General features: G+C 61.1%; 40 protein-coding genes and 2 tRNA genes. 14 read left to right on the top strand and 28 right to left on the bottom strand.

Features of this window, described 5'->3' with window-relative positions; all coding sequences use genetic code 11:
- Positions 1-508 precede the first annotated feature (508 nt).
- A complete protein-coding gene (locus tag RTI30_RS03260) occupies positions 509-832 on the top strand; it encodes a hypothetical protein (protein ID WP_312262746.1) in 324 nt (107 codons plus the stop codon).
- 118 nt (positions 833-950) lie between these two features.
- Complete coding sequence (locus tag RTI30_RS03265) at positions 951-2,258, top strand: ParB/RepB/Spo0J family partition protein (protein WP_312283370.1); 1,308 nt, start codon at positions 951-953, stop codon at positions 2,256-2,258.
- 130 nt (positions 2,259-2,388) lie between these two features.
- Here RTI30_RS03265 and RTI30_RS03270 read toward each other — a convergent pair.
- The 6 genes from RTI30_RS03270 to RTI30_RS03295 all read right to left on the bottom strand — a co-directional run bounded on the left by RTI30_RS03270 (position 2,389) and on the right by RTI30_RS03295 (position 7,048).
- A tRNA-Met gene (locus tag RTI30_RS03270) sits at positions 2,389-2,465 on the bottom strand.
- A gap of 65 nt (positions 2,466-2,530) precedes the next feature.
- On the bottom strand, positions 2,531-4,015 hold the full coding sequence (locus RTI30_RS03275) for an MFS transporter (protein WP_312262748.1): 1,485 nt from the start codon (positions 4,013-4,015) through the stop codon (positions 2,531-2,533).
- 307 nt (positions 4,016-4,322) lie between these two features.
- Complete coding sequence (locus RTI30_RS03280) at positions 4,323-5,102, bottom strand: ABC transporter permease (RefSeq protein ID WP_312262749.1); 780 nt, start codon at positions 5,100-5,102, stop codon at positions 4,323-4,325.
- The gene (locus RTI30_RS03285) at positions 5,099-6,070 is read right to left on the bottom strand and encodes an ATP-binding cassette domain-containing protein (protein ID WP_312274768.1); all 972 of its coding nucleotides are present in this window, start codon (positions 6,068-6,070) and stop codon (positions 5,099-5,101) included. The genes RTI30_RS03280 and RTI30_RS03285 overlap by 4 nt, the downstream gene beginning before the upstream one ends.
- Positions 6,009-6,737 carry an alpha/beta fold hydrolase gene (locus RTI30_RS03290; protein WP_312262751.1) on the bottom strand — a complete coding sequence of 243 codons (729 nt, stop codon included), beginning with the start codon at positions 6,735-6,737 and terminating at the stop codon, positions 6,009-6,011. Before RTI30_RS03290 ends, RTI30_RS03285 begins: the two co-directional genes overlap by 62 nt.
- Positions 6,737-7,048 (bottom strand): (2Fe-2S) ferredoxin domain-containing protein, encoded by a 312-nt coding sequence (locus RTI30_RS03295; RefSeq protein WP_312262752.1) that lies wholly within the window; start codon positions 7,046-7,048, stop codon positions 6,737-6,739. The genes RTI30_RS03290 and RTI30_RS03295 overlap by 1 nt, the downstream gene beginning before the upstream one ends.
- 63 nt (positions 7,049-7,111) lie before the next feature.
- Between RTI30_RS03295 and coq7 the strand changes: the two genes are divergently transcribed.
- Positions 7,112-7,741, top strand: coding sequence for a 2-polyprenyl-3-methyl-6-methoxy-1,4-benzoquinone monooxygenase (gene coq7, locus RTI30_RS03300; RefSeq protein WP_312262753.1), 630 nt, complete (start codon positions 7,112-7,114; stop codon positions 7,739-7,741).
- An 88-nt stretch (positions 7,742-7,829) separates the two neighbouring features.
- Here the strand turns inward: coq7 and RTI30_RS03305 are convergent, their stop codons facing one another.
- The 15 genes from RTI30_RS03305 to RTI30_RS03375 all read right to left on the bottom strand — a co-directional run bounded on the left by RTI30_RS03305 (position 7,830) and on the right by RTI30_RS03375 (position 22,870).
- The gene (locus RTI30_RS03305; protein ID WP_312262754.1) at positions 7,830-8,336 is read right to left on the bottom strand and encodes an Rrf2 family transcriptional regulator; all 507 of its coding nucleotides are present in this window, start codon (positions 8,334-8,336) and stop codon (positions 7,830-7,832) included.
- Positions 8,337-8,340: 4 nt separating this feature from the next.
- Positions 8,341-8,766 carry an OsmC family protein gene (locus tag RTI30_RS03310; protein ID WP_312262755.1) on the bottom strand — a complete coding sequence of 142 codons (426 nt, stop codon included), beginning with the start codon at positions 8,764-8,766 and terminating at the stop codon, positions 8,341-8,343.
- 62 nt (positions 8,767-8,828) lie between these two features.
- On the bottom strand, positions 8,829-9,620 hold the full coding sequence (trpC, locus tag RTI30_RS03315; RefSeq protein ID WP_312262756.1) for an indole-3-glycerol phosphate synthase TrpC: 792 nt from the start codon (positions 9,618-9,620) through the stop codon (positions 8,829-8,831).
- A gap of 1 nt (position 9,621) precedes the next feature.
- Positions 9,622-10,641: an anthranilate phosphoribosyltransferase gene (gene trpD / locus RTI30_RS03320; protein WP_312262757.1), complete on the bottom strand. Its 1,020-nt coding sequence runs from the start codon at positions 10,639-10,641 to the stop codon at positions 9,622-9,624.
- Complete coding sequence (locus RTI30_RS03325; protein ID WP_312262758.1) at positions 10,638-11,210, bottom strand: aminodeoxychorismate/anthranilate synthase component II; 573 nt, start codon at positions 11,208-11,210, stop codon at positions 10,638-10,640. The genes trpD and RTI30_RS03325 overlap by 4 nt, the downstream gene beginning before the upstream one ends.
- Entirely contained in the window at positions 11,210-12,712 is a 1,503-nt protein-coding gene (gene trpE, locus RTI30_RS03330) for an anthranilate synthase component I (protein ID WP_312262759.1), read from the bottom strand. The genes RTI30_RS03325 and trpE overlap by 1 nt, the downstream gene beginning before the upstream one ends.
- 90 nt (positions 12,713-12,802) lie before the next feature.
- Positions 12,803-13,480 (bottom strand): phosphoglycolate phosphatase, encoded by a 678-nt coding sequence (locus RTI30_RS03335; protein WP_312262760.1) that lies wholly within the window; start codon positions 13,478-13,480, stop codon positions 12,803-12,805.
- Positions 13,477-14,136, bottom strand: a complete 660-nt coding sequence (rpe, locus tag RTI30_RS03340) for a ribulose-phosphate 3-epimerase (RefSeq protein ID WP_312262761.1) — start codon at positions 14,134-14,136, stop codon at positions 13,477-13,479. The genes RTI30_RS03335 and rpe overlap by 4 nt, the downstream gene beginning before the upstream one ends.
- A 66-nt stretch (positions 14,137-14,202) precedes the next feature.
- Complete coding sequence (fba, locus tag RTI30_RS03345) at positions 14,203-15,273, bottom strand: class II fructose-bisphosphate aldolase (RefSeq protein WP_312262762.1); 1,071 nt, start codon at positions 15,271-15,273, stop codon at positions 14,203-14,205.
- A gap of 39 nt (positions 15,274-15,312) precedes the next feature.
- Positions 15,313-16,749 (bottom strand): pyruvate kinase, encoded by a 1,437-nt coding sequence (gene pyk, locus RTI30_RS03350; protein WP_312262763.1) that lies wholly within the window; start codon positions 16,747-16,749, stop codon positions 15,313-15,315.
- A gap of 4 nt (positions 16,750-16,753) precedes the next feature.
- Positions 16,754-17,950: a phosphoglycerate kinase gene (locus RTI30_RS03355; RefSeq protein WP_312262764.1), complete on the bottom strand. Its 1,197-nt coding sequence runs from the start codon at positions 17,948-17,950 to the stop codon at positions 16,754-16,756.
- Between the two features lie 10 nt (positions 17,951-17,960).
- Positions 17,961-18,968 carry a type I glyceraldehyde-3-phosphate dehydrogenase gene (gap, locus tag RTI30_RS03360; protein WP_312262765.1) on the bottom strand — a complete coding sequence of 336 codons (1,008 nt, stop codon included), beginning with the start codon at positions 18,966-18,968 and terminating at the stop codon, positions 17,961-17,963.
- A gap of 32 nt (positions 18,969-19,000) precedes the next feature.
- Positions 19,001-20,998, bottom strand: a complete 1,998-nt coding sequence (gene tkt / locus RTI30_RS03365) for a transketolase (RefSeq protein WP_312262766.1) — start codon at positions 20,996-20,998, stop codon at positions 19,001-19,003.
- Between the two features lie 61 nt (positions 20,999-21,059).
- Complete coding sequence (gene glpX, locus RTI30_RS03370) at positions 21,060-22,007, bottom strand: class II fructose-bisphosphatase (protein ID WP_312262767.1); 948 nt, start codon at positions 22,005-22,007, stop codon at positions 21,060-21,062.
- Between the two features lie 47 nt (positions 22,008-22,054).
- The gene (locus RTI30_RS03375; RefSeq protein WP_312262768.1) at positions 22,055-22,870 is read right to left on the bottom strand and encodes an inositol monophosphatase family protein; all 816 of its coding nucleotides are present in this window, start codon (positions 22,868-22,870) and stop codon (positions 22,055-22,057) included.
- Positions 22,871-22,942: 72 nt separating this feature from the next.
- On the opposite strand from RTI30_RS03375, the gene RTI30_RS03380 reads away from it, so the two are divergent.
- Both RTI30_RS03380 and ispH read left to right on the top strand, forming a co-directional pair.
- Entirely contained in the window at positions 22,943-23,674 is a 732-nt protein-coding gene (locus tag RTI30_RS03380; protein ID WP_312283371.1) for a 16S rRNA (uracil(1498)-N(3))-methyltransferase, read from the top strand.
- 52 nt (positions 23,675-23,726) lie between these two features.
- Entirely contained in the window at positions 23,727-24,665 is a 939-nt protein-coding gene (gene ispH, locus RTI30_RS03385; protein ID WP_312263392.1) for a 4-hydroxy-3-methylbut-2-enyl diphosphate reductase, read from the top strand.
- On the opposite strand, the gene rmuC is transcribed toward ispH, so the two are convergent.
- Positions 24,625-26,151, bottom strand: a complete 1,527-nt coding sequence (gene rmuC, locus RTI30_RS03390; protein ID WP_312263391.1) for a DNA recombination protein RmuC — start codon at positions 26,149-26,151, stop codon at positions 24,625-24,627. The two genes, ispH and rmuC, sit on opposite strands and share 41 nt — an antisense overlap.
- 4 nt (positions 26,152-26,155) lie before the next feature.
- A complete protein-coding gene (gene mscL, locus RTI30_RS03395) occupies positions 26,156-26,614 on the bottom strand; it encodes a large conductance mechanosensitive channel protein MscL (protein ID WP_312263390.1) in 459 nt (152 codons plus the stop codon).
- Positions 26,615-26,761: 147 nt separating this feature from the next.
- Between mscL and RTI30_RS03400 the strand changes: the two genes are divergently transcribed.
- Positions 26,762-27,436, top strand: a complete 675-nt coding sequence (locus RTI30_RS03400) for an SIMPL domain-containing protein (protein ID WP_312263389.1) — start codon at positions 26,762-26,764, stop codon at positions 27,434-27,436.
- 37 nt (positions 27,437-27,473) lie between these two features.
- Entirely contained in the window at positions 27,474-29,354 is a 1,881-nt protein-coding gene (locus tag RTI30_RS03405) for a diguanylate cyclase (protein WP_312283372.1), read from the top strand.
- On the opposite strand, the gene RTI30_RS03410 is transcribed toward RTI30_RS03405, so the two are convergent.
- Positions 29,351-30,268 carry a DnaJ C-terminal domain-containing protein gene (locus tag RTI30_RS03410; RefSeq protein ID WP_312262939.1) on the bottom strand — a complete coding sequence of 306 codons (918 nt, stop codon included), beginning with the start codon at positions 30,266-30,268 and terminating at the stop codon, positions 29,351-29,353. The two genes, RTI30_RS03405 and RTI30_RS03410, sit on opposite strands and share 4 nt — an antisense overlap.
- A gap of 95 nt (positions 30,269-30,363) precedes the next feature.
- On the opposite strand from RTI30_RS03410, the gene RTI30_RS03415 reads away from it, so the two are divergent.
- Together RTI30_RS03415 and RTI30_RS03420 are read left to right on the top strand one after the other, a co-directional pair.
- On the top strand, positions 30,364-32,478 hold the full coding sequence (locus tag RTI30_RS03415) for a UvrD-helicase domain-containing protein (RefSeq protein WP_312262940.1): 2,115 nt from the start codon (positions 30,364-30,366) through the stop codon (positions 32,476-32,478).
- 21 nt (positions 32,479-32,499) lie between these two features.
- On the top strand, positions 32,500-32,868 hold the full coding sequence (locus RTI30_RS03420; RefSeq protein WP_312262941.1) for a hypothetical protein: 369 nt from the start codon (positions 32,500-32,502) through the stop codon (positions 32,866-32,868).
- Here the strand turns inward: RTI30_RS03420 and RTI30_RS03425 are convergent.
- From RTI30_RS03425 to RTI30_RS03435, 3 genes are read right to left on the bottom strand one after another with little or no spacing between them, the layout of a single operon-like run.
- A complete protein-coding gene (locus tag RTI30_RS03425) occupies positions 32,830-34,101 on the bottom strand; it encodes an ATP-binding protein (protein ID WP_312262942.1) in 1,272 nt (423 codons plus the stop codon). The genes RTI30_RS03420 and RTI30_RS03425 overlap by 39 nt on opposite strands.
- Positions 34,098-34,826 (bottom strand): response regulator, encoded by a 729-nt coding sequence (locus tag RTI30_RS03430; protein ID WP_312274798.1) that lies wholly within the window; start codon positions 34,824-34,826, stop codon positions 34,098-34,100. The genes RTI30_RS03425 and RTI30_RS03430 overlap by 4 nt, the downstream gene beginning before the upstream one ends.
- Complete coding sequence (locus RTI30_RS03435) at positions 34,823-35,353, bottom strand: Spy/CpxP family protein refolding chaperone (protein ID WP_312262944.1); 531 nt, start codon at positions 35,351-35,353, stop codon at positions 34,823-34,825. The genes RTI30_RS03430 and RTI30_RS03435 overlap by 4 nt, the downstream gene beginning before the upstream one ends.
- Before the next feature lie 199 nt (positions 35,354-35,552).
- Between RTI30_RS03435 and RTI30_RS03440 the strand changes: the two genes are divergently transcribed.
- Genes RTI30_RS03440 through RTI30_RS03460 form a run of 5 tightly spaced genes read left to right on the top strand, consistent with a single transcriptional unit; the run spans position 35,553 to position 42,944 of the window.
- Complete coding sequence (locus tag RTI30_RS03440) at positions 35,553-36,971, top strand: TolC family protein (protein WP_312262945.1); 1,419 nt, start codon at positions 35,553-35,555, stop codon at positions 36,969-36,971.
- Positions 36,968-38,119, top strand: coding sequence for an efflux RND transporter periplasmic adaptor subunit (locus tag RTI30_RS03445; RefSeq protein WP_312262946.1), 1,152 nt, complete (start codon positions 36,968-36,970; stop codon positions 38,117-38,119). The genes RTI30_RS03440 and RTI30_RS03445 overlap by 4 nt, the downstream gene beginning before the upstream one ends.
- Entirely contained in the window at positions 38,116-41,190 is a 3,075-nt protein-coding gene (locus RTI30_RS03450) for an efflux RND transporter permease subunit (RefSeq protein WP_312262947.1), read from the top strand. The genes RTI30_RS03445 and RTI30_RS03450 overlap by 4 nt, the downstream gene beginning before the upstream one ends.
- 50 nt (positions 41,191-41,240) lie before the next feature.
- A complete protein-coding gene (locus tag RTI30_RS03455) occupies positions 41,241-41,768 on the top strand; it encodes a hypothetical protein (protein ID WP_312262948.1) in 528 nt (175 codons plus the stop codon).
- Positions 41,769-41,798: 30 nt separating this feature from the next.
- On the top strand, positions 41,799-42,944 hold the full coding sequence (locus tag RTI30_RS03460) for a lysozyme inhibitor LprI family protein (RefSeq protein WP_312262949.1): 1,146 nt from the start codon (positions 41,799-41,801) through the stop codon (positions 42,942-42,944).
- A 166-nt stretch (positions 42,945-43,110) separates the two neighbouring features.
- On the opposite strand, the gene RTI30_RS03465 is transcribed toward RTI30_RS03460, so the two are convergent.
- Positions 43,111-43,186, bottom strand: a tRNA-Phe gene (locus RTI30_RS03465).
- Positions 43,187-43,233 lie beyond the last annotated feature (47 nt).

Raw genomic sequence — 43,233 nt, forward strand, 5'->3', positions numbered from 1 at the left:
TCGCCCATTCTTGACCCCGTTCGAGACCCTATTTCAGGTAGTTTGAAATGGCGCCATTATGCCGACCCTGGGTGGCGCCATTAGGGTGACCCGTGACACCACCCACGCTGCTCTTCCACTGCCACCACTCCCGCCGCAACGGTTGCGTCTCAACTTACGTAATGGACCTGTTCCCGACCATCGGAAGAGAACGCAAGATAAAGCTGACGCTATGATAGGGTTGAGCGAAGAATCCTGAATCCCATCAGCACCGCCGGACCTGTTGCCCTCTCCCGATTCTGCCCCGCTGCCGTGCCTGCCAAGTATCCAAGAGCCGGTCTATGCCATGACACCAATCGCAAGCGTGAGGGGCTTGATGGAAATCGAATTCCACCCTTTGGAAAACTGGCCTATTTGGCCTCATGCCGTCTGATTCGCCCCCGCAGTCTTCTTGGTCCTACCGCTGCTGCGTAGCGCCGACGCTCTATTTCTGGCTCTGCTGGGTTAGAAACTGGCGATTATCTGGGGCTTGATTCACGGCACGGCGGTATTTTTCCCACATGCTTGCCTGCCGCTAGGTAACGCCTTTTGGGTTTTTTACAGCCTCGCCTTTGCCCTGCCGTACTGGCTCTACAAGCCGATTTGCAGCCGGTTCCCGGAGCACCCTGCCATAGTCGGTTTTGGCATCGCTATCCCCATCCATGCTGGTCTATACCTCTCCAGCGACATTCTGTTGAGGACACTTGAAACGGTACATATCGAGTTGACCGACCCGGAGTTTGGCAAGGCTTCTATGCGATTGGCAAAGCTGGTGTGGGAGCTAGTGCCTATCGACAAAGGGGCTATGGCATAGCGGGCGGCTTGCTTACAGGCCCTCACCAGCGCAGAAAAGGCGGGTAAAAAGCAGGGGTAACAGCAGATGCCGCCCCAGGAATCAAAGGAATAGGAATCGTAGGAAAAGGAGATAGTCAATGGCTAAAGTAGTCGGAAATTCGATGTTGGATGACGTACTGGCGGCACTGGAGGAAGTGGCACAGACGGACTATGGGAATTTGCTCGACGAATCACGGACACCCGCGGTTTCACTCTTCATCCCGCTGGATGAAATCGAGCCAGACCCCGAGCAGCCGCGCAAATTTTCGGATGCCGAAGCATTGCAGGATTTGGCAAACAGTATCCTGCAACATGGTGTGATCCAGCCGATCACGGTACGGCGCAATGGCGACAAGTACCAGATCGTGACGGGTGAGCGCCGCTGGAAGGCATCCAATCTGGCTTTGGAGACCGGGGAGCCATGCCAGCGCAAAGGCTATGACCTGTCCCGCATCCCCGCTGTCATTATTGAGCCAGAAACCGAAACCGACCGGCTGGAGATACAGCTTGTCGAGAACCTGGCGCGAGCGGATATGTCAGATGAGGATACAGCCAACGCCCTGAAAACCCTATACGAGAACTTGGGCTTGTCCTTTGAGGCCATCGGCAAACGCATTGGCCGGTCGAAAAAGTGGGTCATCAGCATGTTGGCTCGCATTAAGCCAGAGGCCCAAGAGATTGCTGATATTCTCGGCATCCCACTGGCTGACATCGGCAACAATGAATTGATCCGTCTCATCTCTTGGCACAAGGACTGCGAAAAGGCCCCGCTACTCCAAGCCGTTGCCGCCCGCCTGAGATCCGGCGATAGTTTCAGCCGGTCTTTGCTCAACGAAGCGGAGGAGCAATTCAAGCTGGAAAACCGCTTGGGTGTCTCCGGTCTACCGCTGGATGATCTGCGGGCGCTGGATCGGGAGGTAGCCAAAGGCAACATGGAATTGCTCGAATCGGTCAAAGCCCAGGCTACGCCGGATCTACAGGCTGCCAGAGAATCCTTGATTGCTGCTAAGGTAGCGGCCCAGCGGGCAGAGGCGGAACAGGTAGGGCAGGGAGGTGCCGCCGAAGCGGAACAGCCAACGGCTGAACAGCCAGCGGCCAAGCCAAAGGTTGTAACCCCAACAGTCATAGGGGAGCCGGTAACAGCAACACCAGAACCCATAGACGACGATGACAACGTAGAGCCTACCTATGGCAACGTGGTGAATACATCCGACGTAACCGACTACTCCACTGACGAGGTAGGTCCTGACTTTGGCGATGTGGCTACAATCGCTTTGGCCCACCCTGCCGTAATCACGTTGCGAATCCCCCAGGACTTGGCGGATCGGATCGCAGATGCTGCAGGCAAAGCCACTCCGGCCACCGCAGAAGCGGTGCTTGAGGCCCTGCAGGAGCACTATGGCTAACTGCACAAGTTGTGCAAATCGGGGAAAGAGGGTCTGGATTCGTAGGCCCTTTTCTTTGACCTACTGCACGCAATTTGCACAGAACACCTGTTTTTCTGTCCGCTGAGTTGTCGTAAGTTTTTGTTTTGATTGGTGGCGCTTCAGGGACTCGAACCCCGGACACGCGGATTATGATTCCGCTGCTCTAACCGACTGAGCTAAAGCGCCGTGGAGCAGGCATTTAAGCCGCAAGCATCGGTGCTGTCAATAGGGGGCGTGAGCCCCCCGTTGTATTACAACTGCGGCTGTACCCGCATACGCTCGATCTTCTCGAGGCTGCCCCGGGTTTCGACCCGGAATACCCAAGTCACCACCGCCCCCAGGAGGGAGGTCCCCACCAAAATGATCAACAACAGCTGGGTGCCGATGCTGTGCAGCAGAATGGGGAAGAGAAACGCCGTCATCACTGCGCCCACCTTGGCGAAGGAGGCCGCAAAGCCAGCGCCATAGCCACGAATGGCGGTGGGAAAAACCTCTCCGGCAAGAAGATAGGTCTGCGCATTTGGCCCGAGGTTGGTCATGAAGTTAAAGAGCATGAAGCCGGCAAAGAGCAGGATGGTCTTGATCCCGTCGGGCATGGCTAAGGACAAGGCCGCCAGCCCCAAGCCAACCGCGCAGCCAATAAATCCGATGATCTGCAGTCTGATGCGGCCACTGCCCTCGACAAGGGCGATGGCAACCAACACGCCAATCACCAGCAGGACATCGAGAAGGGCCGTACCCTTGGCAGAAATCAACACATTGCTCACCAAGTCATTGAGAGAATGCACGGCATGCGAGGAGCCGAGAATGCTGCCGAGAATCACCGGGGTAAAGATGCCGATGCCGTAGGTACCGAGGTCCTGCAAAAACCACGGTACCGAAGCGAGGAGGGTGGCACGGCGGTTGTCGCGATTGAACAGCACCCCCAAACCGTGCTTTTGCACTTGATGTTGAAGATGCTCACGATCCAACTCAATGTTTTTGGGATATTGTGGCACGCGATGGAGCAGGCGCCGGGTCTCGTGCTCGGCCTCGTCCACACGACCCTTGCTCGCCAGCCAATGGGGGCTATCGCAGATAAAGAAGCGCCCCAGGATAACGAGGAAAGCGGGAATGATGGCGGCCGCGTACATCCAGCGCCATGCATCGATACTATGGTAAGCATCCAACACAACAATGGCGAGCCCCGCACCGACGATGGCGCCAACGGCCTGGAAGGCAAAGGCACCGAGTACCAGGCCACCGCGTCCGTGACTGGGTACGGCCTCGGAAATCACCAAATGCGCCGTCGGGTAATCGCAGCCCAAGGCGAGACCAATACCAAACAGGCAGATGACCATCCACCAAAAACCCTGGCTGAGGGTGAGACCAATCAGAAAGAGTACAAAAAGTACCATCTCAAAGATGAACATCCGCTTGCGACCGAAAACGTCCGAGAGACCGCCCAGGGCCGTTGCGCCAATCAGAATGCCAAAGAGGCCAACCGCAGCGATGATGCCTTTCTGCTCGGCGCCCAGGCCAAAGTCCTGCACAATGAGGGGCAGGGCGATACCGGTCATGAAGATGATGAGCCCCTCAAAAAACTTTCCCGCCACCGCCAAAATCCAGATCCGCCACTGCATCGACGTCATCGGCGCGCGGTGCAAGGGCGTGCCGTCCGGCCAGGTCGGCGCCTCGTCGATATAGTCTTGAATGCTTCTTTTCCCGTTGCCGGGCTCCATCACACCTGCCGTCATCGTTTTTTCCTCCCAGAGGTCCTGCTTCGTGGCCGTGCGCGCGAGCACGGATGGGAACAAAGGCGCTTTGCCTTCCCTCGGAGACTAGCACAAGATCGTGACACTTTTATGACAATTCAAGGGGTTGCTGTAGGGGTAGACAAAAGACACTGGGCCAATTTTCTGCCCTGTACGAGATTCGCCGCCCTGCCCGGCTACCCGTCGCCAGTTACCCATTCATCCTTTGCAGATCTCAGCCTCGATCAGAGTGTTATCCAACATTTTCGCTCCAAGACCTCGGTATTCTTTGGCAACAACTGCAGGAAGATCAGCGCAGCAAGCGGCGGCGCAGCAAATAGGCGGCCAAGAGGTAGGCGACCAGGGCGTACGCCAGCAAAACGCCGAGGTGCAGCCAGACGTTACTTGGCAGCTGCCCGGTAAGCAGTGGGCGCAACAACAGCACCGCATGGGTGAGAGGCAACACCAGAGCAATCTTTTGCGCCAGCAGCGGCAGGGTCTTGAGGGGATAGAAAACCCCGCAAAAGAGGAACATCGGGGTCACTGCCAGGGTGAAGTAATACATAAAAAAATCGTAGCTGCGCGACAGCGCCGTAAAGGCCAGGGCGATGGCGCCAAAGCTGAAGCCGGTTAGCAAGATGACCGGCAAGGCGAGTGGCAGCCAGCGCCAATCGATGGCGCCAAAGAGGCTCGCCACCAGGATGATAGCGACGGCACTGATGGCCCCCTTGATGGCACACCAGAGTAACTCACCAAGGACGATATCGCCGATTTGCAGCGGTGTCGCGAGAATTGCCAGATAGGTATTCTGCACCGCCATGCGCGTATACGCGGAGTACAGCCCCTCGAAGGTTGCCGTGTTCATTGCCGAGCTGGCAACGATGCCCGAGGCGATGAAGGTAATGTAGGACATGCCCTCCATGCGCCCCACGAAATGCCCCAGGCCATAACCCAAGGCAAGTAGATAGAGCAAAGGGTCGACAAAATTGCCCAGCAGGCTGGGCAGCAGCAACTTGCGCCAAACCAAAAAATTGCGCCGTAGCAGAGCCAAGGCACCCCAGCCGGGCAAGGCATAGTGGCGTCGCATCATTCTTCTCCCTCCCGCAGCTCCCGCCCGGTCAGGCGCAGAAACACATCCTCGAGGGTGGCCGGACGTTGCAGCAGTTGATAGTCGGGGTCGGCGGCAAAATGGGCGCGTACGCGCTCGGGCTGCGGGTCGAAAAGAAAGAGGGTATCGCCGCTGCGCTCCGCCGCCGCCACTCGTCCCTGGTGCCAATTTTCGGCATCGGGCAGGGCGCCATCACGCCGACGCAATTCCAAGACCTCGCCCGGTATATGCTTCTGGATCATCGCTACCGGCGCATCTTCGGCGAGGATACTGCCATGCTGGAGGATGCCAACACGATCCGCCAAGCGCTCTGCCTCATCGAGATAATGGGTGGTGAGCAGCAAGGTGACTCCCTCGCGCTGCAGGGCACGCAAGCGCTGCCAGAGCAAATGCCGGGCCTGGGGATCGAGGCCCGTAGTCGGCTCATCGAGAAGGAGAAGCTGCGGCTGGTGGATGAGCGCGCGTGCCACCGAGAGCCGCCGTCGCATTCCCCCAGAGAGCGACTGGATGGGGCGCTGCGCAAATTCCTCGAGGGCCATGAAGGCGAGGAGCTCGCGGCTACGCTGGCGGATCAGCGCCGCCGGCAGACGAAAGTAGCGCCCGTAGGTCCAGAGGTTTTCCTCGACGGTAAAATCGGGATCGAGTTGATCCTGCTGCGCCACCACCCCCATGCGCGCGTGGCCGCCGGCAGGCCAATCTGCAAGGGGGCGACCATCGAGGTAAACGCCCCCGGCATCGGGCGCGGTCAGCCCCTGAATGCAGCGGATGGTCGTACTTTTGCCTGCCCCGTTGGGCCCGAGGAGGGCATAGCACTCCCCCACGCCAACGGAAAAGGAGAGATCACGCAGCACCACACGCTGGCCATAGGATTTGGCCAGGCCCGCAACTTCAAGCCGGGGAGAAGGCACGGCAGGGTTGTGCAGCATCGATCCCCGCACCCAGTTGCGCATGGTAGAGATCGAGCAAGGTCTGACTCAGCAAATTCAATTTGCCATGGAAAAAATGGTCGGCAGGCAAGGGCACCCACTCCGGCTGCCGCTCTAGAGACTGCATCCAGGCCCGTACCGCCGCAGGCGGCACCAGCTCGTCATTTTCCCCTTGCACCAGGGTCCATGGGCAAGTGGGCGTCGTCACCCCAGAAAAATCGAAGAGATTGACCGGCGGCGCAACGGTGAGCAAGCGTTCTACCCGCGCATCGCGGGCCGCCACTTGGTAGGCCACGTAGGCACCAAAGGAAAAGCCCGCCAGCCAAATAGGAAAGCCTGGGCGACGCTGGGCAATCCAATCGAGCACGGCAAGGCAGTCGTCTACCTCACCACGGCCAGCGTCGTAGCTCCCGGTGCTCTTGCCCACCCCACGAAAATTGAAGCGCAAGGAGGGGATGCCAAGGAGATTACAGGTGCGGCTCAAGTAGTGCACCACTTTGTTGTTGAGGGTACCGCCATAGAGGGGATGAGGATGCAGAATCACCGCGACCACACCGCGAGTCTCCTTCTCGGGGCAGGCGGTGAGGCCTTCGAGAATGCCCGCTGGGCCGGGAATCTCCACCGTCTCGCCAACGCATTCGAGGGCGAGTTCTTGACCGTCGTAGAGGTGACTGCGATCGATGGGCAGCATCAGATACGCAGCCGCTCCACCGGCAGCCCATCGCGCAGATGCGATTCGACGATTTCGCGAACATCCTGCTCATCGACATAGGTGTACCAAACCCCCTCGGGGTAGACCACCGCCAGCGGCCCCTCGCTACAGCGCCCAAGACAGCCGGAGCGATTCACTCGTACCTGTCCCTCGCCGTGTATGCCGAGGGCCTTGGCTTGCTTCTTGGCGGCGTGGAAAGCAGCCGCGGCCTGCCCTCCCTGATTGCAGCACTGCTTCCCATCCTCGCGCTCATTCAAGCAAAAAAAGAGATGGCGCTGATAAAAACCCATGCTTGACCCTCCCCATGCAGGCGGCCATGATAACCCGAAACGGCTGCTTAGGTCAGATCACTGATGAACCCTCTCGATCAAGCCATACTCTCTGTAGACAATGCCTTGCGTACCCTCAGTGGGCACAGCCGTGGCAGTGGTCGCCCCAATCCCGCCGCCAACAGCGCCGACGCCCTACTGCGTCCCTGGGAACGCCGCCGGGCGGCGCGCATGATGCGTGTCAATCATGCCGGCGAAGTGATGGCCCAGGCGCTCTACACCGGGCAGGAAATGGGCACCGATGACCCCGAGCTCGCCAAAGTGCTGCGCAAAGCGCGGGCCGAGGAAGAAGACCATTTGCGCTGGTGTGAGGAGCGTCTCGACGAACTCCACGGTCGTCCAAGCCTTCTCGGCCCGCTCTGGTACGCCACCGCCTGGGGCATGGGCTTCCTGGCGGCGCGCCGCGGCCGCGGTAGTAACCTCGGCTTGGTGGTGGCGGTCGAGAATCTCGTCGAAGAGCATCTCAAGGAGCATTTACAGAATCTGCCCGTGTCCGACGAACGCAGTCGCCGCATCCTCGAACAAATGGAAGCCGACGAACGCGGCCATGCCGAAAAAGCGGAGTCCCTCGGCGCCGTCGATCTACCCACCCCCGTGCGGGTAGCCATGCAAAGCCTGTCGCGGATCGTTACCCGCGGCGCACTCTGGGTGTGAAGGGCAAAGAGATTTTTCAGCGATTCGGCTGGAAAGACTAATTGTGCCGGAGCTTGGATAGCACCGGCAGAGCCCATGCCTGCGGTCTTTAGGCCTTTCCGGTTACCGATGCGGTGGTTTTGCCGCGCGCCACACTCACCCCGGGCAGGTGGATGCGGTACTTGCCCGCCCGCACCGCAGCGGCCATGCCGCCAATGGTCTGCTGACTGAGAAGCTCGATGACCTCGGCCTTGAGCGGCTTCCAGGCGTAGTGCACCGGGCAGGCGGTGGCATCCTCGCATTTTTTGAGTCCCAAAACACAGCCTTGGCCCAGGGGCTTGCGTTCGACGATTTCCACCACGTCGAGAATGTTGCGATTTTCGGCACCGGGGGCGAGAACAAAGCCGCCGCCGCGCCCCTTGCGCGACTCGAGGATACCGCTCTTGCTCAAATCCTGCAGAATCTTGGCGAGATACTGTCGCGGCGGTACGCGCGGATCATCGGGGTCCTTGAGGTACTCCCAAATATCACCACTCAGCACCAACTGCCCCGGCGGCTGGGTAGCCAGGTAGATGAGGGCCTGCAGGGCATACTCACTGGTCTTGCTCAGCAGCATGGCGTCACTCCACCGACTCGACGGTAAAATCGTGGGTGATTTCCGCGGTCTTCGCGAGCATGATGCTCACCGAGCAGTATTTTTCGGCGGAGAGTTGAATAGCATGCGCCACCCGCTTCGGATCGAGATTCTTTCCCTGCACGAAAAACTGCAAATGAATCCGGGTAAAGACCTTGGGATCGGTTTCCGCCCGCTCGGCCGCAATCTCCACCCGACAGGCGCGCACATCCTGCCGCGACTTCTGCAGAATCATCACCACATCGATGCTCGAGCAGCCGCCTAGGCCCATGAGGATCATTTCCATGGGCCGCGCCCCGAGATTATGGCCGCCAATCTCTGCCGCGCCGTCCATTACCAGTGCGTGGCCGCTGTCGGCATGGGCCAGAAAGGCCATTCCACCCGGTCCGGTCCATTCTACTGTCGCTTGCATCGAGTTCTCCTTAGGGGCGACAAACACCCAGCGATTACACTACCGACGCGGCCGGGATGCAATCACCCCGCAAAGAGCTCCTGCAATGCCGCTCCAGGGCTTGCGGCACGCATCAACCCCTCCCCCACCAAAAAGGCGTGAATACCGGCTTGGCGCAGGGTAGCCACGTCGTCGCGGCTGCGGATACCGCTCTCGCTGATCAAGAGGCGATCTGCGGGCACGGCAGAGAGTAAGTCGATACTGCGCTGGATGTCGGTGTCGAAGCGGCGCAAATCGCGGTTGTTGATGCCGATGAGCGGCGTGCGCAGGCGCAAGGCACGCTCGAGCTCCGCGGCATCGTGAGACTCGACCAAAACCGCCATGCCGAGCTCCTGCGCTGTGGCCTCGAGCTCCGCCATCTGCGCGTCGGAAAGGGCGGCAACGATCAGGAGGATGGCGTCGGCGCCAATGGCCCGCGCTTCCCAGACCTGATATGGATCGATGAGAAAATCCTTGCGCAATACCGGCAGGCTGCAGGCCGCTCGTGCCGCGCTCAAGTAGCTGTCACTGCCCTGAAAAAAACTCTCGTCGGTGAGCACCGACAGGCAGGCAGCTCCATGTTGGGCATAGTCGCGGGCAATCTCGACGGGATTGAAATCGGCACGGATCACCCCCGCCGAAGGCGAAGCCTTTTTGATCTCGGCAATTACCGCCGCCGTACCCGCCGCCACCCGTGTTTGCAGGGCACCGACAAAATCTCGCGGCGGTGCCGCCAGCCGTGCCGCTGATTGCAGGTCGGCAAGGCCCAAGCGGGCTTGGCGCTGAGCCAGTTCGCGGCGTTTTTCCGCCAGAATTTTTTGTAGAATGTCTTCCACCCTAAACCTCCCGAGCAAAGCGCAGCAGGTCCTGCCACTTCTGCCAAACGGCACCGGCGTCGAGCACTTCCCGTGCCCGCTCCACACCCGCAGCGAGGCTAGCGACCACATCGGCGGCGTAGAGGGCCGCACCGGCGTTGAGGAGGACGATGTCGCGCCGCGGCCCCGGCTGGTTCTGTAAAACCGTCACAAACGCTGCTGCTGCCTCGCTGACATCGGCAATCTGCAGGGCCGCCAGCGGCGCGCGCTCGAGGCCAAAATCCTCGGGCTGTAGCCGATAGCGATGAACCTCGGCAGCCCGCAGTTCCGCCACCTCGGTGGGTCCGGACAGGCTGATTTCATCCAGACCGTCATGGCCATGCACGACCAAGACGTGGCGGCCGCCGAGCTCCCGCGCCGCCTCGGCGAGCGGCGTCAACCAGGCTTCGCTGTATACCCCAAGCACCTGATGCGGGGCCGCCGCCGGGTTACTGAGGGGACCCATGAGATTGAAGAGCGAGCGGATTCCCAGTTCCTTGCGCGGGCCGACGGCATGGCGCATGGCGCCGTGGTGTGCCGGGGCAAAGAGAAAACCGATGCCCACGGTCTCGATACAAGCAGCCACCTGTGCCGGCGTGAGATCGAGGCGCAGCCCCAAGGCCTCGAGCACGTCGGCGCTACCGCTACGCCCGGATACCGCACGATTCCCATGCTTGGCCACCCGCGCCCCGGCCGTCGCTGCCACCAAGGCGGCCGCGGTAGAGATGTTGAAGGTATTGCAGGCATCACCACCGGTGCCGCAGGTATCCACCAAATGATCGGTGTCTACCGTTACCCGGGTCATGAAGGCACGCAGGGCACGGGTCGCCCCTACCAGCTCCTCTACCCGCTGCCCCTTCATGCGCAGGCCCATCAGTAAGGCGCCCAATTGCGCTGGGGTCCACTCGCCGCGCATGACCGCCGCGAAGATCTCCTCGCTCTCCCGCGCCGAGAGATCCTGACCGGCAATGATCCCTTCGAGAATCTCCCGTGTCGCCCTCATCGACCATCTCCCTGCAAAAAATTATCGAGAATGTCTTTGCCGTGGGCGCTGAGGATGGATTCCGGATGGAACTGCACTCCCTCCACCGCGAGCTCGCGATGGCGCAAGCCCATGATCTCGCCCGACTCCACCCAGGCGGTCACTTCCAAGCAAGCGGGCAGGCTGGCGCGATCGACAATGAGGGAGTGGTAGCGGGTAGCCGCGAAGGGGCTCGGCAAACCAGCAAAAACCCCCTGGCCGCGGTGGTGGATGGGAGAGGTTTTGCCATGCATGACTTCCGGGGCGCGCACGACCTGACCACCAAAGACCTGGCCGATGGCCTGATGGCCGAGACAGACCCCAAGGATGGGAATGCGACCGGCAAAGTGGCGGATCACCGCGGTGGAAATGCCGGCCTCGTTAGGGGTGCAGGGCCCCGGCGAGATGCAGATGCGCGCCGGGGCCAAGGCCTCGATTGCCGCCAGGGTGATGGCATCGTTGCGCTCCACCCGCACTTCGGCGCCCAGTTCGGCAAAGTACTGGACGAGGTTATAGGTGAAGCTGTCGTAGTTATCGATCATCAACAACATCAGACGATCCTCCCTTCGGGATCCAAGCCGTTTTCGGCAATGTCCACGGCGCGGAACATCGCCCGGCGCTTGTTGAGGGTCTCTTCCCATTCTGCCGCCGGCTGGGAATCGGCCACGATGCCCCCTCCTGCCTGAATGTGCAGCTGCCCGTCTTGGACCACGGCGGTACGAATGGCAATGCAGGTATCCATGTTTCCGTTCCAGCCCCAATAGCCCACGGCCCCGGCGTAGACCCCCCGCGCTACCGGCTCGAGCTCACGGATGATCTCCATGGCGCGGATCTTCGGTGCTCCCGATACGGTGCCAGCGGGAAAGGTAGCACGCAGGGCATCCATGGCGTCGAGACCCGGCCGCAGGCGGCCAACTACCTGCGAGACGATATGCATGACGTGGGAATAGCGCTCGACGGCAAAAGATTCGGTCAGACGCACCGAGCCGGTTTCGGCAATGCGCCCGACGTCGTTACGCGCCAGATCGATGAGCATCAAATGCTCAGCGCGCTCCTTGGGATCGGCGAGAAGCTCCGCCTCCAGGGCACGGTCGGCCGCCGGGCTCGCCCCGCGTGGGCGCGTACCGGCAATGGGGCGGACCGTTACTTCGCCATCTTCCACCCGCACCAAGATTTCTGGCGAGGAGCCCACCAGCTGGGTCTTACCAAGGTCGACATAAAATAAATACGGCGACGGATTGATACGGCGCAGGGCACGGTAGAGATCGAGGGGTGGGGCGCCAAAGGGGATGGAGAGACGCTGCGAAGGCACCACCTGCATCACGTCACCCGCGGCAATGTAGGCGCGGATCCGCTCTACCGCTGCCTCATAACCGGCGCGACTGAAGCTCGCCTGAAAATCCTCCTCGCCTACTCGTCCCCGTCGTTCGCTCGTGGGCTGTGCCGGCAGGGGACCACGCAGTCGCTCCTCGAGTTCCGCCAAGCGTGCCCGCCCACGCTCGTAGGCATCGGGTTGCTGAGGATCAACCTGCAGGAGCAAGCGCAGGGTGCCGCGCAGGTTGTCGAAGAGCAGGATTTCGTCGGCCACCAGCAATTGGATTTCCGGCAACTGCAAAGGGTCGGGCAAGGCGGGGCGGCGCGCCAAGCGCGGCTCGATGTAGCGAACGATATCGTAGCCGAAGTACCCCACCAGACCGCCACTGAAACGATCCGCCAACCCAGCAACAGGGGCGGCGCGGAAGCGGCTGCGAAAGGCGCTGACCCAGGCGAGGGGATCGGTGGCTTGGCACTGCTCCTGCACTACGCCATCGACAAAACGCTGGATCCTCTGGCCGCGAATTTCGATGCGTTCGCGCGCCGGCAAACCGATGATGGAGTAGCGGCCCCATTGTTCGCCGCCCTGCACCGACTCGAAGAGATAGGCATAGGGGCCATCAACGACCTTGCAATAGGCCGACAGGGGGGTGTCGAGATCGGCAAGGATCTCGCGCGATAGGGGGATGCGATTGTAGCCCTCGCGAGCGAGGGCAGAGAACTCGGCAGCAGAAATCACGGCTTCACCTCGTGGCAACAAGTAATGGAAATGGATCAGCTCCTTACGAGCGGCGCCATCGCCCCTTGCCCACGTAGATGAAATTTCCGGTCATGAATGCCCTTCCCCATGCCGCAAAACGGCCAACAATTCGGGCATGGTATCGATAATGGCATCGGCTGCCAAGTCGGTGAGCGGCATATCGCCGCGGTACCCGTAGCTGACACAGACCACCGGCATCCCTGCCGCTTTTGCTGCTTGGGTGTCGTTGATGGAATCCCCCACCAACAACCCGGCCTCGGGCGCATGACCAAAATGGCTGGCGGCATGGGTGAGCGGGAGCGGATCGGGCTTTTTGCGCGGCAGGCTATCGCCGGAAAGCACCAGATCGAAATAGCGCCGCAGCCCAAAATGCTCCAGCAGGGGTTCGGTGAACTGTGCCGCCTTGTTGGTAATGCACACCAAAGGCAGCTTGCCGTGCAGGGCCGCCAGGGTCTCCGGCACCCCATCGTAGGGGCGACTGTGCGCCCAGAGATGCTCCCCGTAGTAGCGGGAGAAGGCGGGCATGGCCGCCTCCAGCTCCGCTTCGCTGGGCTCCGCCTCGATGGCCAAGGCACGGCGCATGAGCTCGCGCACCCCGTTGCCAATGAAACCGCGAATCACCGGCATGGGTGCGGCTGGTCGCCCCAGGGATTCGAGGACATGATTGGCCGACGCCGCCAGATCCGGGGCGGTATCGATGAGGGTGCCATCGAGGTCGAGGAGCAGAAAGCGGGGCGAGAAGCTCATGCCAGGGCAGCCCGGAAGGCAGCGATGGTCGCCTTGTAGTCCGGGGTGCCATAAATGGCGCTGCCTGCCACGAAGACATCGGCACCCGCATCCGCCACTTGGCGCACATTGTTGACCTTGATGCCGCCATCCACTTCGAGCTCGATCGCCTTGCCCGTTGCTTCGATGCGTTTGCGGATGGCCTCGATCTTGCGCAGGCTGTAATCGATAAAGCTCTGGCCGCCGAAGCCCGGGTTCACGCTCATCACCAGCACCAGATCGATGCTCTCGAGGATGTAATCGAGCACCGAGAGGGGGGTGGCAGGATTGAGGGAAACCCCGGCCTTACAACCCAGACTATGGATGAGCTGCACCGTGCGGTCGAGGTGAATGGTACCTTCCGGGTGGACGGTGATGATGTCGGCCCCGGCCTTGGCAAATTCGGGGATGATGGCATCCACCGGGCTGATCATCAGATGCACATCGAGGGGCTTTTTGGTGTGCGGCTTGATGGCCGCGGCCACCAGCGGGCCAATGGTAAGATTGGGGACGAAATGGTTGTCCATCACATCCACATGAATGTAGTCGGCACCGGCCTCGTCTACCGCACGCACCTCCTCGCCCAACTTGGCGAAGTCGGCGGAGAGGATGGAAGGAGAAATCTTGAACTGGCTCATGGGAAACTCCTCAAAGAACAGGAAAGCGCCCGCAGGCGCCCTCCTCACCAGGTATGGGCGACGAGCTTAGATCCCGGTTACCCGCGGATCCAATTCACCCTTCGTATAGCGCTTGACCATCGTATCCATGGGGATGGCCTTGATTTTGCTGGCCTGACCGGCGGTACCAAAGGCCTCGTAGCGCTGCTTGCAAATGTCGCGCATGGCATCGATGGAGGCCTGCAGGAACTTGCGCGGGTCGAAGTTCTTGGGGTTTTTGTACAGGCTCTGCCGCACGGCCCCGGTAGCCGCCAAGCGCAGGTCGGTATCGATATTGACCTTGCGCACGCCATACTTGATGCCTTCCTGAATCTCTTCCACCGGTACACCGTAGGTCTCGCCGATGTCTCCGCCAAACTCGTGGATGATCTTCAGCCAGTCCTGGGGGACAGAGCTGGAGCCATGCATGACCAAGTGGGTGTCGGGAATCCGCTCATGGATTTCCTTGACCCGGTCGATGCGGAGAATTTTGCCGGTAGGCGGCTGAGTGAATTTGTAGGCGCCGTGGCTGGTGCCGATGGCAATGGCCAGGGCATCGAGCTTGGTCGACTTGACGAAGTGCGCTGCCTCGTTGGGATCGGTAAGCAGCTGGTCATGGCTCAGGCAACCTTCGGCGCCAACGCCGTCTTCTTCGCCAGCCATGCCGGTCTCCAAGGAGCCGAGGCAGCCGAGTTCGCCTTCCACCGACACGCCGACCGCATGCGCCATCTCCACCACCTTGGCGGTAACGGCAACGTTGTAATCATAGCTGGCCGGGGTCTTGGCGTCTTCGAGAAGGGAGCCGTCCATCATCACACTGGTAAAGCCGGAGCGGATGGCCTGAATGCAGACTGCGGGGCTGGCGCCATGATCCTGGTGTAGCACCACGGGAACGTCCGGATATTCTTCCACCGCCGCCAGGATGAGATGGCGGAGAAACGGCTCACCGGCATACTTGCGGGCGCCAGCCGAAGCCTGCAGGATCACCGGCGCGTCGACGGCGGCAGCGGCCTCCATGATTGCCCGGACCTGTTCCAGGTTGTTGACGTTGAATGCAGGGATACCGTAACCGTGCTCGGCGGCGTGATCGAGCAGTTGCCGCAGGGATACCATTGCCATCGTTCTTACCTCACTAGCAGTAGAAAAAATCGTCTTACATCACACCTGGCTGGCCGCACCAACACGTACCAGCTTGAGGGTATTCGTACCACCGGGCGCCCCGATGGGCTCACCAATGGTGATCAGGATGAGGTCGCCGTCACGCACTGCGCCGCGCCGTCGCAGCTCGTCCTCGGCAGCACGCATTACCTGCAAGGGATCGTCGTGCCGACTTTGCGGGAAATTGACCGGGTGTACACCACGATACAGGGTTACCTTGCGCCGCGTATAGACCTGCGGGGTCAGGGCATAGATCGGCACCCGAGAATCGGCTCGCGACAGCCACAACGCCGTCGAACCGCTCTCGGTAAAGGCCGCGATGGCAGTGATGGGCGCCCGCTGGGTCGCCAAAATGGCCGCTGCAGCGATGGTCTCATCTACCCGTTCCAGGCGCCGTTCCGAGAATGGTTCCGCCACTTGGCAGGGCATCTGCCGCTCTACTTCGAGGCAAGTGCGCGCCATGGCCGCCACCGCCTCGACGGGATACTGACCAGAGGCGGTCTCGGCCGAGAGCATGACCGCGTCGGTGCCATCGAGCACGGCATTGGCAACGTCCGAGACCTCGGCTCGGGTGGGAATCGGCTGATGAATCATCGATTCCATCATCTGCGTTGCGGTAATGGTAAGGCGGTTGTAGCGATGCGCCATGGCGATGATGCGCTTTTGCACCGGCGGCACCGCCGCGTCACCAATTTCCACACCCAAGTCGCCCCGCGCGACCATGACCGCCTCAGAGGCAGCTAGGATATCCTCGATCGCGTCCACTGCCTCGGCACGCTCGATTTTGGCCACCAGGGCGCCATGCCCGCCCGCTGCCCGAAACAAGCGTCGGGCCTCGTCCATGTCCGCGCCGCTACGCGGAAAGGATACGGCAAGATAATCAGCCTCCAGCCGCGCCGCGGTGATGATATCCTCGCGGTCTTTGTCGGTGAGGGCTGGAGCCGTGAGACCACCGCCGGCGCGATTGATGCCCTTGTTATTGGAGAGCTCGCCGCCTTGGGTGACACGGGTATGGATCTCGCGGCCCTCGACCTTTTCCACCCAGAGCTGAATCATGCCGTCGTTGAGGAGCAAGGTGGCACCGCGTTCGACGTCGTTGATCAGCTCCGGGTAGGTGACCCCGACTCGCTCTTGGTTACCCAAAGTGCAGTCAATGTCGAGGATGAAGGGATCGCCTTCGCGCAAATGGATCTTACCGTCGACAAACTTGCCGATGCGAATCTTGGGGCCTTGCAGATCCGCCAGCACGCCGATGGCGCGCCCATGGGCGCGGGCGCGCTCCCGCACCAACTCCGCCCGCCGCACGTGATCTTCCGCGCTGCCATGGGAGAAATTGAGGCGGACGACGTCGAGCCCCGCCTCGATCAGGCGATCGATGACCTCTGGCGAGGAACTGGCTGGCCCCAGAGTGGCCACGATCTTGGTACGGCGAATCACAAAATTACCCCCGGCTGCGTGCCTCGAGAATCTCAAAAGCTGGCAGGGTCTTGCCCTCCAAAACTTCGAGGAAAGCCCCACCACCGGTGGAGATATACCCAACCTTGTCGGCAATACCGTATTTGGCAATGGCTGCCAGGGTGTCGCCACCGCCAGCGATGGAGAAAGCCGGACTCGCGGCGATAGCCATGGCCAGTGTCTTGGTGCCATTGGCAAAGGCATCGAACTCGAAGACCCCCACCGGCCCATTCCACACGATGGTGCCCGCGGCTTTGAGCTTGTCGGCAAGCTGCTCTGCCGTCTTCGGACCGATATCGAGGATGAGATCCTCGGGGCCAACCTCCGCAACCGCCTTGACTGTCGCCTTGGCATCGGCGGCGAAACGATCCGCCACCACCACGTCTACCGGGATCGGGACCTCGGCACCGCGCGCCTTCATCTTGTCGATAACCTTGCGCGCCTCCTCCACCAAATCTGGCTCCGCCAGACTCTTGCCGATGGGTTGGTCAGCAGCAAGCAGGAAGGTGTTGGCGATACCCCCACCGACGATGAGACCATCTACCTTGTCTGCCAAGGCTTGGAGAATGGTGAGCTTGGTCGAGACCTTGGAGCCGGCAACGATGGCGATCAAAGGCCGCTTGGGATTGGCCAAAGCGCGCTGAATGGCGTCGATTTCGGCGGCGAGCAGCGGGCCGGCGCAAGCGATGGGGGCATACTTGGCGATGCCATAGGTGCTCGCCTCGGCGCGATGCGCCGTACCGAAGGCGTCGTGCACGAAGATGTCGCAGAGCTTGGCGTACTTCTGCGCCAAGGCATCGTCATTCTTCTTTTCGCCCTTGTTGAGGCGGCAGTTTTCCAACATCACCACCTCGCCGGGATGCAGTTCGAAGCCGCCGTCCACCCAATTTTGCTGCAGGCGCACCGGTTTGCCGAGGAGCTCACCAAGACGCTTGGCTACTGGCGCCAGGGAGTCTTCGGGCTTGAATTCGCCTTCCGTGGGACGCCCCAGATGAGAGGTGATCATCACCGCCGCGCCCGCGTCGAGGGCCATTTGCACCGCCGGGACCGAGGCCCGCACGCGCGTATCCTCGGTAATCTGGCCCTGGTCATCGAGGGGGACGTTGAGATCGGCTCGGATGAAAACGCGCTTCCCGCGCGCCTCGCCGCGCTGGCAGACTTCGGCAAAGGTCAGAATCTGCATGACAAAGCCCTCAATGGGTCGCTACATGCTTGACGAAACGCAGCATGTTGCAGGTATAGCCATATTCGTTGTCGTACCAGGACACCACCTTGACGAAGGTGGGATCGAGCTGGATACCGGCCTTGGCGTCAAAGATCGAAGGGGCCGAGAAGCCACGGAAATCGGTGGAGACCACGGCATCCTCGGTATAGGCAAGCACGCCCTTGAGCGGCCCCTCGCTGGCGGCCTTCATGGCTTGGCAGATTTCCTCATAGCTGGCTTCCTTGTTGAGCTCGGCGGTGAGGTCGACTACCGAGACATCGGAAGTGGGAACGCGGAAGGCCATACCCGTGAGCTTCTTGTTGAGCTCCGGAATCACCTTGCCTACCGCCTTGGCAGCACCCGTGCTGGAAGGAATGATGTTCTCGAGGATGCCACGTCCACCGCGCCAGTCCTTGGCCGAGGGGCCGTCGACGGTCTTCTGGGTGGCGGTGGCGGCATGAACGGTGCTCATCAAGCCGCGCTTGATGCCAAAATGATCGTTCAGCACCTTGGCAACCGGGGCTAGGCAGTTGGTGGTGCAGGAGGCCGCCGAGACGATCTTCTCGCCGGCATACTTCTGGTGATTGACTCCATAGACGAACATGGGGGTGTCGTCCTTGGACGGGGCCGACTGCACGACCTTCTTGGCGCCCGCATCGAGGTGCTTCTGGCAGGTCTCGCCCGTAAGAAAGAAACCCGTCGACTCGATGACCAAGTCCACTTGCACGGCGTCCCACTTGAGGTTGGCGGGATCACGCTCGGCAGTGAGCCGCACCGTCTTGCCGTTGATGAGCAGGTTATTGCCTTCGACCTTCACTTCTCCGGGAAAACGGCCATGGACCGAGTCATATTGGAGCATATAGGCAAGATAAGCGGGCTCCAGCAAGTCATTGATGGCCACCACTTCCAACTCCTTGAACTCCGCTTCTTTGGCAATGGCACGAAAAGCCATACGCCCAATGCGTCCGAAGCCGTTGATACCTACACGAATTGTCATACCCTAACTCCTCAAAGTTTCTAATGGAATTCTCAGAGTGCCCGGAAGCGCTCGACGACGTGCGCGACAGTAAAGCCATACTTCTCGAAGAGCACTGGCGCCGGAGCGGAGGCACCGAAGCGGTCGATGCCGACCACGCCGCCTTGTAGCCCCACATACTTGTACCAGAGCCCGGAAGTACCAGCCTCCACCGCCAGACGCTTACTCAGGGCGGCGGGCAGAACACTTTCGCGATAGGCCGCATCTTGGGTGTCGAAAATCTCGAGGCAAGGCATCGACACCACCCGCACATGCACTCCGGCCTCCGCCAACTTGGCCTGAGCGGCGAGGGCGAGTTCTACCTCAGAACCACTGGCGAGGATGATACCCTCCTCCTTGCCCGCCGCCGCCTTGATGACGTAGCCGCCGCGGCGCGCGCCCTCGATACTCGCGTCGCTGTGCGGCAGCGCCGAAAGATTCTGGCGACTGAGGGCCAAAAGGCTGGGCGTGCGCTCCTGCTTGACCGACGACTCCCAAGCGATGGCGGTTTCCACTGCATCGGCAGGGCGCCAGACGTGCAGGTTGGGAATCAAGCGCAAGCTATTCACCTGCTCGATGGGCTGATGGGTCGGGCCGTCTTCACCCAATCCAATGGAATCGTGGGTCATGACATAGATCACGCGGATACCCATGAGCGCCGACATACGGATGGCGTTGCGGCTGTAATCCGAGAAGATCAGGAAGGTGCCACCGAAGGGAAGGAAGCCGCCGTAGAGGGCAACACCGTTCATGATGGCCGACATGCCGAACTCGCGCACACCATAGTGGATGTAATTGCCTTCCACCTTGTGCTTGCCCAGATCCACCGCCTCTTTCCAGCGGGTGTTGTTGGAGGGACTCAAGTCAGCCGAGCCGCCGAGGAATTCCGGTACCGCCGCGGCAATACCTTGAATGGTCTTGCCCGAGGCAACACGGGTGGCAATCTTCGGTGCTTCGGCGCGGAAATCGGCAATGACCTTGGCAATGGCCGCATCAAAAGCGGGGCTGGGCTCACCCCGCAGGCGCCGCTCAAACTCCGCCGCCTCGGCCGGAAAAGCCGCCTTATACGCAGCGAACTTGTCCTGCCAAGCCGCCTCGGCCGCCTTGCCCTTGGCGCGCGCGTCCCAGCCCTGGTAGATCTCTTGCGGTACGAAGAAGGCCTCATCCGAGGGCCAACCCAAGTGCTTGCGGGTGGCGGCGACTTCCTCGGCCCCCAAAGCGGCGCCGTGCACATCGTGGGTACCGGCTTTGTTGGGCGAGCCTTCGCCGATCACCGTCTTGCAGCAGATGAGCACCGGCTTACTGGTCTGGGCCCGCGCCGCAACGATGGCGTGCTTGACGGCTTCGGGATCGTGACCGTTGATGTCACGGATGACATGCCAACCGTAGGCCTCGAAACGTGCCGGGGTGTCGTCGGCAAACCAGTTGTCGACGTGGCCATCGATGGAGATATTGTTGTCGTCGTAAAAGCAAATGAGCTTGTGCAGACCCCATACACCAGCGAGGGAGCAGGCCTCGTGGGACACGCCTTCCATCAAGCAGCCGTCACCCAGGAAAACGTAAGTGTAGTTGTCGACGATCTCGTGGCCGGGGCGGTTGAACTGCTTGGCGAGCAGCTGCTCCGCCAGCGCCATACCAACACCATTGGCCAACCCCTGGCCGAGAGGGCCCGTGGTGGTTTCCACGCCGGGGGCGTCGCGATACTCGGGATGCCCTGGGGTCTTGCTGTGCCACTGTCGGAAATTCTTGAGGTCGTCGAGGGAGAGGTCATAACCGCTCAGGTGCAGTAAGGCGTACTGCAGCATCGAGCCATGCCCGTTCGACAGCAGAAAACGATCTCGCCCAGCCCAATGGGGGTTACTCGGATTGTGGACGAGGAAATCATTCCAGAGAACTTCTGCAATGTCGGCCATACCCATGGGCATGCCGGGATGGCCGCTGTTGGCCTTTTGCACGGCATCGATGGTGAGAATACGGATGGCGTCGGCCATTTGCTTACGGGATACGGTCATAGTCAGCTCCTCAGAGTTGGCCCCCGCAGCCGGGACGCCAACCAGCTAGTTGGTAGAGAAATCAGTCGTCGGCGCGCTGATGGGTGCGTACGCGCCGGAGAATGCCATCGTGGCCGGAAATCACCAGGCTCTCGCTTTCGACAAAAAAGCGCGAGCGGGACACGCCATCGAGAATATCGCCACTGGTCAGGCCAGTAGCCACAAAAAGAACATCGTCACTGGATACGAGCTCATCCCGACCCATCCATTGGCCAATCTTGAGACCAGCAGCGGCAATCGCCTCGGCCTCACCGGGCTTTTGGGGGGCGAGGGCACCGAACATGTCCGCCCCCATGGCCCGGGCGGCACAAGCAGTGATGACGCCTTCTGGGGTGCCACCGATACCCATCATGGCATCGACCTTGGTGCCCAGGGCAGCCATGATGCCGCCACTGACGTCGCCATCGGTTTGCAGGCGCACCGTGGCACCCGCTGCCTGAATTTCGCGGATCATTTCTTCATGGCGCGGCTTTTTCAGCAAAAAGATCCGCAACTCCTTCACGTCCTTGCCCAGCGCCTTGGCAAGAGCATGCAGCTTGTCTTTCATGGGTGCTGCCGGATCGATCTTGCCCCGCGCCGGCGCTGGCACCACCAACTTGTCCATGTAGAAGGCTGGGCCGGGGCGGAACATGCTACCCTTGGGCGCCGCCGCAAGCACGCAGATGGAACCCGGCATGCCGTTGGCGAGGAAGGTGGTACCCTCGACGGGATCGACGGCGATGTCGACTTCCGGGCCACTGCCGGAACCCACCGCCTCGCCGTTGTAGAGCATGGGTGCCTCGTCCTTCTCCCCCTCGCCGATGACCACGGTACCCCGCATGGGCACCTGCGCAATGGCCGCCCGCATGGCATCCACCGCCGCGCCATCTCCCAGTTCCTTTTCTCCCCGGCCGATCCAGCCACTGGCAGCGCGGGCCGCGGATTCGGTTACGGGGAGCAGACTCAGGGCAAGGTTGCGAATGGTGGCCATAGGGGGGTTGTCCTTACAGGTGGCGAATGAATAATTTCAAGGATAAATCAAGCTCGGCTCTTTGGGAACTCAGTCACCAACCAAGTCGACCAGGCGGCGTGCAAGCGGGGGTCGAGGGCGGCCAAAACCGAGCGCTTGGCGAGGGCATTGGGGCAGAGGGGTTCGCCAGCCAGGGTGCTGAGCCGTCCACCCGCTTCCTGCAGCAGGAGACCGCCCGCGGCCCAATCCCAAAGCTGTTGCGCACCGTGCAAATAGAAGTGGTAGCGCCCCGCCGCCAACCAACTCCACTCGAGCACGCAGCTGCCAAAATTCCGTTGACTATGGAAAGGTTGCCGGGTGACGAGGGCAATCGCCAGCTCTGGGGCAAGACGCTTGTAGTCGAGAACACCGACGCTGCCACTCAGCCCCGGCGCCTCCTTACACGGCAGACGCTCGCCGTTGCAAAAAGCACCTCCCCCCCGCACCGCGGTAAACAGCTCGTCACGTATCGGGTCATAAACCCAGCCCTGGCGCGCGCCTTGGCCATCGAGGAGCGCAAGGCTGATACCAAAAACCGGCACGCCAGCGGCATAATTGCTGGTACCATCCAAGGGATCCAGGCACCAGAGGAGACTGGCGCTGCGCATCAATTCCGCCTGCTCGGCTGCCGTCATCTCCTCGCCGAGCAGGGGAATATCGGGGTAGCGCCGTGCCAAGGCCTCTTGCAAAAAATTTTGGCTATGGAGGTCGGCACTGGTAACGATACTGCCATCAGGCTTGCGCGTTGCCGTAAGACGCCGGAAACCGGGCAACAGGAAGCGGGCCGCGCTCTCGCGCAGCAGCCCAGCCACCCAATCGCTATCGATGCCGCCGTCCCCGTTCATGGGTAAAGCATAGACTAGGCCGCAGCTGGGGTCATCCTTCCGTTGGCGATCGTGGCATGCTCCAATAGCCGTATGCCACGGATTCACCTCTACCTCGAGGCACCACCTGCCGATGCTCGCTTGCTCCTCCCCGCCGCGGCAAGCCACCACCTGTTGCGGGTACTGCGCGCCCGACGCGGTCAGCGCCTTACCCTGTTCTCGGGCGACGGTTGGGAGTATGCAGCGGAACTGGTTGGGGTAGAGGGTGAACGCGCCGTGCTGGCAGTCGAGGCGGCGCGCCAGCGCGATACCGCAAGCCCTCTGCACGTTACCCTGGCTCTGCCCTTGCTCAAAGGTGAGCGCTGGGATTGGGCATTGCAAAAGGCGACAGAACTTGGCGTGGCGACGATCCAACCGATTCACAGCCGCTTCTGTCAAATTGCCTTGGCGGAGGCGCAGCAAGCGCGTCGTCAGGAGCGCTGGCAACAAATCCTCATTGCCGCGGCCGAGCAAAGCCAGGCTACACGCTTGCCGCAGCTCGCAGCACCGCTGGCTTTGGCAGATTTTTTGGCGCGTCCCCGGGAGGGGCTCGGCTTGGTTCTCGATGCCGCGGCCGACAGCAATTTGCGCGCCTTGCCAGAAACATCGCCAAACTCGGTCACTATCCTCACGGGCCCCGAGGGCGGACTAGCCGCCGAGGAAATCGCCAGCGCGCGGGAGAAAGGCTTTTACGGACTGCGCCTGGGACCACGGATCCTGCGCGCCGAGACCGCCCCATTGGCAATCCTGGCCGTCCTCCAAGGACGTTACGGTGACCTCGGTTGACAGCACGTTGCTGGCGCTGGACCATGGGCAAAATCCCAAGGAGTTGGATCGCATGGATATCTTGTTAGCCAATCCGCGCGGCTTCTGTGCCGGCGTCAATCGGGCCATCCAAATCGTCGAGCGCGCATTGGAATTGTTTGGCGCCCCCATCTATGTGCGCCACGAAGTCGTGCACAACCGGCATGTAGTCGAAGACCTGCGTAATCGCGGTGCCATCTTTGTCGAGGAGCTGGACGAAGTTCCGGATGACGCCACGGTCATCTTCAGCGCCCACGGCGTGCCCCTGGCGGTGCGTCAGCGCGCCGAGGAGCGCGGCCTGACCGTCTTCGACGCCACCTGCCCCCTGGTTACCAAGGTGCACATGGAGGTCAAGAAATACAGCCGCGAAGGCATGGAAATGGTCCTTATCGGCCATGCCGGCCACCCGGAGGTGGAAGGCACCATGGGCCAGGTGGAGGCAGGGATGATGTACTTGGTCTCTACGGTTGCCGACGTTGCGCGCTTGCAGCCCCGCAACCCGGAGCGTCTGGCCTACATCACCCAAACGACCCTGAGCATGGACGATACCGCCGAGGTGATCCAGGCCCTGCGCGAGCGCTTTCCAGCCATCCAGGGGCCAAAAAAAGACGACATCTGCTACGCTACCCAAAACCGTCAGGATGCCGTCAAGAAACTCGTCCCGGCGGTCGATATCCTGTTGGTGGTGGGCGCGCCCAATAGCTCCAACTCCAGCCGCCTCGCCGAACTCGGTCTGCGCCTGGGAACCACCACCCATCTCATCGAGGACGCCAGCCAACTACGGCGCGAGTGGTTTGCCGGTGACCCGCGCATCGGTATCAGCGCCGGGGCTTCGGCACCGGAGAGCCTCGTCCAGGAAATCATCGCCACCCTGGAGAGTTGGGGCGCACAGCGGCCGCAGGAACTGCCAGGGGTGGAGGAGAAAGTGATCTTCAGCCTGCCCCTGGCCCTGAGCCAGGCGACGCGGCCGTAAGCGCGTCGTCGCTAGGCTCGCGGCGCTGCAGTTCCCGCACCTGCAACTCCACTGGCTCCAAGACGGAGATCTCGCGGTCAGCGCTGGTCGCACCGAGGTCGGCAAATTTACGTGCCGAAACGAGAACGCGGGCCTCCAAAGATGCCGTAGCTTGGTTATAAGACTGCACGGCACTCTGCAGTTGGCGTCCCAGCTTGCTCCAATGGTTGCTCATGGTCAGCAGGCGGTCGTACAGCTCGCGCCCCAGAGCACTAATGGCCTGGGCATTGGCCGCTACTACTTCCTGGCGCCAGCCGTAGGCCGCCGCCCGCAACAAGGCAATGAGAGTGGTGGGGGTGGCCAGCAGGACCTTCTGTTCCATGCCATATTCGATCAGGGCCGGATCCATTTGCAGGGCGGCACTGAAAAAATCTTCCCCGGGCAGGAACAAGACCACAAATTCCGGGCTTGGCAGTTGTTCCCAATAGGATTTGCGGCCCAATTGCTGAAGATGGGTGCGGAGCTCGGCGGCATGCTTGTGCAGCCACTGCTGGCGCTCCTCTTCCGACTCCGCCTCCACCGCCTGCAGGTAGGCATTGAGCGGCGCCTTGGCATCGACGACGATTTCCTTGCCGCCGGGCAGGTGCACCACCAGATCCGGACGCTGCTGCCCTTGTTCCGTTTGCATGCTGGCCTGCTCGACAAAATCGCAATGGTCGACCATGCCTGCCATTTCCACTACACGCCGTAGCTGCATCTCCCCCCAACGCCCGCGCGCCGCCGGCTGGCGTAAGGCCTTGACCAAGGCCGCAGTTTCGCGGTGCAAACGGGGAAGATGATCCTGCACGAGCCCACGTAGTTGCTCGCTCAAGGCACTGTAGGCGCCAGCCCGTACCTGCTCTAGGGCATCGAGACGCTCGTTCATTTTACCCAGAGACTCGCGCACCGGCTGTACCAATTGTCCAAAACCTTGTTGCCGCAGTTCCCAATCTTGCCGCGCCTGCTCCTGAAATTGACCGAGCTTTTCTTGGGCAAGGCGCAAAAAATCTTCGTTGTTGCGACGCAAGGCATCGCCCGAAAGAGCGCTGAAGGTCTGTTGCAAACGCTCCTGGGCGGCGAGCAGCAGGGCTTGTTTTTCTTCTGCCTGCCGCGCCTCCTGCTGCAAGCGCTCCTGGAGCTCTGCGAGCTGGCGATCCTGCATCCGGTTTTGCGCGAGGAGGGAGGCATACTCTTGGCGCAAGGCTTCTGCCTCTGCGAGCCGCGCCTCCCATGCAGCTGCCTGCACTTGCAGGTCATGTAAGTCCTCGCGCAGGCGCTCCTTCTCCTGATTCTGCAAACGCAGCTCTTCCTGCCGCTGTAGCAAGGAAGCGCGCAGATCGACGACGGTTTGCTCGCTCTGCTGCAACGCCAAGAGCTGTGCTTGCACCCTGGCGCGCGACCAGAGCCAGTATAAGAGAACCCCGACCGGGATCCCGGCCAGAAAGGCAAGAAGGAGCCGGATCAGCACGACGCTAGTGCGTATCGCTCAACTGCGAGGTGCAGTTGGGGCACCGGGTAGCAGCAAGGGGGACATCGGTATGGCAGAACGGACATTCTTTGGTGCTTACCGGGGCAGCGGGCTTGGGATAAAGCCGGTTGACGACCCGTACCAAACTAAAAATTACCAGCGCGATGATGATAAAGCTGATTACGGCCATGATGAAAAGACCATAATTCCAGGTAACCGCCCCGGCCTTTTCCGCAGCCGCCAAGGTAACGTAGGGCCCCGGTGTCTTCCCTTCGTGTAATACCAAAAAGAGGTTGCTGAAATCCACCTTGCCAAGGATGAGGCCAATAGGCGGCATGATGATATCTTTGACGAGGGAAGTGACTACTGCCGAAAAGGCAGTGCCGATGACGAAAGCCACAGCCAAGTCGATCACGCTACCGCGTTGCAAAAATGTTTTGAAATCCTTAAAGAACTGGCGCATTTTCTCTCCCTTTGCTTATGGTCTTCGATCGCGCGATTATAGCAACGACTCCGCGGGAAGGAAGACAAAAATCCGACGCCGCACATGGCGTTGCATAACGCTTGTTTCGGCCAAAACTTTTCTACAACGCTCAGGAGGAGTACTCCCATGCATCGACTAGGGTCACCCAGTCTCGCCGCCCTGTCTTTTTTTGCGGTCTCCCTGCCTGCCTTGGCAGCCGCAATGCCGGCGCCGCAGATCAGTCTGCACCTCGATGAGTCTTTCCGCGTGCCCGCAACCGAACTGCACGCCGAGCTTGCTGCCGAAGCGCAAGCGCCGCATGCCGCCGATGCGGCGCAACAGGTCAATGAGAAGCTGCGTTGGGCGGAAAAGGAGTTGGCAACAACACCGCAAATACATTGGCAGCTCGGCAACTATGCAAGCGAGCGTCTTGCCGACGGCAAAGGTTGGCAGCTGCGTGGCGAACTGCAACTGCACGCTGCCCCCAGTATACTCCTACCGGTGCTCGCGACCCTGCAATCGCGTTTGCAACTACTCTCGCTGCAAACGCTGCCGTCGGCGGCCAATATCCGCGCGGCGGAGGCACAGGCGCGCAAGGAGCTATTGCAAAGATTCCGTAGCGACGCCGAGTCCGCCTGCTCAGACCTGGGCCTGGGTTGGGGCGGGATTGAACGTGTCGAACTGCGCTCGTCGGCCATCCAGCCAACACCACGGGTCATGGGGCCGGCCCTTCTCGCCACCATGCCCGCACCAGTTAGCGCTGGAAATGCCGAGAGTCAATGGCAGAGTACCCTGGAGGGCGTAGCGTTTTGTCAAAAATAAACTAATTACTTGGCCAATTCATAATCGTAAGGTCGTTATGATGAAAAATGCCGATTGGTTGGCCCGCTACCGCGCCGGAGGACGGCTACCGTCGCCCCGAGGAGTGTATCTCGAGGCCTTGCGCTTGCTGGAGCAGGAGGAGGTCGATAATCGGGAACTAGCGCGAGTTCTGCAATCGGACCCAGCCACCAACGCCAAGCTGTTACAACTTGCCAATGCCTCGGCGCGTGCCCGCTCACGGCCGGTAGTCTCGGTCAGTGACGCCATCTTCATTCTTGGGCAGGTGCAGATCAAGCGCTTGGTGCTGGCTCTGGCGCTTATCCAAAGCTCGGCAGCGCGAGTGGACGGCTTTCCGTACCGGCTATTTTGGTCACAGTCGTTGCTTACCGCACTAGCGGTACAAGCGGTTGCCGAGCGGCTTGGGCGGGTGAATGCCGATGAGATTTTCGTTGTCGCGCTGCTCGCCCACATCGGCCGCCTGGCCCTCGCCAGTCTCTTTCCAGAAAGTTATACCGCGCTACTCGCCAGCTGCGCCGAGAAGAGCGAGCAGGAATGCCGCCAGCAGGAGCGCAACCTCTTTGAGATCGACCAAGACGAACTCTCTGCGCTCCTGCTCGAAGATTGGGGGTTACCAGGAATTTTCGTGGAAGTCGTACTCCATCAAAGTTATCCCGAAGGATTACTGGGTACCCCCCAGGCAACGCGTAGCATCTTTTTGATTCATCTCTTACGCCTTGGCCAGGCGATGGCCGGGGTCTGTTTGCAAAACAACCCGCAGTGGCAGGACGATGCCCGCAAGCTTCGCCAAGAAATGAACTATCTCGGCCTCAGTCGGGAGGCCATCGACGAAGAATTACGCCGGCTGCTGGCGGCCTGGCCACGCTGGCGCGAATTGCTGCAAGAGGCCGAAACCGTGCGTAGCGCGGTGACTGGCTGGGAGGAGAATGGGGCGACAGTGGAGCCAGCGCCTCCCTCGGCTCTACAGGTGGCCTGTATTGGCGAGGGCTTGGGAGATCAGATCGGCGCCTGCGCAGCTCTTTTTGCAAAACTTGGCATCGTGCCGCAAATGTTGGCACGCAACGTCGACCCCTTGCAGCTGAATTCTTCTGATTGGGACTTGCTGATTCTGGCACGGGATCCGGCCCAGCCTGCCGTCGACGAGGGGATTCTGAACGGTCTGGATCCCATTCTTGGGCCCTACTTGTTGCTCCTCGGCCGCGACCCGCTTTCTGCTGAGGAGGAGAGCCGACTTTTTCGCTTTGCCGTCGACGCCTACGAAATTTTGCCCCTGAGCGCCGAACGTCTGCAAAAACACTTACACTTGGCCGAGCGACGCCGCGAGGGGCGACGCAACTATGCCATTGGCCAGCAACGCATGCAGCTTTTAGCGGATTCCTTGGTGGAAAAGAATCGCAACCTGCGGCAAGTCGCATGGACTGATCCGCTCACGGAATTGCGTAATCGCCGCTACGCCGAAGAACGGCTGGCGCAGGAATGGGCGATCTGCGAGAGCCGGAACAGCGAACTCGGTCTCATGCTCCTGGATTTGGATCACTTCAAGGAAATCAACGATACCGAGGGACACGAGGCGGGTGACCGGGTATTGCGGCGAGTTGCTCGCATCCTCGAGGAGTTGTTACGGGAGCAGGACATTCCCTGCCGCCTAGGGGGCGATGAATTTTTGATCATCTGCTCTGAGACTGGACCGAGCGGTATGCAAGCCCTCGCCAATCGTATCTGCAACCGCTTGGCGGAACCGGAAGCTTGGCGCGAACTCCCTGGCCCGATTTCGGTGAGCATTGGCATCGCCAGCCGCCAGCCCGGCATGCAAGGCCCGGATGAGCTGATTGCCGCCGCCGATCGGGCCCTTTTTGAAGCCAAACGCAGTGGCCGCGGCCGGGTGGCTGGTCAGGTTTAGCCGCGCGGCCGGAAGCTACTTTGCGCCGCCAGTTGTTCCCAGAGAGCGCGCTCTTCGGCGCTGAGCTCCTTGGGCACCACAATCTGTAAGACTGCGTAGAGATCCCCTGCCGTCTTACCCTGGGCGCCAGGGAGGCCCTTACCGCGCAGGCGCAGGCGTTGCCCGCTACTGCTACCGGCAGGCACCTTGGCGCGTACACTCCCGTCCAGAGTCGGCACCAACACGCTGGCGCCAAGGACCGCCTCCCAGGGACTGATCGCCAAGTCGTGATAGAGATCTCGGCCCTCGGCGCGAAACTGCGGATGCGGCGCATAGACGATGCGTAGGTAGAGATCGCCATTTGGGCCACCCCCCATCCCCGGCTGGCCTTGCCCGGCGATGCGCAAGCGCTGGCCCTGGGCGATACCCACGGGAATTTTGACCGAGAGCTTTTTGTTCTCCCGTCGCACCCTGCCGTCGGGGCCAGTCACCGGCACTTGTAGACTGATTTCCCGCTGCGCTCCCCGGGCGACATCCTCCAGGCGGACCGCCAATTCGGCTTCGCTGTCTTCGCCACGCATACGAAAACCGCCAGCCCCTCGGCGCTGCTGGGCAAAGAGCTCCTCAAAAAAGTCGCTGAAGCCGCTTGCGCCGCCACCGGCAAAGCCATGCGCAAAATTCTCCCAACCCGGCGGCGGGCGAAACTCCTGGCCAGCGCGCCAATTGCTGCCAAGCTGGTCATAGGCGCGGCGACTCTCCGGGTCCTTGAGTACCTCGTAGGCCTCCTGGACCTCCTTGAAACGTTCTTCGGCGTCCTTCTCCTTGCTCACATCCGGGTGATATTTGCGCGCCATCTTGCGGTAGGCCGCCTTGATGGCATCGGCATCGGCATCCCGCGCCACCCCGAGAATCTGATAGTAGTCTTTGTATTCCAAGAAATCCCCCCGTATCATGCCGCCATGGCAAACAGGAATCTTGTGGCGGAGATGGGGACCTTCGCGTCGCTTTTCAAGGTATCTGGAGGGCGCTCATGGAATTGAACGAGCGCCAGCAGGAAGCGGTATCCCTTCCGCCGGGGCCGGTCCTCGTCCTCGCCGGGGCTGGTTCGGGAAAAACTCGCGTCCTCACCAGCCGTATCGCCCATCTCCTCGAAGAAGGGGCACACCCAGGGCAAATCCTTGCCGTCACCTTTACCAACAAGGCCGCCCAGTCTATGCGCCAGCGCCTCGCGCAGCTCGTGCAGATCGACCTGCACGGATTGTGGATGGGGACTTTCCACGGCATCGCCCATCGCATTTTGCGCCTGCATCATGGGCTAGTGGGTCTGCCCGCCCAGTTTCAGGTGCTCGACGCCGACGACAGCCAGCGCTTGATTCGCCGTGCCCTCAAGGATCTCGGTCTCGACGACAAATACTGGAATCCGCGGCAACTCGCCGCCCGCATCGGACGCTGGAAGGATGGCGGTATCGCTCCAGACGACTTGCGCCGCGACCCCAGCCTGCCGGAAGCGGTACTGGCGGTCTACCGACAATATGAGCTGCTCAAGGAGCGCGCCGGGGCCGTGGATTTTGCCGATTTGCTGCTCCTTGCGCTGCGCCTATGGCAGGACAAGGCCTTGCTGGCGCAGTACCAAGAGCGCTTTCAGCATGTTTTGGTCGACGAATTTCAGGATACCAATGCCGTCCAGTACCAATGGCTGCACGCCTTGGCGGCGCACGGGCAAATTTTTGTGGTGGGGGACGATGACCAGTCCATCTACGGTTGGCGCGGTGCCGAAGTAGAAAATATCTTCCGCTTTAGTCAGGACTACCCCGGCGCCCGCCTCGTCCGCCTCGAACAGAATTATCGCTCCACCGCACCCATTCTGGCCGCTGCCAATGCGGTCATTGCCCACAATGCCGAGCGCTTGGGCAAGACCTTGTGGACCGCCCGTAGCGGCGGCAGTCCGGTACAGCTGTACCGGGCCTACAACGAAGAGGATGAAGCCCGCTTCGTGGTTGCCCGCATCCAGGATTGGGTGGCAAAAGGGGGCAAACGCGAGGATTGCGCCATTCTTTATCGTTCCAATGCCCAATCCCGGCCTTTTGAAGAACATCTGCTGCGCGAGGGGATTCCCTACCGGGTCTATGGCGGCCTGCGCTTTTTCGAGCGGGCAGAAATCAAGGACACTCTTGCCTACCTGCGCCTGGTACTCAACCGCCACGACGATGCCGCCTTTGAGCGAGTAGTCAACCTGCCGGCGCGCGGCATTGGCGCCGTTACCCTCGAGCGTCTGCGCCAATACAGCCAGGAGCGCGGCCTCTCCCTGTGGCAGGCGGCAGGCGAACTGCAGCAGCCCAAACTGCAGGCCTTTCTGAACCTCATCGACCAGTTGGCAGAACGATGCCGCGACCGCAGTCTCGACGAACAGGTCAGCCTGGTCCTCGAGCAAGTGCCCCTGCGCGACTGGCACGCCCGTGATGGGGATCGTGGCGAGGGCCGTCTGGAAAATCTCGAAGAACTGATCAACGCGGCGCGCACCTTTGCCCTGAGCGATAGCTCGGCGGGTTTGCGGGAGCTGAACCCGGTACCCGGCGATCTCTTGGGCGAATTTCTGACCCACGCCGCCCTCGAGGCGGGTGAGGGTGGGGCGGAGGCCTGGCAAGATGCAGTGCAGCTGATGAGCTTGCACAGCGCCAAGGGCCTGGAGTTTGCCTTGGTCTTTCTGGTCGGCCTGGAGGAAGGGCTGTTCCCCCACCAGCGCAGCCTCGAAGACCCGGCGGGCCTAGCGGAGGAGCGGCGGCTTTGCTACGTGGGCATGACCCGCGCCATGCAGCAGCTGGTGCTTTGTTACGCCGAGAGTCGTCGCCTGCACGGTAGCGAAAGAATGGCCATGGCCTCCCGCTTTTTGCGCGATCTACCACCGGAAGAGGTCGAGGAGTTGCGGCCGCGGGCGCGAATCAGCCGGCCAATCCCCATTCCCGCAGCTTCTGCGCGCAGCGACTGCCCCTATCCCTTGGGCGCCAGGGTGCGGCATCCGGTTTTTGGAGAGGGAACTGTACTCGATTTTGAGGGCGGTGGGCGCCAGGGCCGGATTCAGATACAGTTTGCTTCCGGCAGCAAGTGGCTAGCCTTGGGTATTGTGGCCCTGGAACAACTCTCCTGAGGAGAGCACGGAGGCGCAGGTGTGAACACACGAAGCGGCAGCAAGTCATCGTGGATGCTCGTGGTCATCGTCATCCTGACCTTGATCGCGATGGTCGGCTTTTTCTTTCTCTGGCTGCATCCTTCCGGTACGAGCCCAGTTACCGCGCCCAGCAGCAGTGCAGCGGCGGGCCTGCAATCCGTCACCCCCGTCGGTAGCGCGGTTTCGGTGCCCAGTTTTACCGTTGCACCGAGCATCTCCCAGCAGGGTACCCTCGAGGGGGCAATAGCCGGACGCTGCGGCAATATCGCCTGGCAGAGGCTCGATCCCAAAGAATTGGCGGAGCTGAAAAAGCTTTGCCCCCAGCAAGCCTCAGCCGCTGCGCACGGGCAGCCGCAGGAGCACCCGTAAGCCGCCATCTTCGGCATTGACAAAGCGGATCGAGCCCCCCACCCGCTGCAGAATCCGCTGAATGATGGCTATCCCTAAGCCGGTGCCGCCACCGCGTCCGGCCAGGGCAAAGGGTTTGCCCAGCAAAGCCAGTTTTTCTTCCGAAATTCCCGGGCCGTGATCGCGCAACTCGATCTCCGCTTCCCGGCCAAGAGGGGTAAGGAGCAACTCGATGGGGGGCTCTCCGTGGCGACGGGCATTTTCTACCAAGTTCTGCAGCACCCGTCGCAGCCCTACGGGAGGCACCGATACATAGATCGGCTCCCGTTCCGCCGCCTGCCAGTGCAGGTCCTGCCCCTGTTGCTCGGTAAACTGCTGCAGGAAGGCGGCCAAATCGATCTCCTCTGCAGCTTCCTCCTGGCCGCTGCGCACATAGTCCAGAAACTGATGCAGGGTCTCGTCCATCTCCCAGAGATTATCGACGAGTTCCTGGCGAATCTCTCCGGCATCGCCCGGGAGGAATTCTGCCAGCATGCGCATGCGGGTGAGAGGGGTGCGCAGATCGTGGGACACACCGAGTAGCACCATTTCCCGCTCTTCGAGGAGCTCATAGCGCTCCCGTAGGGCAAGATTGAGTTCGCTGGCCAAGTGCTGAATATCCGCCGGTCCTTCCACCGGCAGCTCCACCGGTCCTTCCCGCCCGCGCTTTTCGACCAGGGCCTGCACCAGTCGCCGCAAAGGGGCGGTGATCTGGCGAACGATCAGGTAGGCCCCGAGGAGCGAAAGCAGGAGGATGGCGCTGAGCTTGAACCATTGCGGTGAGGGACCGGGTGGCGCTTTGGGCATGGGCATGGCCACCGCCACCCGGCTCTCCGGATTGGGATCGATCCATAACAAGTCGCGGCGATGATCGACACGCACCTCTGCCTGCGGCCAACCCATTCCATGCAGGAGCTGCACCGCGCGCGCCAGCATGGGATTGTCGGGAGGCTTGCCGCGCATCTCCTCGAGGGGATAGAAGGCCACACCGATGCGCGCCAGGCGCGGGGCCAACCATTCTGCCTCGCCAACATCGAGGGCGCTGCTCAAGGTCAGCACCTGCGCCCAGTTTTGCGCCAGGTGCCGCGCCTGTGGGTTACCCAGGTAGAGATTGAAATACCAGTACACCGCCAGCTGACTGAGGAGAAGCAGGGCACCGATGAGCAAAAAGATGCGTCCGAAAAGGCTATCGGTCCAGAAGCGCGGCAGTTTCAAGAATGGCGATCCGCGCTGCCGGCATCGGGCACAAAGACATAGCCACGCCCCCAGACGGTTTGCAGGTAGCGGGGCTTGGCGGAGTCTTCCTCAATTATCCGTCGTAAACGGGAGATGAAGACATCGATACCCCGCGGTCCGGGAATATCTTCGCTGTGGCCGTGGATCATGCCCAAGAGTTTGTCGCGCGACAGGGTCTGCCAAGGATGCTCGGCAAGGGCGCGGAGCAGGGCGAATTCGGTCTCGGTGATGGGAATTTCCTGGCCGTCGCGGTACAGACGTCGGTAGTCGAGGGCGAGGTGGAAGGGGCCGAAGTCGATTGCGCCGGGGCTCGGCTCGACCTTGCTGCTGTCTTGACTGCGACGCAGCACGGCGCCGATGCGCGCCAAAAGCTCTTCGGGCTCGAAGGGTTTGGGCACGTAGTCGTCGGCACCGATGGACAGGCCCTGGATGCGGTCGTCGAGATCACCGCGGGCAGTGAGCATGATGATCGGCAATAGCGACTCCTGCTGACGCAGTCGCTGGCAGATCTGAAAACCATCTTCGCCGGGCATCATCACATCGAGGAGCAGGAGATCGTAATGCTCCCGCTCCAGGAGGCGGTCCATCTGCGCCGCCGAGGCGGCGCTATGCACCGTGTAGCCCCGCGATTCCAGGTAGCGCAGGAGGATGTTGCGCAGCTTGGCGTCGTCATCCACCAAGAGAATGCGGGAAGTCGTCGTCACGGTTTGTGCCACCCCTCCTTACCAGGCTGCCAATGCGCCATTTTGGCATAGATGCCGGTAACTTTCTGCCACTGCTCGGCAGTCAGCAGTTTATGCAGGAATTCGACCTGGGCGATGCCGCGCTGCAGCATGGCCGCATGATCCTGCACAACGGCCTCTTGCAGGGGCTTGAGGGCACTGCCGGTTTCGCCACGCAAGAGGGCATCGCGCAGGGCACGGTTGTGGTTTTCGGTCTGCGTCCGCTGGCTCTGCCACTGGGTCTTCTGTTCCTCCCGCCAAGATTTCAGCTGTTTTTCCTGGCTGGGGGTCAACTGCAGTTCGACGGCGTGGCGCCAAACGATGGGCATGAGCATGGGGACCGGCGCATTGGCCATCATCTTCTGCCCGTGCCAGCCCGGCATGCCGTGGGGATGCGGCATCATCGGTCCGCCTGGAGGCGGAGGCGGCATATCGGCGGCGCTGCTGAGTAGCGGAACCGTCAACAAACTAGTAAGAAATAGAGCGGATAGAAGCGGTTTGCGAATCATGCGTGTTCTCCCAAAAGCGAGCCTTACTGCTCAGGGCCTTAGCTTACGAAGTTCCCCAAGCCGCTTACCAGCAAAAAAGTTTTTCGAAAATCAAGCAACTTTGTTACATTTGCCAACAGATTCGCGGCAGCGTCGAGCTATCTCCGCGCCCACTTTTCCGCCAAAATACGCGCGATTCTACTCCGAGAAAGGCTGACCGATGCGCTGGCGTTGGATGATCGCGCTTCTTTTTGCCGCAAGCAGTGCTGCCCAAGCCGGGATTGGGGTGCTCTTCGACGACCCTCTCGGCAGCGAGGCAGGCTTGCCCGCGCATCCGGGAGAGGCCTGGAAGGGGGTCGAGACACTGCCCGCGCTGCGCCCGCTGGCGTCGTGGACCGCCGCCGATGCCAGCAAGGTTTGGAGCCTGCCGGCCCTCTCTGCCTTTGCCCTCGCCCACAATCCGCAGACGGCGGCGGCCTGGGAGTCGTTGCGCGCCCAGGCAGCGGGGCTGGGAATGGCGGAGAGCGCTTGGCTGCCCAGCCTGACATTAAATACCTCGGCGCGGCGAGCACAGGCGGTGGCCACCAATGGCTTTAGCGTCCCCGCCCGCAATAGCGTCAACCCCAGCTTTACCCTGAGCTATACCTTGTGGGAATTTGGTCTGCGCCGCGCCAAGGTAGATGCCGCCCAAGCCCAGGAATGGGTAGCGGGCTATACCCAGAACCAGACCCTGCAGACGGTGGTCTTCAACGTTACCCAGGCGTATTACAACCTCTTGGGTAACGAAGCCCTCTTACATGCCGACGAGCGTAGTGTTGCCGAGAACGAAAAGGCCTTGGAGGCCGCCGAGGTCCTGCACCGGGCTGGGCAGGCAACGATTGGGGATCTCTACCAAGCACGTGCCTCCCTGGCGCAGGCGCAATCTACCCTGGCGGCGCAGCAGCAGGCGGTAACTGCAGGAATCGGCAGCCTGGCGGCGGCGATTGGTGTGCCCCCCGACAGCCAAATCCAGATCGCGCCGCTGCAGTGGGAGGCGCAGGGCCCGCCGCAGTTGCAACAGTCCGTAGAGGAGCTCTTACAGAGCGCGGAAAAGGTCAACCCCGCTCTGCTGGCATCCCGGGCGCAGCTAGCGGCAGCACAAGCGAATGTGCGCTCGGCCCGGGCCAGCGGTCTACCCAGCTTGGCCTTTACCGGCACCTACGGCTATCAGTTCCAAAGCCGATTCAACCCCGGCGACACCTGGACCCTGGGCCTGACCCTCACCGTGCCGCTCTTCACCGGTTTCAACAACCATTACCAGGTACGGCAAAACGAGGCGCTGGCGCGGGAGGATGCCGCCAACCTGGTTAACACCCGCCTCAACACCCTGAGCGCAGTTTGGCAGGACTACCACAATTTTCAGGGCAGCGTCGCTGCCTACCCCGGTGCTGCCGCGGGCCTTGCCAATGCGCGCAAGGCCCTGGAGGTGGTGATCGCCCAATACAAGGTGGGGCAAGCGACCATCCAAGATGTGCTGCAGGCAGAGGCGACCCTGGCCCAGGATCGCTACACCCTCATCAGCGACTTGGTGAAAAGTTACGTCGGCTTGGCGACCCTCAGCCAAGCCGTTGGCATGCCCTTGGGAGACGCCCAACCATGAATCTCGCTCCTGCCCTGCGCCGCAGCGCCCTGATCGTTTGCACCCTGGCTCTGGGGGCCTGTTCGCAAGGACACTCGGGGCATGGCGGCAAGCACGACTTCGCCCCCACCCAGGTACGACTGATTCGGCCGCAGCAAGAGGCGATGACCCACTACCAGAGCTTTCTGGGGACGGTTACACCGCTGCAAACCGTGACCCTGGTGCCGCAAACCTCGGGGGTGCTACAGAAAATGTACTTTCAGCAGGGCGGCCTCGTACAGAAAGGACAGCTACTCTTTCAGATCGACCCGACGCAGGCCCGGCTGAGTCTGGCCCAGGCCCAGGCCAATCTGGCTTCGGCGCGCGCCAGCGCGCGCTACAGCGCCACCGTGGTTGCCCAAGACAAGCCGCTGGTGGAGAAGGATTTCATTACTCGGCAAAGCTATGATCAGGCGGTCTCCCAGGCGCAGGCGGGGGCAGCGGCGGTGCAGGCGGACGAAGCCGCGGTACAACAAGCCGCCCTCACCTTGAGCTACACCCGTATCACCGCCCCCATCAGTGGCCGCATCAGCATGGCTCTGGTCAAGCCCGGCAACCTCCTCGTCGCCAATGCAACACAGCTGGCTACCATCAATCAGCTCAACCCCATCGGCATCGATTTCCAGATTCCGCAAAATCTCCTTCCCGCTGCCCGCCGCGCCAAGGATCAGGCCTGGCCGGTGTTGATCGAGAATGAGCAAGGCGCCGAGATTCTCGATCACGGTACGATACAGATCATCGACAATGGCGTGAGCGCGACGACGGCGACCGTCAGTGTGCAGGCGCAGGCCGCCAATGCCCAAAATCGCCTCTGGCCCGGCCAGTTTGTGCAGGTGCAACTGCCCGTAGCGCAATTGCAAAGCGCCCTGACCCTGCCCGTTGCTGCGGTGCAGCAGGGTAGCTCGGGCAATTTTGTGTACCTCGCCCCCAAGGGCGTAGTGCAAAGCCAGCCGGTGCAGGTGCTTTGGGAAGATGCCAATAAGGCGGTGGTCTCCGGCCTCGCTCCCAATGCGCAGGTAATCTATCCGGTACCGGCGCGGATCTATCCGGGGGTCAAGGTGCTCCTGCCCAAAGCCGGGGCAGCGGGTAGCCACCCCCATCGACAGCCGGCCGCGGACTCTGCCCAGTGAACCTCTCCGCCCTCTTCATTCGCCGCCGGGTGCTGACCATCATCCTTAGCCTAGGGATGGTGCTCTATGGCCTCTTTGCCTTCCAGAACCTGCCAGTATCCCTGCTGCCGAGCGTGGATTTTCCCACGGTGCTGGTGTCGGCGAGCCTCCCGGGCGCCAGCCCGCAAACCATGGCCAGCGCCGTCGCCACACCGCTAGAGAAGCAGTTTCAGGCCATTCCTGGTCTTTCGGCAATGAGCTCCACCAGTAGTCAGGGGTCCACCCGCATCATTCTGCAGTTCGACCTCAGCCAGAATATCGATGTCGCTACCCAAAACGTCGAAAATGCCGTCACCCAGGCGCAGCATCTGCTGCCGCCGGGAATGCCGAGTCTACCCTTTGTCAAACAGATGAACCCCTCGGCCGCACCCATCGAATTCATTGCCCTCTCGGCGCCCAACATGCCGATCTACAAGCTCAATGCCTACGCTGTCGATCGGGTAGTACCGGCGCTCACGGGGGTTCCTGGAGTCGCGCAGGTGGAGGTTTTTGGCGAGCAGAATTATGCGGTGCGCATCCATGCCAATCCCTTTGCGTTGCAGGCGCGGGGGATCTCCCTCCAGGCCCTGGATGCGGCCATCGGTAGCCATAATGTCAACCTGCCCCAGGGTACCCTCCTCGGTGCGGCCCGCAACTATGCCGTGAATGTGCATGGGCAGCTGCACGATGCCAGCGCTTTCGCGCAAATGCCGGTGCTCGAGAAGGGCACGACGGTGGTGCCCCTGGCCGATGTCGCCACGGTGGAAAATGGCGTCGACAACGACCAGATTGCCAGTTGGATCGGCAAGGATCGGGCCCTGATCCTGGCGGTAGTGCGGCAGCCGGGCTCCGACACGGTGTCGATTTCCAATGCCATCGCCAAGCGCCTGCCCGCCCTCAATGCCGGCCTGCCCGGCGGGGCGAAGATGCAAGTCGTGTATGACAAGGCGAGTTACATCCGTGCCGCTGTGCAGGAAGTGGAGTTCACTCTGCTCCTCGCCTCCGTCCTCGTTGCGGCGGTGCTCTGGCTCTTTCTACGCCGGGGTAGCCCTACCCTCATCGGTGCCCTCGCCATTCCCTCCTCCATCCTCGGCACCTTCGCCGTCATTTCGCTGCTCGGCTACAGCCTCAACACCCTAACCCTGCTTGCCCTGACCCTGGCGGTGGGTTTTGTGGTCGATGACGCGGTGGTGATGCTGGAAAATATCGCCCGCCACGAGGAACACGGCGAGGAGCCAGAAGCCGCGGCCTTTGCCGGTAGCGCCGAAATCGGCTTTACCGTGCTCTCCATGACCCTATCCTTGGCGGTGGTTTTTCTCCCCTTTCTCATCCTCGGCGGCATCATCGGGCGCCTCTTTCGCGAATTTGGCGTAACCATTGCCGTCGTCATCCTCCTCTCCGGCCTCGTCTCCCTGACCCTCACGCCCATGCTCTGTGCCCGCTACCTGCGCGTCAAACACAGCGCGCCCAGCGGTTTTGAGCGCTGGTTTGCGGGCTTGCGCGACTGGTATGGGCGGGCCCTACGCAGCAGCTTGGAGCATCGGGCATGGGTCTACCTGGCAGCCCTCTTGAGCCTGCTGGCCATGATCGGTCTCTTCTTCATCCTCCCCAAGGGCTTCATTCCCAGTGAAGACAGCGGCTTGATCATGGGCAACCTGCAATATCCGCAAGGCATCTCTTTTGATCAGCTGAAACAGGAGCAGCAGCGCATTGCCGCGGTGGTGGCACGTAATCCGGCGGTGGAGTCGGTACTGTCGAGCGCCGGGCAGGGTGGTGGCGCCTTTGGCTCCGCCAATTCCGGACGGCTGATGATTCGGCTCAAAGCCAGCGGCCAGCGCAGTAACGGGCAAGAGGTCATTGCCCAATTACGCCGAGCAGTAGCCCATTTTGCTGGGGTGGAAGCCAGTTTCATGCTACCGCCAGCCATTCAGATGGGGCCGATTTCCTCCCAGTCCAATTACCAATACGTGCTGCAGAGCGAGGATCAGGATGCCCTCGACGCTGCCGCACCCAAATTAGTCGAAGCCTTGCGCAAGACTCCAGGTTTTCAGGCGGTGAACAGCTCCTTGCAGGTCGCCAACCCGGAGGTGAACGTTCATATTGCGCAACGACGGGCAGCGGCTCTGGGAGTAACACCCCAGGCCATCGAGCAGGCGCTCAACTTTGCCTTTGGCGGTACCCAGGTGGGGACCATCTATGCGGCCACCAACCAGTATGAGGTAATCCTCGACCTGGCACGGCAGTTTCAGGAAAACATCGGTGCCCTCTCCGCCATTACCCTGCCGGGCACTGGCGGTCTGGTGCCCCTCTCCGCCGTCGCGGAGATGCAATATGGTGTCGGCCCCTTGAGCATCGAGCACTACAATGGCATTCCCAGCGTCACCGTCTCCTTTAACCTGGCGCCGGGGGTGTCGATGGGAACGGCGACGCAGCAGGTGCAACGTATCGCCGCGCAAGTACTCCCCGCCGATGTACAGGGGGCCTTTGGAGGTACCGCGGCGGCCTTCCAGCAGTCGAATTCGACCCTGCCATTTCTGCTTCTGGCAACCGTCGCGTTGATTTATGCCATCCTCGCGATTCTGTATGAGGATTTCATCCACCCCCTGACCATCCTTACGGCCCTGCCCCTGGCGGGCTTTGGTGCCCTGCTGGCGCTGTGGATCTTTGGCCAGGAGCTCGATCTCTTCAGCTTCGTCGGCATCATCATGTTGGTAGGACTGGTGAAGAAAAACGGCATCATCATGGTCGATTTCGCCATCCACCGCCGGCGCGCGGGGGCCTCGGCCGTCGATGCCATTGTCGATGCCTGCGTTACCCGCTTCCGGCCGATCATGATGACCAATCTGGCAGCCATCCTCGGCATTCTGCCCATTGCTATTGGTTTTGGTGCCGGGGCGGAGTCGCGGGTGCCGCTGGGGGTGGCGGTGGCTGGCGGCATTGTCGTTTCGCAATTTCTCACCCTGTTCATCACCCCGGCTTTTTACGTGTTTTTTGAAGGACTCAAGGAGCGAGCGGGGCGACGTCGCGCCGCAAGCCTATCCCCACTGCCGTAACTTCCTAACTTTGTGGTATAAGTTCCCCGACAAAACGAGAGGGGAATACCATGCGCAAACGCTCTTTTGCCTTGCTGTCATTGCCGTTACTGCTGGGTGCCTGTGCCCAGATGCCCGCACCGTCGTCGCCGAATAGTGCCGCCGTTGCTGCTGCGCGCTCGCAAGCAGCGGAACAAACCGCCGAACTGGCGCAAGAACGTCTGGCTGCCGCCGCAGCCCAGCGCCATGCCGCCGAGGCTCGTTTCTGTCCCGACTGGCAGGATGCCTTGCAAATCGTGCGTCGCGATGCGGTAGGTTGCGTGCAGGGATCGAGCAGCGATCAGTCGGCCTGCTGGGACGCAGTCTCGCACTGGGCCAGCGCCAAGGGCGAATACTATGCCGCCCTCGGGCGCCTGTTTGCAGGCCATTCCTATGCGGCACCCAGCGCTGCCGCCGCCAATTTCTTTCGGAATACAGCCACCTGGGCATTGACCTGCCGCGAGGGTACGCAAAACTGTCTGCAAGCAGCGCAGGATTCGACCATGCAAAGCGACAAACAGCAGGTCAACGATTTTTGTGCTAGCCAAGCACAGAGGTAGCATCCTACCCGGCTGACGGGATATCCGTCGATGCAATTTTGGCCGAGATTCCTTGGTAGCGTTGTGGCTGCGATGATAATCGCCTCCCTTATCGGACCGGCGAGTACAGCAGCCCCGCTGCCAAAACCCGTGCTCAGCACCACCTGCTTTTCGCAGGGCCCTTTTGAAGGCCGGGACTACCTCAGTGACTGTGCTGACCCAGAGGAATCCGCCGCGGTGAAAAAATATTTGGCAAGCTATGGCAAAGGGCTTCCGGTGCGAGCAAAAAAGCCGTTTTCTTTGCTGCGCCAGACCATTACGAAGCTCGCCGACGATGGGGTGCTCTATTGTTATGATGGACACAGTGTATCCAGCAACGGCTATTTTTATCGGCAAGCTGAGTATACCTACTGGCAACAATTCATCGATCTTCTCGAGCAAGTTTCTGCTGGCTCCTTGCGCTCACACACAAGCTTCAGCAAAGCCGATCAAAAACTAAACAACGTCTATAAAAACATTCATGAGCGTCTATCCAATTTGCCCGCGGAGATCTATCGCTCGTCAGAAATGGGTTATTGCAGCGATGCGGACTTCTCCAACGTACAAAAATCGCAGCGTCTTTGGCTTACCTATCGTGATGCCTGGAAAGCTTTTGCCGCACAAGTTGCCCCCGAACAGCAAGAAAGCATCCTGGCGCAGCTCACGTTACAGCGCAGTAACTTTCTCGAAGACTATTTGCAAGATGTGCAAAACTCCCTCAGCCAATTGATTGATAGCGAGCTACCCCAGGGTCAACCATGTGGTGCCAACGCATTGGCGCTATGGACATGCGATTTACGCGCGCAACGCGTTCTACTTTGTTTGACTCGGCAAGCGGATGGAAAATCGCAGCTCGATATACGGAAAGTCATACAGCATGGCAAAAAACAGCAACTATTTTACAGTAATCAGGCGGATGCAAAAATCGATTTCCAACGTTATCCCAACGGTGCCGCAAGCCTCATCGTAGGCAGCAAAGACACCCAAATAACCCTTATCGATCCAGAACGGGGAGCTTCCCTGTACGAAATTACGCGGCAGGGGCAAACCGAAAGGCATACCTGCAAAAACCCCAATCAAAGCCTATCTTCTAATGTAGTCGCCGCGATACTCGAGGATTTTGCGCACGCGCAAAGTACCCAAACGCGAACGAAATAAGGCTTGCACGCAACCGCATTCGCTATGGCGCTGCGCCATGGTGTCGAATGCTGGCCGCCGAATGACCGCAGCGATCGGCCGTTTCGCAAAGTGCGGTGGTCCCGATAGTATGAACGCGACACCGACTGTCGTGCGCTTCCGAACTTGTTGCAGAGATTGATTTATATGGTGCCCAGGGGCGGAATCGAACCACCGACACGAGGATTTTCAGTCCTCTGCTCTACCGACTGAGCTACCTGGGCTGGGAGAGTCGCGATTTAAACCGACCCAGCGGCGGAAGTCAAGGCAA

This window comes from Candidatus Igneacidithiobacillus taiwanensis, from assembly GCF_031962545.1.
GTDB classification, from domain to species: Bacteria; Pseudomonadota; Gammaproteobacteria; order Acidithiobacillales; family Acidithiobacillaceae; genus Igneacidithiobacillus; species Igneacidithiobacillus taiwanensis.

What these genes read in the sequence shown, in the direction of transcription:
- RTI30_RS03400 (WP_312263389.1), top strand. Translation starts at nt 26,762, where the DNA reads ATGCATCGACTAGGGTCACCCAGTCTCGCCGCCCTGTCTTTTTTTGCG.
- mscL (WP_312263390.1), bottom strand. Translation starts at nt 26,614, where the DNA reads ATGCGCCAGTTCTTTAAGGATTTCAAAACATTTTTGCAACGCGGTAGC.
- RTI30_RS03435 (WP_312262944.1), bottom strand. Translation starts at nt 35,353, where the DNA reads ATGATTCGCAAACCGCTTCTATCCGCTCTATTTCTTACTAGTTTGTTG.
- rpe (WP_312262761.1), bottom strand. Translation starts at nt 14,136, where the DNA reads ATGAGCCAGTTCAAGATTTCTCCTTCCATCCTCTCCGCCGACTTCGCC.
- RTI30_RS03280 (WP_312262749.1), bottom strand. Translation starts at nt 5,102, where the DNA reads ATGATGCGACGCCACTATGCCTTGCCCGGCTGGGGTGCCTTGGCTCTG.
- glpX (WP_312262767.1), bottom strand. Translation starts at nt 22,007, where the DNA reads ATGGCCACCATTCGCAACCTTGCCCTGAGTCTGCTCCCCGTAACCGAA.
- RTI30_RS03325 (WP_312262758.1), bottom strand. Translation starts at nt 11,210, where the DNA reads ATGTTGTTGATGATCGATAACTACGACAGCTTCACCTATAACCTCGTC.
- RTI30_RS03310 (WP_312262755.1), bottom strand. Translation starts at nt 8,766, where the DNA reads ATGCAAGCGACAGTAGAATGGACCGGACCGGGTGGAATGGCCTTTCTG.
- RTI30_RS03295 (WP_312262752.1), bottom strand. Translation starts at nt 7,048, where the DNA reads ATGGGTTTTTATCAGCGCCATCTCTTTTTTTGCTTGAATGAGCGCGAG.
- fba (WP_312262762.1), bottom strand. Translation starts at nt 15,273, where the DNA reads ATGGCAATGGTATCCCTGCGGCAACTGCTCGATCACGCCGCCGAGCAC.
- RTI30_RS03415 (WP_312262940.1), top strand. Translation starts at nt 30,364, where the DNA reads ATGGAATTGAACGAGCGCCAGCAGGAAGCGGTATCCCTTCCGCCGGGG.
- RTI30_RS03460 (WP_312262949.1), top strand. Translation starts at nt 41,799, where the DNA reads ATGCAATTTTGGCCGAGATTCCTTGGTAGCGTTGTGGCTGCGATGATA.
- gap (WP_312262765.1), bottom strand. Translation starts at nt 18,968, where the DNA reads ATGACAATTCGTGTAGGTATCAACGGCTTCGGACGCATTGGGCGTATG.
- RTI30_RS03445 (WP_312262946.1), top strand. Translation starts at nt 36,968, where the DNA reads ATGAATCTCGCTCCTGCCCTGCGCCGCAGCGCCCTGATCGTTTGCACC.
- RTI30_RS03290 (WP_312262751.1), bottom strand. Translation starts at nt 6,737, where the DNA reads ATGCTGCCCATCGATCGCAGTCACCTCTACGACGGTCAAGAACTCGCC.
- RTI30_RS03355 (WP_312262764.1), bottom strand. Translation starts at nt 17,950, where the DNA reads ATGCAGATTCTGACCTTTGCCGAAGTCTGCCAGCGCGGCGAGGCGCGC.
- RTI30_RS03455 (WP_312262948.1), top strand. Translation starts at nt 41,241, where the DNA reads ATGCGCAAACGCTCTTTTGCCTTGCTGTCATTGCCGTTACTGCTGGGT.
- RTI30_RS03335 (WP_312262760.1), bottom strand. Translation starts at nt 13,480, where the DNA reads ATGAGCTTCTCGCCCCGCTTTCTGCTCCTCGACCTCGATGGCACCCTC.
- RTI30_RS03440 (WP_312262945.1), top strand. Translation starts at nt 35,553, where the DNA reads ATGCGCTGGCGTTGGATGATCGCGCTTCTTTTTGCCGCAAGCAGTGCT.
- RTI30_RS03275 (WP_312262748.1), bottom strand. Translation starts at nt 4,015, where the DNA reads ATGACGGCAGGTGTGATGGAGCCCGGCAACGGGAAAAGAAGCATTCAA.
- RTI30_RS03305 (WP_312262754.1), bottom strand. Translation starts at nt 8,336, where the DNA reads ATGCTGCTGAGCAAGACCAGTGAGTATGCCCTGCAGGCCCTCATCTAC.
- RTI30_RS03265 (WP_312283370.1), top strand. Translation starts at nt 951, where the DNA reads ATGGCTAAAGTAGTCGGAAATTCGATGTTGGATGACGTACTGGCGGCA.
- trpD (WP_312262757.1), bottom strand. Translation starts at nt 10,641, where the DNA reads ATGAGGGCGACACGGGAGATTCTCGAAGGGATCATTGCCGGTCAGGAT.
- ispH (WP_312263392.1), top strand. Translation starts at nt 23,727, where the DNA reads ATGGATATCTTGTTAGCCAATCCGCGCGGCTTCTGTGCCGGCGTCAAT.
- coq7 (WP_312262753.1), top strand. Translation starts at nt 7,112, where the DNA reads ATGAACCCTCTCGATCAAGCCATACTCTCTGTAGACAATGCCTTGCGT.
- RTI30_RS03380 (WP_312283371.1), top strand. Translation starts at nt 22,943, where the DNA reads ATGCCACGGATTCACCTCTACCTCGAGGCACCACCTGCCGATGCTCGC.
- RTI30_RS03285 (WP_312274768.1), bottom strand. Translation starts at nt 6,070, where the DNA reads ATGCGCAACTGGGTGCGGGGATCGATGCTGCACAACCCTGCCGTGCCT.
- RTI30_RS03405 (WP_312283372.1), top strand. Translation starts at nt 27,474, where the DNA reads ATGATGAAAAATGCCGATTGGTTGGCCCGCTACCGCGCCGGAGGACGG.
- RTI30_RS03375 (WP_312262768.1), bottom strand. Translation starts at nt 22,870, where the DNA reads ATGAACGGGGACGGCGGCATCGATAGCGATTGGGTGGCTGGGCTGCTG.
- tkt (WP_312262766.1), bottom strand. Translation starts at nt 20,998, where the DNA reads ATGACCGTATCCCGTAAGCAAATGGCCGACGCCATCCGTATTCTCACC.